This window comes from Synechococcus sp. MIT S1220 (assembly GCF_047303025.1).
In the GTDB taxonomy this organism is placed as follows: Bacteria; Cyanobacteriota; Cyanobacteriia; order PCC-6307; family Cyanobiaceae; genus Parasynechococcus.
In genome coordinates, this window is record NZ_CP138939.1 from 168,447 (window position 1) to 226,117 (window position 57,671).

The 57,671-nt window shown below is 55.5% G+C and carries 55 protein-coding genes (2 of these 55 cut by a window edge); 21 read left to right on the top strand and 34 right to left on the bottom strand.

Annotated elements, in window-relative coordinates:
• From lysS to SIB64_RS00930, 6 genes are all read right to left on the bottom strand, one after another.
• Window positions 1-855: the 5' portion of a lysine--tRNA ligase gene (lysS, locus tag SIB64_RS00905; protein ID WP_413441471.1), read on the bottom strand. It extends 654 nt beyond the left edge of the window; 855 of the gene's 1,509 nt are visible here — the first part of the coding sequence; its start codon is at window positions 853-855; the stop codon falls past the left edge of the window.
• 41 nt (window positions 856-896) lie between these two features.
• A complete protein-coding gene (rpaB, locus tag SIB64_RS00910) occupies window positions 897-1,655 on the bottom strand; it encodes a response regulator transcription factor RpaB (protein ID WP_413441472.1) in 759 nt (252 codons plus the stop codon).
• A 110-nt stretch (window positions 1,656-1,765) separates the two neighbouring features.
• Window positions 1,766-3,061 (bottom strand): ABC transporter substrate-binding protein, encoded by a 1,296-nt coding sequence (locus tag SIB64_RS00915; protein ID WP_413441473.1) that lies wholly within the window; start codon window positions 3,059-3,061, stop codon window positions 1,766-1,768.
• Window positions 3,058-3,567, bottom strand: a complete 510-nt coding sequence (locus SIB64_RS00920; RefSeq protein WP_413441474.1) for a rod shape-determining protein MreD — start codon at window positions 3,565-3,567, stop codon at window positions 3,058-3,060. The genes SIB64_RS00915 and SIB64_RS00920 overlap by 4 nt, the downstream gene beginning before the upstream one ends.
• A gap of 2 nt (window positions 3,568-3,569) precedes the next feature.
• Window positions 3,570-4,316 (bottom strand): rod shape-determining protein MreC, encoded by a 747-nt coding sequence (gene mreC, locus SIB64_RS00925; protein WP_413441475.1) that lies wholly within the window; start codon window positions 4,314-4,316, stop codon window positions 3,570-3,572.
• Window positions 4,317-4,318: 2 nt separating this feature from the next.
• Window positions 4,319-5,371: a rod shape-determining protein gene (locus SIB64_RS00930; protein ID WP_413442810.1), complete on the bottom strand. Its 1,053-nt coding sequence runs from the start codon at window positions 5,369-5,371 to the stop codon at window positions 4,319-4,321.
• A gap of 140 nt (window positions 5,372-5,511) precedes the next feature.
• Here SIB64_RS00930 and SIB64_RS00935 point away from each other — a divergent pair, with 140 nt between their 5' ends.
• A complete protein-coding gene (locus SIB64_RS00935; RefSeq protein WP_413442811.1) occupies window positions 5,512-5,892 on the top strand; it encodes a single-stranded DNA-binding protein in 381 nt (126 codons plus the stop codon).
• Window positions 5,893-5,925: 33 nt separating this feature from the next.
• On the opposite strand, the gene SIB64_RS00940 is transcribed toward SIB64_RS00935, so the two are convergent.
• Window positions 5,926-6,585 carry a DedA family protein gene (locus SIB64_RS00940; RefSeq protein ID WP_413442812.1) on the bottom strand — a complete coding sequence of 220 codons (660 nt, stop codon included), beginning with the start codon at window positions 6,583-6,585 and terminating at the stop codon, window positions 5,926-5,928.
• A gap of 64 nt (window positions 6,586-6,649) precedes the next feature.
• Window positions 6,650-8,080: an adenosylhomocysteinase gene (gene ahcY, locus SIB64_RS00945; RefSeq protein ID WP_413441476.1), complete on the bottom strand. Its 1,431-nt coding sequence runs from the start codon at window positions 8,078-8,080 to the stop codon at window positions 6,650-6,652.
• Window positions 8,081-8,103: 23 nt separating this feature from the next.
• On the opposite strand from ahcY, the gene tsaE reads away from it, so the two are divergent.
• Window positions 8,104-8,601: a tRNA (adenosine(37)-N6)-threonylcarbamoyltransferase complex ATPase subunit type 1 TsaE gene (gene tsaE, locus SIB64_RS00950; protein ID WP_413441477.1), complete on the top strand. Its 498-nt coding sequence runs from the start codon at window positions 8,104-8,106 to the stop codon at window positions 8,599-8,601.
• Here the strand turns inward: tsaE and SIB64_RS00955 are convergent.
• The 4 genes from SIB64_RS00955 to SIB64_RS00970 form a co-directional block, all read right to left on the bottom strand.
• Window positions 8,568-9,560, bottom strand: a complete 993-nt coding sequence (locus SIB64_RS00955; protein WP_413442813.1) for a carbohydrate kinase family protein — start codon at window positions 9,558-9,560, stop codon at window positions 8,568-8,570. The genes tsaE and SIB64_RS00955 overlap by 34 nt on opposite strands.
• Before the next feature lie 18 nt (window positions 9,561-9,578).
• The gene (gene mutT / locus SIB64_RS00960) at window positions 9,579-10,742 is read right to left on the bottom strand and encodes an 8-oxo-dGTP diphosphatase MutT (protein ID WP_413441478.1); all 1,164 of its coding nucleotides are present in this window, start codon (window positions 10,740-10,742) and stop codon (window positions 9,579-9,581) included.
• Window positions 10,742-11,488, bottom strand: coding sequence for a recombinase family protein (locus SIB64_RS00965; RefSeq protein WP_413441479.1), 747 nt, complete (start codon window positions 11,486-11,488; stop codon window positions 10,742-10,744). The genes mutT and SIB64_RS00965 overlap by 1 nt, the downstream gene beginning before the upstream one ends.
• A gap of 106 nt (window positions 11,489-11,594) precedes the next feature.
• On the bottom strand, window positions 11,595-11,756 hold the full coding sequence (locus tag SIB64_RS00970) for a hypothetical protein (protein WP_413441480.1): 162 nt from the start codon (window positions 11,754-11,756) through the stop codon (window positions 11,595-11,597).
• Between the two features lie 119 nt (window positions 11,757-11,875).
• Between SIB64_RS00970 and SIB64_RS00975 the strand changes: the two genes are divergently transcribed.
• The gene (locus SIB64_RS00975; RefSeq protein ID WP_413441481.1) at window positions 11,876-12,070 is read left to right on the top strand and encodes a hypothetical protein; all 195 of its coding nucleotides are present in this window, start codon (window positions 11,876-11,878) and stop codon (window positions 12,068-12,070) included.
• Window positions 12,071-12,355: 285 nt separating this feature from the next.
• Here SIB64_RS00975 and SIB64_RS00980 read toward each other — a convergent pair whose 3' ends face one another.
• The 3 genes from SIB64_RS00980 to SIB64_RS00990 form a co-directional block, all read right to left on the bottom strand.
• On the bottom strand, window positions 12,356-13,393 hold the full coding sequence (locus SIB64_RS00980; protein WP_413441482.1) for a carbamoyl-phosphate synthase: 1,038 nt from the start codon (window positions 13,391-13,393) through the stop codon (window positions 12,356-12,358).
• A gap of 221 nt (window positions 13,394-13,614) precedes the next feature.
• Window positions 13,615-14,100, bottom strand: a complete 486-nt coding sequence (locus tag SIB64_RS00985) for a hypothetical protein (RefSeq protein ID WP_413441483.1) — start codon at window positions 14,098-14,100, stop codon at window positions 13,615-13,617.
• Entirely contained in the window at window positions 14,097-14,315 is a 219-nt protein-coding gene (locus tag SIB64_RS00990) for a hypothetical protein (RefSeq protein WP_413441484.1), read from the bottom strand. Before SIB64_RS00990 ends, SIB64_RS00985 begins: the two co-directional genes overlap by 4 nt.
• 264 nt (window positions 14,316-14,579) lie before the next feature.
• On the opposite strand from SIB64_RS00990, the gene SIB64_RS00995 reads away from it, so the two are divergent.
• Window positions 14,580-16,964 (top strand): DUF3854 domain-containing protein, encoded by a 2,385-nt coding sequence (locus SIB64_RS00995; RefSeq protein WP_413441485.1) that lies wholly within the window; start codon window positions 14,580-14,582, stop codon window positions 16,962-16,964.
• A 40-nt stretch (window positions 16,965-17,004) separates the two neighbouring features.
• On the opposite strand, the gene SIB64_RS01000 is transcribed toward SIB64_RS00995, so the two are convergent.
• The 3 genes from SIB64_RS01000 to SIB64_RS01010 all read right to left on the bottom strand — a co-directional run bounded on the left by SIB64_RS01000 (window position 17,005) and on the right by SIB64_RS01010 (window position 20,868).
• Window positions 17,005-18,864 carry a recombinase family protein gene (locus SIB64_RS01000; protein ID WP_413441486.1) on the bottom strand — a complete coding sequence of 620 codons (1,860 nt, stop codon included), beginning with the start codon at window positions 18,862-18,864 and terminating at the stop codon, window positions 17,005-17,007.
• Window positions 18,865-18,898: 34 nt separating this feature from the next.
• On the bottom strand, window positions 18,899-19,114 hold the full coding sequence (locus tag SIB64_RS01005) for a hypothetical protein (protein ID WP_413441487.1): 216 nt from the start codon (window positions 19,112-19,114) through the stop codon (window positions 18,899-18,901).
• Window positions 19,115-19,935: 821 nt separating this feature from the next.
• The gene (locus tag SIB64_RS01010; protein WP_413441488.1) at window positions 19,936-20,868 is read right to left on the bottom strand and encodes a LysR family transcriptional regulator; all 933 of its coding nucleotides are present in this window, start codon (window positions 20,866-20,868) and stop codon (window positions 19,936-19,938) included.
• 83 nt (window positions 20,869-20,951) lie between these two features.
• Here SIB64_RS01010 and SIB64_RS01015 point away from each other — a divergent pair, with 83 nt between their 5' ends.
• The 7 genes from SIB64_RS01015 (at window position 20,952) to SIB64_RS01045 (ending at window position 28,502) form a co-directional block, all read left to right on the top strand.
• Complete coding sequence (locus tag SIB64_RS01015) at window positions 20,952-21,398, top strand: hypothetical protein (RefSeq protein ID WP_413441489.1); 447 nt, start codon at window positions 20,952-20,954, stop codon at window positions 21,396-21,398.
• Window positions 21,376-22,512, top strand: coding sequence for a fatty acid desaturase (locus tag SIB64_RS01020; protein WP_413441490.1), 1,137 nt, complete (start codon window positions 21,376-21,378; stop codon window positions 22,510-22,512). Before SIB64_RS01015 ends, SIB64_RS01020 begins: the two co-directional genes overlap by 23 nt.
• A 186-nt stretch (window positions 22,513-22,698) precedes the next feature.
• Window positions 22,699-24,579: a S8 family serine peptidase gene (locus tag SIB64_RS01025; RefSeq protein WP_413441491.1), complete on the top strand. Its 1,881-nt coding sequence runs from the start codon at window positions 22,699-22,701 to the stop codon at window positions 24,577-24,579.
• Between the two features lie 219 nt (window positions 24,580-24,798).
• Window positions 24,799-25,704: a DUF3598 family protein gene (locus SIB64_RS01030; protein ID WP_413441492.1), complete on the top strand. Its 906-nt coding sequence runs from the start codon at window positions 24,799-24,801 to the stop codon at window positions 25,702-25,704.
• A gap of 169 nt (window positions 25,705-25,873) precedes the next feature.
• Window positions 25,874-28,027: a glycosyltransferase gene (locus SIB64_RS01035; RefSeq protein WP_413441493.1), complete on the top strand. Its 2,154-nt coding sequence runs from the start codon at window positions 25,874-25,876 to the stop codon at window positions 28,025-28,027.
• Between the two features lie 24 nt (window positions 28,028-28,051).
• Window positions 28,052-28,300, top strand: a complete 249-nt coding sequence (locus tag SIB64_RS01040) for a DUF1651 domain-containing protein (RefSeq protein ID WP_413441494.1) — start codon at window positions 28,052-28,054, stop codon at window positions 28,298-28,300.
• 28 nt (window positions 28,301-28,328) lie between these two features.
• Complete coding sequence (locus SIB64_RS01045; protein ID WP_413441495.1) at window positions 28,329-28,502, top strand: hypothetical protein; 174 nt, start codon at window positions 28,329-28,331, stop codon at window positions 28,500-28,502.
• On the opposite strand, the gene SIB64_RS01050 is transcribed toward SIB64_RS01045, so the two are convergent.
• The 6 genes from SIB64_RS01050 to SIB64_RS01075 all read right to left on the bottom strand — a co-directional run bounded on the left by SIB64_RS01050 (window position 28,499) and on the right by SIB64_RS01075 (window position 35,329).
• Entirely contained in the window at window positions 28,499-28,747 is a 249-nt protein-coding gene (locus tag SIB64_RS01050) for a hypothetical protein (protein WP_413441496.1), read from the bottom strand. The two genes, SIB64_RS01045 and SIB64_RS01050, sit on opposite strands and share 4 nt — an antisense overlap.
• A gap of 830 nt (window positions 28,748-29,577) precedes the next feature.
• The gene (locus SIB64_RS01055; protein WP_413441497.1) at window positions 29,578-30,270 is read right to left on the bottom strand and encodes a glycosyltransferase family 25 protein; all 693 of its coding nucleotides are present in this window, start codon (window positions 30,268-30,270) and stop codon (window positions 29,578-29,580) included.
• A 214-nt stretch (window positions 30,271-30,484) separates the two neighbouring features.
• Window positions 30,485-31,798 carry a serine hydrolase domain-containing protein gene (locus SIB64_RS01060; RefSeq protein WP_413441498.1) on the bottom strand — a complete coding sequence of 438 codons (1,314 nt, stop codon included), beginning with the start codon at window positions 31,796-31,798 and terminating at the stop codon, window positions 30,485-30,487.
• Window positions 31,799-31,831: 33 nt separating this feature from the next.
• Entirely contained in the window at window positions 31,832-33,634 is a 1,803-nt protein-coding gene (locus SIB64_RS01065; RefSeq protein WP_413441499.1) for a transglutaminaseTgpA domain-containing protein, read from the bottom strand.
• The gene (locus SIB64_RS01070) at window positions 33,631-34,527 is read right to left on the bottom strand and encodes a DUF58 domain-containing protein (RefSeq protein WP_413441500.1); all 897 of its coding nucleotides are present in this window, start codon (window positions 34,525-34,527) and stop codon (window positions 33,631-33,633) included. Before SIB64_RS01070 ends, SIB64_RS01065 begins: the two co-directional genes overlap by 4 nt.
• A complete protein-coding gene (locus SIB64_RS01075) occupies window positions 34,514-35,329 on the bottom strand; it encodes an AAA family ATPase (RefSeq protein ID WP_413441501.1) in 816 nt (271 codons plus the stop codon). Before SIB64_RS01075 ends, SIB64_RS01070 begins: the two co-directional genes overlap by 14 nt.
• On the opposite strand from SIB64_RS01075, the gene SIB64_RS01080 reads away from it, so the two are divergent.
• The 3 genes from SIB64_RS01080 to SIB64_RS01090 are packed head-to-tail and all read left to right on the top strand — an operon-like array spanning window position 35,315 to window position 40,947.
• Complete coding sequence (locus SIB64_RS01080) at window positions 35,315-36,703, top strand: efflux RND transporter periplasmic adaptor subunit (RefSeq protein ID WP_413441502.1); 1,389 nt, start codon at window positions 35,315-35,317, stop codon at window positions 36,701-36,703. The two genes, SIB64_RS01075 and SIB64_RS01080, sit on opposite strands and share 15 nt — an antisense overlap.
• A gap of 9 nt (window positions 36,704-36,712) precedes the next feature.
• The gene (locus tag SIB64_RS01085) at window positions 36,713-39,991 is read left to right on the top strand and encodes an efflux RND transporter permease subunit (protein WP_413441503.1); all 3,279 of its coding nucleotides are present in this window, start codon (window positions 36,713-36,715) and stop codon (window positions 39,989-39,991) included.
• Entirely contained in the window at window positions 39,988-40,947 is a 960-nt protein-coding gene (locus SIB64_RS01090; RefSeq protein WP_413441504.1) for an alpha/beta fold hydrolase, read from the top strand. The genes SIB64_RS01085 and SIB64_RS01090 overlap by 4 nt, the downstream gene beginning before the upstream one ends.
• Here SIB64_RS01090 and SIB64_RS01095 read toward each other — a convergent pair.
• Both SIB64_RS01095 and mgtE read right to left on the bottom strand, forming a co-directional pair.
• On the bottom strand, window positions 40,932-41,933 hold the full coding sequence (locus SIB64_RS01095) for an RpoD/SigA family RNA polymerase sigma factor (protein WP_413441505.1): 1,002 nt from the start codon (window positions 41,931-41,933) through the stop codon (window positions 40,932-40,934). The two genes, SIB64_RS01090 and SIB64_RS01095, sit on opposite strands and share 16 nt — an antisense overlap.
• A gap of 52 nt (window positions 41,934-41,985) precedes the next feature.
• Window positions 41,986-43,446, bottom strand: coding sequence for a magnesium transporter (gene mgtE, locus SIB64_RS01100; protein WP_413442814.1), 1,461 nt, complete (start codon window positions 43,444-43,446; stop codon window positions 41,986-41,988).
• A gap of 72 nt (window positions 43,447-43,518) precedes the next feature.
• Between mgtE and SIB64_RS01105 the strand changes: the two genes are divergently transcribed.
• A complete protein-coding gene (locus SIB64_RS01105; protein ID WP_413441506.1) occupies window positions 43,519-43,998 on the top strand; it encodes a glutathione peroxidase in 480 nt (159 codons plus the stop codon).
• 198 nt (window positions 43,999-44,196) lie between these two features.
• Here SIB64_RS01105 and SIB64_RS01110 read toward each other — a convergent pair whose 3' ends face one another.
• From SIB64_RS01110 to gyrB, 5 genes are read right to left on the bottom strand one after another with little or no spacing between them, the layout of a single operon-like run.
• Window positions 44,197-44,940, bottom strand: coding sequence for a glycosyltransferase (locus SIB64_RS01110; protein WP_413441507.1), 744 nt, complete (start codon window positions 44,938-44,940; stop codon window positions 44,197-44,199).
• A 5-nt stretch (window positions 44,941-44,945) separates the two neighbouring features.
• Complete coding sequence (locus tag SIB64_RS01115) at window positions 44,946-45,338, bottom strand: fluoride efflux transporter FluC (protein WP_413441508.1); 393 nt, start codon at window positions 45,336-45,338, stop codon at window positions 44,946-44,948.
• Window positions 45,335-45,724, bottom strand: a complete 390-nt coding sequence (locus tag SIB64_RS01120; protein ID WP_413441509.1) for a FluC/FEX family fluoride channel — start codon at window positions 45,722-45,724, stop codon at window positions 45,335-45,337. The genes SIB64_RS01115 and SIB64_RS01120 overlap by 4 nt, the downstream gene beginning before the upstream one ends.
• A gap of 9 nt (window positions 45,725-45,733) precedes the next feature.
• Complete coding sequence (locus SIB64_RS01125; protein WP_413441510.1) at window positions 45,734-46,054, bottom strand: SH3 domain-containing protein; 321 nt, start codon at window positions 46,052-46,054, stop codon at window positions 45,734-45,736.
• Window positions 46,054-48,021: a DNA topoisomerase (ATP-hydrolyzing) subunit B gene (gene gyrB / locus SIB64_RS01130; protein WP_413441511.1), complete on the bottom strand. Its 1,968-nt coding sequence runs from the start codon at window positions 48,019-48,021 to the stop codon at window positions 46,054-46,056. The genes SIB64_RS01125 and gyrB overlap by 1 nt, the downstream gene beginning before the upstream one ends.
• 159 nt (window positions 48,022-48,180) lie before the next feature.
• Here gyrB and miaA point away from each other — a divergent pair, with 159 nt between their 5' ends.
• Together miaA and infC are read left to right on the top strand one after the other, a co-directional pair.
• Window positions 48,181-49,077: a tRNA (adenosine(37)-N6)-dimethylallyltransferase MiaA gene (gene miaA / locus SIB64_RS01135; protein WP_413441512.1), complete on the top strand. Its 897-nt coding sequence runs from the start codon at window positions 48,181-48,183 to the stop codon at window positions 49,075-49,077.
• A gap of 56 nt (window positions 49,078-49,133) precedes the next feature.
• The gene (gene infC / locus SIB64_RS01140; RefSeq protein ID WP_413441513.1) at window positions 49,134-49,784 is read left to right on the top strand and encodes a translation initiation factor IF-3; all 651 of its coding nucleotides are present in this window, start codon (window positions 49,134-49,136) and stop codon (window positions 49,782-49,784) included.
• An 11-nt stretch (window positions 49,785-49,795) separates the two neighbouring features.
• Here the strand turns inward: infC and SIB64_RS01145 are convergent, their stop codons facing one another.
• Window positions 49,796-50,569 carry a dienelactone hydrolase family protein gene (locus SIB64_RS01145; RefSeq protein ID WP_413441514.1) on the bottom strand — a complete coding sequence of 258 codons (774 nt, stop codon included), beginning with the start codon at window positions 50,567-50,569 and terminating at the stop codon, window positions 49,796-49,798.
• A gap of 79 nt (window positions 50,570-50,648) precedes the next feature.
• Here SIB64_RS01145 and SIB64_RS01150 point away from each other — a divergent pair, with 79 nt between their 5' ends.
• Genes SIB64_RS01150 through SIB64_RS01160 form a run of 3 tightly spaced genes read left to right on the top strand, consistent with a single transcriptional unit; the run spans window position 50,649 to window position 53,285 of the window.
• Window positions 50,649-51,650: a GntR family transcriptional regulator gene (locus tag SIB64_RS01150; RefSeq protein WP_413441515.1), complete on the top strand. Its 1,002-nt coding sequence runs from the start codon at window positions 50,649-50,651 to the stop codon at window positions 51,648-51,650.
• Window positions 51,651-51,654: 4 nt separating this feature from the next.
• On the top strand, window positions 51,655-52,398 hold the full coding sequence (gene cysE, locus SIB64_RS01155) for a serine O-acetyltransferase (protein WP_413441516.1): 744 nt from the start codon (window positions 51,655-51,657) through the stop codon (window positions 52,396-52,398).
• Complete coding sequence (locus tag SIB64_RS01160; protein ID WP_413441517.1) at window positions 52,395-53,285, top strand: hypothetical protein; 891 nt, start codon at window positions 52,395-52,397, stop codon at window positions 53,283-53,285. The genes cysE and SIB64_RS01160 overlap by 4 nt, the downstream gene beginning before the upstream one ends.
• Here the strand turns inward: SIB64_RS01160 and SIB64_RS01165 are convergent.
• Window positions 53,260-54,702: a hypothetical protein gene (locus SIB64_RS01165; protein ID WP_413441518.1), complete on the bottom strand. Its 1,443-nt coding sequence runs from the start codon at window positions 54,700-54,702 to the stop codon at window positions 53,260-53,262. The two genes, SIB64_RS01160 and SIB64_RS01165, sit on opposite strands and share 26 nt — an antisense overlap.
• A gap of 35 nt (window positions 54,703-54,737) precedes the next feature.
• Entirely contained in the window at window positions 54,738-57,557 is a 2,820-nt protein-coding gene (gene secA, locus SIB64_RS01170) for a preprotein translocase subunit SecA (protein WP_413441519.1), read from the bottom strand.
• Window positions 57,558-57,623: 66 nt separating this feature from the next.
• Here secA and SIB64_RS01175 point away from each other — a divergent pair, with 66 nt between their 5' ends.
• On the top strand, window positions 57,624-57,671 hold the 5' portion of the coding sequence (locus SIB64_RS01175; RefSeq protein ID WP_413441520.1) for a sulfotransferase family protein. The gene runs 687 nt beyond the window's last position; only the first 48 of its 735 coding nucleotides appear in the window; its start codon is at window positions 57,624-57,626; its stop codon lies beyond the right edge, outside the window.

A 57,671-nucleotide genomic window follows, 5' to 3' on the forward strand; every position in this document is an offset into this window, starting at 1 on the left:
CATCGTCTCCGTCAGATCCATCATGTCGATGTAGTCGGCGTAAGCCTGATACACCTCAACCGAGGTGAACTCAGGATTGTGACGGGTGCTGACGCCTTCGTTGCGAAAGATACGGCCGAGTTCGTAAACCCGCTCAAAGCCTCCCACCACGAGCCGCTTGAGGTGCAACTCGGTGGCAATCCGCAAATAGAGCGGTAAGTCCAGGGTGTTGTGGTGCGTGATGAACGGCCTGGCGTCTGCCCCACCGGCTTCCGCTTGCAGCACCGGGGTTTCAATCTCCAGGAACTGGCGCTCATCCAGCCAGCGTCGGATGCCACTCACCAACAGAGCGCGACGGCGAAAGGTTTCACGGGACTGCGGCGAGACGATCAGATCGAGGTAGCGCTGGCGATAACGCTTTTCCACATCCGCCAAGCCATGCCATTTGTCCGGCAGGGGCTGCAACGCCTTGCTGAGCATCGTCCAATCCAACACCTTCACCGACAGCTCACCCCGGTCAGTGCGACGCAAACCACCGGTCACACCGATCCAGTCACCTGCATCCACCAGTGACGTGATCTGTTTGAAGGCTCCCTCCTGCCGCGCTTCCAGACCTGCTTTTTCCAGAAACAGCTGAATCGTGCCGGTCTCATCCGACAGGGTGAAGAAAGCGAGTTTGCCCATCACCCGACGGGTCATTACCCGGCCAGCAACCGAGACGGCCACATCACGCTCTTCTCCCTTAGGCAGATCGGCGTGCTGGTGCTGCAACGCCGCCATCCGGTCACTTGGCTTGTAATGCAAGGCATATGGATGCTTGCCCAGCGCCTCCAAGGCAGCAGCTTTCTCGAGACGGGTGTCGCGCAGTTCAGACAAAAGAGAAAGGGCAGACGCGCGCCATCCTGCCCGCCCGCCGATCAGGCGGTTGCTGCCTCACCAAGTCGCTGAGAGGAATATCCGATACCTCGAACCGTGAGAATGAGTTCAGGGTTACGGGGATCTGGCTCCAATTTTCCGCGGAGTCTGGCCACATAAACATCGACAACCCGCAGATCAGCTGCCCGTCGTGGTGGGTAGCCCCAGAGCTGTTCGAGAATCTCGGCACGGGGGACAACGTGACCGGGGTCGCGGAACAACAGCTCAAGCAAACTGAATTCCGTGTAGGTGAGGTTGATGCGGTCACCACCACGACTCACCTGACGGCGATTGGTATCAACAACAAGATCTCCCAAGCAAAGAACACCTTGACCTGTCGGAACCTCCCGGTTCTCGACCACTGCGTTACCACGCCCGACACGCCTCAGGATGGTGGAAATTCGCGCTTCAAGTTCTTTGGGACTGAAGGGTTTGGGAAGGTAATCGTCCGCCCCGAGATCAAGACCGGCCACCCGCTCAGAGATGGCTTCAACCGCTGAAAGAAAAATAATCGGAATACAGGACTCAGCTCGAAGTCGCCGGCACACAGCGAAACCATCCAGCTTCGGAAGCATGACGTCGAGAACGATCAAATCTGGAGATTCGCGGTGGAAGAGCTCAAGAGCTTCCTCCCCATCCTCAGCACAAATCACCTTGTAGCCAGACAACTGCAACCGCATGACAAGCACCCGCCTGACGGCAGCTTCGTCATCGACCACGAGAATCGTGGCTTTCTGTTGTAGGGGCTCTTCGCCCGACATCAGCCACTTCTTATCAATGGCTCGTTACCCTACCGTTCGGGACGAACGATTTGCCGAGAAGCCCCTTCTGAGTAGCCCGTTTTTCGAATGTCTTAAGAATTGCCCCCCTGTTAAGGCCAGCGCGATCTGGAGTAACGATTCCAGTCTGTGGCCGCACTCTCAATGGCCTGATCACTGCTCACCTGTCCGAGCATCGCTCGTTGCAGCTGCGTGTAAATAATTTTCTGCAACCGTTTGATCCCTGGTGAAGCGGGCACCAAAACCTGACCACGCTCGAGCGTGGTTGCTGACAGCTGCCGCGCCCTTCGAATCTGCGCGTCAAAAGCTGTTATCGGCGGCTCCTGATCGAGGGCCTCGCGGACCCGTTGCAAGGCTTGCTTGGACGATGGCAGCACCCGTGCCTCGGTCGCGAATCGAGCCTGATTGCTGGCATCGGTAAGGAAAAGCGCCAAAGCCAGAGCTGCCTCCGCACGAGAGCTCTGGCGCGGAACTGCCAACGTCATCAACGCCACATTGGCAACTCCATCGGATCCGGTGATCGGTGGATGGGGTTCAGTCACAGCTGCAACACCTGGAGCATTGGTCTGAATGCTGCGTAGGAACTCCGCTCCTGTGGCCGCCAAGGCGAGCTCGCCACTCTGAAAGAGTTCGATCGCCCGCCGCTGGCCCTGACTCACCACCTCTCGGGGCAACCATCCACCCCGATAAAGGTCCGTCCAAAAGCGAAAGGCCCGCCGGCCGGCTGGACCATCAAAAGCTGCACGACGGCGTTGATCAAGGAGAGTCACCCCCATCTGCACCATGGTCTCGAGCATCTCAGCAGAATCGTCCGGGACCACAGTGGTGAAGAGGCCATAACGTCCTGTGCGCTCGCGTATCCGGCGGGCGAATTCAGGCACCTCATGCCAGAACCGTGGTGGAGCCTCGAGGCCGGCCTGATCAAGCAACTGCCGGTTGACCAGGCTGAGCCTCACTGTGAGATACCAGGGCAGGGCAATCTGTCCGGCCTCAGGATCCCTGCAGGCCTGCCAGACCGAAGGCAAGTAGAGCTCTTCCGCGCCGTCTGGCAAAAGCGGGTTGAGATCGGTCAGCCCCCCTTTGCTCGCCAGGTTGGCAGCGAACGGTGGATTCAGGTTCACCACATCCGGAGCAGTGCGGGCAAACACCGCCGCCAAGAGCTTGCGCTCCACCGAGCCCCAGGGCAGATCGGTCCAGCGCACCGGCTGATTTTTATGGCGGCGATCCCAGCGCGAAAACAGCTCTTCGAAATAAGGATTGAATTTGGGCGCGAGCTGCAAGGTCCAGAGATCCAGAGGCCGGTCAGCGCTGGCACGGGGAGCGCATGCCGCAAGGGCAAATGCTCCTGACGCGGTGAGCAACTGCCTGCGGGTCCATACGCTGCTCATCCCGGCGCCCTCCGCCGCCAAAACAGCAACTGAATCGAGACGAGCATCGGTGCAAGCAAGGCGGTGATCAATGCCTGACTCCAGAGGGTCTGCAAACCCCAGCCACGCATCCAGGGGTCCAGTGTCCCGCCACTCTGAATCCAGAGCTGCAGGATCAGACTGAGACCCAGACCGACACTGCCGATCCAGGAGAGAAGCCCAAGGTTGAGGCTCCGCTGAATCGGCGGAGCCCGCCGACCGAGGCGCCCCCACCACCAACCGAGAAGCAACAAAGCCGGCACCTGACTTGGCCCCCCCAACGTCAACCCATCGAGCAGGAGACCCAGGGCGACACCCGCAATCCCTCCAGACACTGGTCCATCCACCAAGGCCCAGGGCAGCAGCCACAGCACCGCCCAGGCCGGACCCACCCCCAAGACACCCAGCCAGGCAGGGTTGGACAAGGTGAGGATCGGAACCACCAAAGCCGAGGCAACACAGATCGGCTGGCGATGAAGACGAACCATGGTCAGCGCGTGCGCACCTGCACCCAGTCGATCGCTTCGGGCGCCGCAATCAGCTGGACCACTGCATGGGGTGCCGGTACAGCCCGCTCATTCACCGACTGGACCACACCCACGGGAACATTCGCTGGCAGCATCGTGCTAGCAGGTGAGGTGCTCACTATGTCCCCAGGACGGACCTGGGGATCCTTTTCTATAAAGCGAAGCTGAGGCCGACTGGTGCCAAGACCCACCAGCAGGCCATGGCTGCGAGTGCGCGGCAGCCAAACACCGATCTCATTTCCAGGCGCCGTCAACAACTTCACCCGGCTCGTCGCAGGGGTCACGCTCTGAATCCGGCCGACAAGACCGCCGGGGCCAAGCACCGCATCGCCAGCGGAGAGGCCCTGCAGAGCACCCTTGCCCAGTTCCATCTGCTGCCACCAACCCCGGGTTGTGCGGGAGATCACCGCCGCAGACACCTGCCCATCCCCCTCACCGTTGTTCTGCAGACCTACAAGGCCCCGTAGCCGGCGATTGTCATCCTCGAGCAGCTTCAACTTGGCCAGCTGCTCCAGATCTACCGCCGCATCAAGCCATTCCCGTTGGGCTGAACCTGGCCAGAACGGCCGGCTCAGAAGGGAATAAGCGTCTGCAAATCCGGCTCCCTTGCTGAGGCGCACCAGGAGGAGAATCGACATCAGCGCCAGCCATGGCCAAAGCCGGCCGAAACGGCGCCATCGGCTGTTGCCGGGCCATTGGGTCGGACCCACGCTCAGGCGCTGACGGCTGAGCGGACGAATTCAGGGGTATCCACAACCCGTTGCAGGCGCTTCCAGTCCTCCAGCACCTGACCGCAGCCGTTCACAACACAAAGGAGAGGATCCTCAGCCACATGCACGAAAATTCCTGTTTCATGGCTAATCAGGTCACTGATCCCGCGAACGAGGGCACCCCCACCCGCCAGCATGATGCCGCGGTCAACGATGTCGGCTGCTAGTTCGGGTGGCGTGCGCTCGAGGGTGCGTTTGACCGCTTCAACAATCACTTTGAGCGGTTCAGCGATCGCCTCTCGCAGATCCCCCGCCTTGAGGTTGATGGTGCGCGGCAGACCGGAGAGCAGATGCAGACCCCGCACGTCCATGGATTGCTGGTCGAACTCGTCATCAGGGAAGGCCGAGCCAATGCGGATCTTGATGTCTTCAGCTGTACGTTCACCAACCACCATGTTGTGGACTTTTTTCAGGTAAACACCAATCGCATCGCTGATCTCATCACCAGCGACCCGGACCGATTCACTCAGCACAGTGCCGCCCAGGCTGAGCACCGCCACCTCCGTGGTGCCACCACCGATATCGACAATCATCGTGCCCACAGGCTCGGTGACGGGCAGACCGGCACCGATTGCAGCGGCCACGGGCTCATCAATCAAATGCACCTCGCGAGCGCCAACCATTCCGGCCTCACGCACCGCCCGGCGTTCCACACCGGTCACACCACTTGGAATGCCGACAACCAGGCGAGGAGCCATGATCCCCCGGCCTTCATTGCCCTTGTTGATGAAGGTTTTCAGCATCTGCTCAGCCGCGTCGAAATCTGCGATCACCCCATCACGCAGAGGACGCACCGCCCGAATGTTGCCCGGGGTACGCCCCAGCATCAACTTCGCCTCATCGCCTACGGCCAGCGTCACACCGCGATCGAGATCGAGTGCCACAACCGAGGGCTCCTGCATCACGATTCCGCGTCCGGAGACGTAGATCAGAGTGTTGGCTGTGCCCAGATCGATGCCGATGTCTCGTGACAGCTGAAAGCGACGGAGGAACACAGACACCTGATCAGATCGACGAAGTTTAAAGGCGTTCTCTGAATCGTCCTGATACAACCGACCGGGATGGTGGAACTCCTTGAAAGCAGCCACATCAACCGTGGCGCATCATGACCCTCAAAACCAGGAGCCATTCATTCATGGGAGTGAATTCCGTCACCCTCGTCGGCCGTGCCGGCCGTGATCCTGAAGTTCGTTACTTCGAATCCGGCAGCGTGGTCGCCAACCTCACCATGGCCGTGAACCGTCGCAGCCGTGACGATGAACCCGATTGGTTCAATCTCGAGATCTGGGGGAAACAAGCCCAGGTCGCGGCGGACTACGTCAAGAAAGGATCCCTGCTGGGGATCATCGGAAGCTTCAAACTCGATCGCTGGACTGATCGCAACAGCGGCGAGGAGCGCAGCAAACCCGTGGTGCGTGTTGACCGCCTGGAGCTGTTGGGCTCCAAACGGGACAACGAAGCTGCAGCTGGCAACTTCGGCGGTGGGCAGGCCTCCGATGAGGAGATCCCCTTCTGATCAAGCGCTGATTGAAGCAGGTGGTGCCGGCGTTCAGTCCGATGACTGACGCCGGCGACAGATCCGCATGCCAAGCCAGATTCCGCCAGCCAAGACAACCACCACAAGCACGACCTTGATCACCTTGGAGACCGGGTCGATCCAAACCTCAACGTTGCTGTAGCCCTCGCCGAGCACCATCCCCGCCACCGTTAACAGCGCTGTCCAGATCAGGCTTCCCGCCGTTGTCCAGATCAGAAACGGCGCGAGGGGCATCATCTCGATCCCAGCCGGTACGGAGATCAAGGTGCGGATCCCGGGCACGAGCCGTCCCCAGAACACCAGGGCGGTGCCGTATCTATTGAACCAGCGACGGCTGCGGGCCAGCTCCTGGGCACTGATGCCGATCCAACGCCCGTGGCGTTCCAGCCAGTGCTCGATGCGCTCTTCATTGATTAACCGACCGATGCCGTACCAGGGAAAAGCACCGAGAACGGTACCGAGCAGACCAGCCATCACCACAGGAACTAGTTCGAGCTGCCCCTGGTGCACGTAAAAGCCACCCAGAGGCATAATCAGCTCTGAAGGGATGGGCGGGAACAGATTCTCCAGAAACATCGCCGCGAAGATGGCGATGTACCCAAGCCATTGGTTGGCCTCCACGGCCTGCCCGATTAGCTCTGGCAGCTGGGTGACAAGTTCAGAAAGCCCCATGGAGCCCAGCGAGAGACCGCGCAAGTCTTCCATGGGAACGCTGGGGCGACGGAGATCAGATCGATCAGTAGCGGTAGTGGTCGGGCTTGAACGGACCCTCGACAGGCACGTTGATGTAATCGGCTTGATCTTTGCTGAGCTCGGTAAGCTTGGCTCCGATTCGGCCGAGGTGGAGGCGGGCCACCATCTCATCGAGGTGCTTGGGAAGCACATACACCTCCTTGCCATACTCGCCGCCCTTCGTGAACAGCTCGATCTGTGCCAGCACCTGGTTGGTGAACGAGTTGCTCATCACGAAACTTGGGTGGCCTGTGGCGCAGCCCAGGTTCACCAGACGACCCTCAGCCAAAAGGATGATCCGATTGCCGCTGGGCAGGGTGATGTGGTCGACCTGGGGCTTGATGTTCTCCCACTCATAGTTCTTGAGGGAGGCGACATCGATTTCGTTGTCGAAGTGGCCGATGTTGCAGACGATCGCCTCATCCTTCATCTTCACCAGGTGCTCGTTGCGAATCACCTGGTAATTGCCAGTGGCGGTCACAAAGATATCCATCTCCTCAACCACATCCTCCAGACGGACGACGCGATATCCCTCCATCGCAGCCTGAAGGGCACAGATCGGATCAACCTCAGCGATGCAGACGGTGGCACCAAGACCGCGCAGGGACTGGGCTGAACCCTTGCCCACATCCCCATAACCGATCACGAGAGCCTGCTTGCCGGCCACCATCACGTCGGTGGCACGCTTGATGCTGTCCACCAGGGACTCTCGGCAGCCGTAGAGGTTGTCGAACTTGCTCTTGGTGACGGAATCGTTGACGTTAATGGCGGGGAAAGGAAGCTCACCGCTCTTCTGCATCTTGTAGAGGCGGGCCACTCCGGTGGTGGTCTCCTCTGTTACACCCTGAATCTGCGCCTTGATGCGTGAATAAAAGGACGAATCTCGGGCCAGCTTCTTCTTGATCGAAGCAAACAGGAAGGTCTCCTCCTCGTTGCCAGGGTTGTCCAGCACGGAAATGTCCTGTTCCGCCTTGCTGCCCAGCATCACCAGACCGGTGGCATCACCACCGTCGTCGAGGATCATGTTTGGTGAACCACCATCGCTCCATTCGAGGATGCGGTGGGTGTAGTCCCAGTACTCCTCAAGGGTTTCTCCCTTTACGGCAAACACAGGGATGCCTCGGGCTGCGATCGCTGCCGCAGCGTGGTCTTGCGTTGAAAAGATGTTGCAAGACGCCCAACGCACCTCAGCGCCAAGCTCCACCAGGGTCTCGATCAGAACAGCGGTCTGGATCGTCATGTGCAGCGAGCCTGCGATGCGGGCCCCCTTCAGAGGCTTGTCGCTGCCGAACTTCTCCCGTAGTGCCATCAAACCGGGCATTTCGGTTTCTGCGATATCGAGCTCCTTGCGGCCGAAGTCGGCCTGTTGGATGTCGGCGACGACACAGTCTGTGCCGAGCTTCAGCTCAGCGACACTGGTAGGTGCTGCCACCATGACGTAATGCTCCCTTGTGATGCGTGGAGGTGAATCTCTGGCGAGACGCCGAGGCTTCGGGCTTGCCTGAACCGGACTTTACAGGGTGTAACTGGAACCTTGAGACCCTTGAGAAGACTCATGCCCTCGGTCACCAGCTGTTGTGCCTTATTCCCAACGACTCCATCCTCCTGCTGAGCGGCCCCCTGGGAGCCGGCAAGACCTCACTGGTGCAAGGCCTCGCAGAAGGCCTGGGAATCAGCGAGCCGATTACCAGTCCCACCTTTGCGCTGGCCCAGCACTACCCCCAGGGAACACCCCGGTTGGTGCATCTGGATCTCTACAGGCTTGAGATGGCTGCCGCAGCCGATGAGCTGTTTCTCCAAGAAGAGGAAGAGGCCAGAGCGACTGGGGCCCTGCTCGCCGTGGAATGGCCGGAACGCCTCAGCCTGGTGCTGCCGGAGGCATGGCAACTCAACTTGAATCACGAAGGTGATGGACGCAAGGCTCAGCTGATCCCGCCCAAAAATGTCTCGACTTGAATCTCGTTCGGCTGCGGATCAATCGCCCCAGCACCGCCACAAACCAACGCACCACAGGCCGCTGCAAAGCGCAATCGCTCGGTCACTGGCCGGTTCCAACGATGCAACAGACCAGCGGTGAAGGCATCACCAGCCCCGGTGGTGTCCACCACCTCGGGAGGAGCAAGGACCGGCAGCGTGAACACGCCACCTTCAACGCAGCAACGCACGGGCTCTGCCCCATCGGTGACCACAACATCGGGACGCTGCGGAAGGGCCTGGGACACCGAAGCCGGATCGTCGGTTTGAAAGAACCAAAGCGCCTCTTCCCGAGCAAGCTTGATCAGGGACGCCCTCTCCAACAGCTCACGAATGGCCTTCAACGCGGAAGCCGTGGGCCCGCTGGCTGGATCTGCAGTGGCATCCCAGAAGGTGGGGCGCCAGTTCACATCCAAAGCAACAGGGATCCCCTGATCAGCCGCCCATTCCAAAAGAGTGTGCAGCGCTGCAGCTGAGGCAGGGGAGGCTTGGGGGATGGTGCCGATCAACAGCCAACGGGCCGCAGAGGTCAGGCTCGGAAGCAAATCACGCCAAGGGCGGCTCTCAACCGCCTGGTCCGCAAAGCCAACACCCTGATCACCTGCGAACCCCTGGAACACCCGTTCCCCTGCCGCCGTGCGCCGCACCAACACAGTGCGCGTGGAATGCGTTGGGTCCAGCTGAACCCCACGCTGATCGACGCCACGGTCAGTGAACAGGCGTTGAAACGCAGCGCCGCTGCTGTCGTCACCAAGACGCCCAAGAAAAGCAACCGGCGTTCCCAGATGCGCCAGGGCGCACGCCACATTCGCTGGCGCACCGCCGAGCCGGTCATCCACAGGTCGATCAACGGCTGGATCACCCCCGGGCGGACCGAGTCGGTCGATCAACGCCTCTCCGAAGCAGAGCACCTGTGGGGCGTCCAAGCTGTGCTCCGCCATACGGCGATCTCCCAACTTCTACCCATCAGGGTGGGCAGAGCCCCTCAACTTGCCAAGCAAGGCCTCGATGATGCGGGCGTTGGCTGCTGGAAAGGCATAGTCCGACAACTGCGCTGGTGGCACCCAACGCGCCTGCTGACTGGCGAGGGGCTGCGGCTCACCTGAAACCCAGTCGCAGAGATGCACCACGAACCGCAGCTTCTTGTGGCTGTAGGCGTGATCAACGGTGATCAATTCCTCTCCCACCGTCACCGCAATGGCAAGTTCCTCCTTCAGCTCCCGGGCGATACAGTCTTCAATCGCCTCACCCGGCTCCTGCTTGCCACCCGGAAACTCCCACATCCCCCCCAACAACCCTTCCTCCACCCGCTGGTCAATCAACACCTCCCCTGCGGCATTAAGCACCACACCGACGCCGATCACCTGGAAGGGCAGGGGTTTGGAGGCGTCGGTCACGGGCCAGCGACAAGGTTCGCCGGAAGCGTAGGCAGCACATGCACTGGGCCAAGGGCACTGATCGCACGCAGGGTTTCGAGGTGTGCACACCGTCGCCCCGAGATCCATCAGCGCCTGGTTGAAATCCCGCGGCCTGGACGCATCGAGCAGGGCTGTGCTCCAGCCCCAGAACAGCACCTCATCGCGTGCCGGCGGGCGCGGATGGGCCGCCAATCGCGCCAAAACGCGTTTGACGTTGCCATCCAGGATCGGTAGCGGTGCATTAAAGGCACTGGAGAGGATGCTTCCGGCGGTGGTGCGGCCGATGCCGGGAAGATCCGTCCAACCGTCCAACGTTCGTGGCCAGCCCTGCGTCACCAACTGCTGTGCTGCTTCATGCAGCCGGCGGGCCCTGGAGTAATAGCCGAGGCCCTGCCACTGCAAGCGCACCTGCTCCAGGGACGCTGCCGCCAGTGCATCCACCGTGGGGAATATGGCCATCCAGCGCATCCAGTACGGCAGAACAACCAGCAACTGGGTTTGCTGCAGCATCACCTCGGCAATCCAGCACTCCAGGACATTCAGATGTTCATGAGGTTCGGGCCACCTGCCGTCCTTGGTGAACATCCACGGCTTCAGGGCAGGGTCCTTCCGACCATGAACTTCCCACCAGGCCAACAGGGATTGACTGAGCTCGGCCGCCAGAGGACTGAAGTCGCGATGCTCGGCGCTGCTTCGTTGACCCATCAGGCAGCGACCCCGGCCTGGTCACTGCCCAGCAGCTTTCCCGACAAATCCAAGCGCTGGAGGATCCGACCGATCTGGGCCGGTGCGAGAGGACGCCCTGACCTACTGAGCTTGCCAACACCTGCAAGCGCATCAGCCATGGCCCTGTAACTCAAGCCTGCACGAACCATTGGCTCGAGAACTCCACGCAGACCCTCCGCCTCAGCAATGGCCTTTTGCTTGCGCTCTGAAGCCCGCTCAGCCGCACCTTGCCGGTATCCCCCCAGGCGAACACCTCTGGCCTTGGCCGCGGCCAACGCTTCCTTAGTGCGCTCGCTGATCCGACGTGCTTCGAACTCAGCCACGCTGGCCATCATCGTGAGCACCATCCGACCAGCACTGGTGGTGGCATCAATGTCTGGCAGGTCGCAGAAGACAAAGCCACCCATCCCGTTCTTCTCGGCCTCGTTGGCGAGCTTCAAGACGAAGCCAGCGTCACGAGCCAGCCGGTCGATCTTGGCAACAGCAATCACGGCCTTCTCGGCACGGGCCTGGGAGAGGGCCGCAGCCAACTGAGGGCGGTCGCTCTTACGGCCGCTCTCAACTTCCACGAACTCTGCAGCGATGACCGCCCCCCGCTCAGCCGCCATGGCCGACACCTTCGAGCGCTGAGCCTCGAGGCCAAGGCCGGACTGACCCTGTCGATCGGTACTGACCCGGTAGTAAGCGAGCCAACGGGCCGGAGACGCATCAGAAGTGGACGCCATAAACAAGACCGGCTTGTTCCACAAATCTACGGGGGATGAACCTGTAACAGCTGCTGCGTGTGCATGAACTTTGCTGGCTGAATTGCGACCACCTCGCAAAGTCGAGTCAGTTGCTGATCAGCTGAGTGAACTGTCTCTTGTCGACAGCGACGCATCCGAGTGACGCTTCAAGCGATTGCCTGTCAGGGAACAACGGACTCCCCGGCGCCCACAGCTCGCAGTTGTCGCTGTTGTCCTCGTAGTACGAGGCCTTCCAGGTCACGCGCATTTTTTTTGTCAAGCCCAGGTAGCGCACCACCGCCCCAATCGTTCTGGCTGGCTGTGCGGTGATGGCAGTACTACCGGCGCAAAGTCAAAGGCGGCTCTAGGTGCCATTGGGGCTCAAGGATGCTGAAACGACTGGTTGCAAAAGGTAGAAGCAGTCAAAGCAGGAAGAACCGGGTCTCACCAGGTCAGCAGAAATTACCTTTTGCTTTTGACATTCGCCTTCATCAAATTCCAGAAGACTGGCATCAAACTGCGGTGATATTTAGAAGAGCAAATGGAATCCGTGATGGTGATTCACGTCAATTGCTGTGGTGATTTAAAGAAAATATGAACGTATCCTTAGAGGCAGCAAATAAAGACAGTGAACTTGTATAGACTGATTTTTTTATATGTAAATTGAATACTGAACTCACTATGTAAGCTCCTTTAGAACTCTGATCGTGCCAGGTATTGAAGGGAGTTATGGGCTGTTATAAGAGCGAATAAAGAAATAAAAAGCCCCTGCAATTGCAAGAGCGTCGTGAAGGTTAGAGTCCACTATCTCATCTGGTTTCTTGTCTGTCGAAGCGCACAGCCCTTTCGCACAGCCCTTTTACTAATCTATCTACATCGTTTATCCTTCGCCCCATACTTATCTTGACATTTTTTCACATCGTCTCTGCATTTCCAGATGTTAAAGATGCACACGAAGATGTTAAGGTCATGTACACGCACATCCCGGTTGCTTGGTGTTGATGTTAAGGCATTAATTACAGGTAGTTGTTGAACCTTCTTTCGCATTGCTGTTGTTCTAGCCCCACCAAAGCGTACTTTTAGGTCAGCAGAAACTCTTGTTTCAAAGTGATCTGACTCTTGAAAATCGTGCGAGACATTTAAGCCAGCTGTTAAGCCATCGCTGATCTCATAGGCCAAACGTCCACGTACTGCAGAACCATCAATATGTTCCTCCTCTCGATGTTGGTAGTAATAACCAGCGGATGCATGGAGTGCTGGGGTTATGAAATAGCCAACATCTAATCCATAGGTGTTCATTGCACCGCCTTGATAAAAGCTGTTGAGCTTCTGTTCAACATCACCAACAGGCAGCAGTCCATAGGCGTTGAATGTCCAACTATTTGAGACCGCTTCTGCATTCAGTGCGATCTGCTGAAAGAAGGCTGTGCGCTTGTCGGTGACGCTGATACCTGTGTCAGTTCCACCTGATTTGACTGGGCGGCTGTCATAACCGCCATTCAGCCCGAACATCCAACTGCGATCACCATTCAGCCAGCGGTAACCAATACGGGTTGAGGTGGAGACGGTTCCACCCGCAACGTCGGTGTTGATGATGCTGCTGTAGCCCTCGCGATCAGCGAAGTTGGCGTTGACCAGGGCATCAAGGAACCAAACGCTGTTCTCTCCAACAGACAGTGGAAGGAAACCACCAATTCCTGCTTGGTTTGGTGTTCCTGCACCTTGGAGTGCACCTTGAAAACCAATGGTGGGTTTGACCACATCAGCCAGGCTGATGCTCATCACACCACCCAGATCCTCGGCGGTGTCAGCCTCTTGAGCAGCAGCAGGCAAGAGAGGAGTGTTGGCGATTGCCAGTGCAGCGGCACCACCGAGGGAGAGCGACAAGCGGATGAAGCGCAGCATCGACCAACCTTGACTCTTCGGATGATGTCTTAGATGTTGTTGGTCGTCACACAGGTTTGTTACACAGTCTCAAGCGCCTAGCCCACTTGCTTCTGCCTGTGGTTGCAGCCCACCACCGTGGAAGATGCGTGCGTGTGTCGCGGGTTATGGGTCATGGGTCATGCGTGACTGCCTGAGTGTTCCCCTTTCTGCATCAGTTGGGGCATGACGCAATTTCTGCATCAAATCGAGAGATCTTCCAGCAGAGTTGCCACTCCAAGAGCGGTCGCCTCGATGTTCATAGCCCCTTCGAGGGCCTTGCAGGCCGCGGCCATTACTGAAGGGAGCTCACGACCTTGAAGAACGGTGCCGGCTTCCAGGTGATGCCTCACACTGCGCTCAACCATCGCCAGTAGCTCTTCGGCTCGATCTCCAACAGTGCGAGCTCGTGTTAGCTGCTCTTGTCGGAACGTCTCCAGCTGGTGTCTGTAGCGCTCGAGATCCTCCTTCGTTCGTGACTCTGATGCTTCCTGGAGTATCCCCGAGTCGTATTCAGCCAGGCGCTCGACCCAGTTCCACTGTTCTGCCCGCCGGCGCAGGGTTGATTCAGAGCAACCCACAAAATCCGCGGTTTGACTGAACTGGCGACTGGGGCCGAAGTCTCGGTGCAGCAGAAGCTGCTCGAAGGCATCTGCGGGCTCACCGGCGAGCTGGGGGAAAGATTTCATCGACTCGGACGCTTTCCAACAGGCTTCCAACGGGCTTCAACAAGCACCAACACATTGCAGAGCTTCTGAAGGTCTGCTCGAACCAGCCTTCGTGATGGCCGGTAACTTGAAGAGTCGCCCCAGCATGCGTGAAGTACAACCTCACCGATGCGCTGCCACTTCAAACGGTTGGGGAACTCCTGACGAACCACGGGATTGATCCAACCCTTTTTCACGCAAGCGCACTCGAGCTAGGGCCTTCAGACGCCTACACAACTGGGCTCGATCGCTGGCTGGAGGAGAAGAACGCGGAGACAACGCATGGACAGTGCCAAACGCGCTCAAAGAACTGCACATCAGTCAGGAGAAGGACTCACCAAGCAGAAGGCGGCTGGTCACTGTTTTCTGTGGGAGTAAATCGCCAAGGCTGGCCTTCGCACAAGCAAGCCTTTGTTGGCCACCGAATTCATCCATCACGGCGCACGCCGGGACTGGGTGGCTTGAAGCTTGATGCCACCGGATGGGATGAAATCAACCGAGGGCTCATGCTCCCGCCGTTGAGCTTTGACGGCGCACTTGATCTCCTTGGGGAGCATGGATTCTCCTCAACACCGGAGACCTACACACCCGAACAAGCCTGGCTGTTTGTCTTCAAGAGACCAGAAGTACCCGTCTGGATTGAGGAATCAGCACTGAAGGCGATGGCGGCCTGCTCCATCGGCCAGATCGCAGTGGGAGTGAATGGGATCAATGGCTGGCATCAGAAAGGTCGCAGCGACCGGCTCATGCCTGCTCTGAAGCTTCTTGCCAAGAAGGGCCGCAAGATCGTTGTTCGCTTCGACTGCCCTGGCTCCAGCAAGAGCCAATCCAAACACCAAGCCAGGAAGCTGGCACGGCGCCTGGAGCGTGCGGGAGCCCGCAACGGCGGATGGTGGTGCTGGCTCCCAGGCAAACCTGGCAAGACCGATGACTTCGTCGCCGCACTGATCAAGGCGGACGCTGAAACGAAGTGCGAACTACGGGGTTGGCTGGATGCCTACGTCACCACATCCGACACCAACAGCAACTACCGGCGCATCAAGAGCACTTGGAGCACCCATCAGACCAAGGATGAGTTCAACGCTGATGTCCTGTTGAAGCTTGCCGAGACGCATCGCGTGATCGTCTTGAAAGGTGCGACCGGCACAGGAAAGTCCAAGGCCATGTTGGGGGCCCTTGAATCCTTGGAAGCCAAGACCAGGGCCAAGTTCACCGTCCTTGGTGCCTACCACCGTTCTTCATTGGTGCATAAAGGAGCCCATGAGTTCGGGGTCAAGAACCTCAGCGCGCCCTACGAATCAGCAGAAAGGGCCGGCCTGCATGAAGGGCGAACCATGCGGGATGGCTTGTTCTGCTGCGGTGAAAGCGCCTTCAAGGAATCGAGCGAACAAACTCTGTGGACATGGCTCTGGGAACTGCGTGATAACCCACGACCGACGCTGCTGGTGCTCGATGAAATCAGCCAAGTCCTCGCGAACTGGACCATGGGAGGCACCCCCGCACTTCGCAGCATCCGCTCAAAGGCTCTGGATGCCTTGGAGGGTTTACTCGCTCTGGACTGCGTTCATGTCTGGGCGGCCGATGCACTGGTTGGCGACATTGAACTGAATTGGCTGAAAGGCATCACAGGCTGTGATCCGCTACTGATCCACAGCACATTCACCCGTGAACGCGATCTGTTCATGGGGCTTCCGAACTCCGCCAACGAACGGACCCTGAACTTGCGCTTGAACGATGTGGTTCATGCCCAACAACGGTTCTGGCTAGGGCATGGAACAGTAAATGGCTTGTACCGATGCCTTGATGCGCTTCCAGAGGCACATCCATCAGAGGAGCTGAGGATCACAGGAGAAGACGACAGTCGCGGTGACCCCCGGGTGTCCCGTCTGATGGCCGATGCAGAGATGGAGGGCCCGCAATACCAACGCATTGGCTTCAGCCCCGCCGTGTCATGCGGCATCTCCATGGCAGCAACCCCAGTAGCGCTGACAGCAATCGTTCAGGCGTATTGCTGGAAGGCAGAGGATGTGATCCAGGCGCTGAACCGAGCACGAAACAGCAGCCAACGCATCCTGCTTGCACCGAAGGTCGTGCCAGAAGCCGCCGGAATCACCAAGGAAACCACTGCGAAAGAGGCCGCTAAGGCCCTGGAAGAGCGAATGAAGGCAGGGTCTCTTGATAACTACGCAGCGTTGTTAGCGGATCGGCATCCAGCAACGCGCAAAGCCGTTGCCGAACTCGAAGCCCGCAACAACTTCGAGTGCTTCAACAACAGTTGGTGCCTTCATGGCCTGCTCCAGGAAGAGGGCTATCTCATTCGTGGCCTCGAGGCGCTTGAAAGTCAGCAAGGGGAAGTGAATGAATCACCCCAGACAAAACAAAGTGACCGAAGAGAACGATCGCTGGAAGCAGCAGATGCTTTTCGCATGGAAGCTCTGCAGCGGCTCGCACTAGGAACCTCGGACCTTGCCAGCGAGCAACGTGAGGCCAGACGATTGATTGCGGGAGGGTCGTTTCTTGATCTAGCGGAAGTCGATGTGAGCGAGACCTGGGCAGTCACCCAGGAGTTAAAGCTCGACGAACTCATCAAGTCGAAAACCGTCTCGCGGAATAGTTCAGAGATCAGCGCGGTCTGGAACCAACTTCAAACGTTGAATCGCTCAGAAGTAAAGCGAGTTGGACGAGCAATGGCCTGCAGAGCCGACCGACTTCCAGGCCCGATGGACAGCATCGACGTACGCAGGATCTGGCCCTTGATAAGAAGACTGGGGTTTAGAGAGCGCAGAACAGGCCAAACAAGACGCGACGGCAACATCTGGACGATTGAACCAATCGACCTCAGCTAGCGGTCACCGTCATCGATCTGGCATGGCGTTCTATACCCCGTCATGTCAGATCGTTGATCATCTGGATTTCTCGATCAGGGTTCAGTCCCAGCTCAGATGACCGGAAGCGAGCAATCTCTTGGAGACCAGCAGCGACCTCTGGGGGGAAGACAGGCCGCGGAAACTTGCCAGGTTCTTTGATCACTCCTCCTTGTCCTGTCATCAGTTGATTGAACCAATTCTTGCCAGCAAACAAGAAGGCAAAGCCGCGCTCGCAACCCATCGCTCGCAGAGCATGTAGCTCTCCACCAGCAGTCCCCCAAGAATCCTTCGGAAACCCATTGGGTCCAAGCCGGTTGTAGTGGAGCACAATCGCGTCACCACTCATGACCCAAGAGATACCGAGCTGCTGAAGCCAAGAGTTGAACTGCATCCGTTTAGGAATCTCTTGAAGCCCATGCTGAAGAAACTGGGACACGATCTCGACTGTGTCCTGCGCCTTCAGCACAGGGTCCTGAGGGCGTAACTCGCTGAGCCTGTAGTTCAACTCAGAAATCTCGCGCTCGAGCTCTGGAACTTGCTCACGAGCCTGAGAGATGGCATCGGTCAGAACAGCGACCTGAATCTCGTTGGGCTGCTCCTTCGTCAGCTCTTCAGCAAGACGATTTTCACCGCGCTGAATTCTTCCACTGAGCTCCTGAAGCTGATCGTTTGCAGTACGGATCTGCCTGCTCAAATCCTCCACTTCCGGCCCCGTCTGGATGGGGAAAAGGTTCTGCCAGTCAGCCAACGACAAGGTCGCCATCAGCATCGCCTCGGCCTCATCCAAAGGAAGATTGATGGTCGGCGTCTTCCGCCAAGCACCAAGCTGCTCACGACATCGCGTCGCACCCTGCTTTGCGACCGCACCAGCACTGTCCGAACAGGTGACATAACCGGGATGCCCGGGTCTGGCGTATCGACCGGCCGCCCTGTAAGTCAACAGAGACCCACAACCCGCACAACGGACCAAACCACTGAACAAGAAATGAACTTTCCGCGCCTTGGTGGTTGAACGCTTCCGATCACGCGTTGCCTTCGCCCTTTGCGCTCTTGTGAAGGTCTCCCGGTCAACAACAGAGGGGTAATAACCCGGAATGTCATGACTGTTTCTTCGCTGTAACAAGCCGGTGACAGCGGGGTCCCTTAACCGTTGACTGACCTGACCACGGTTCCAACGACCGTCCTTAGAGGCTGGAGGAGCTGCAAAACCCTCCGCATTCAGCTCGTCGGCAATCTGCGTCTGGCCCATCCCTGCCAGGCACATCTTGAACATGGCCTCGATGGACTTGGCATGGCCGTTCAAGCGAAATGGGCTCTCAGGCAACGACTCATCCCGGTCAATCCAGTAAGGATTGCGATGCCGCGGCCTCTCACCACGGTCCTGAGCTTCGTAGATCTTGCGCCACCCACCACGAGACCATTTCGACTTCTCGTCGCTCTCGGCATGAGCCTGGGCGAACAGAAAAGACAACATGGCCAGGTCTTGAGCCCCAGTCGTCTCTCTGAACAAAGGAGAGCCAGCCTGATAGCTGCAGACCGCAAACCCAAGCCCCTGCCCCCAGACATCACGGATCAGAGACTCCAGTGCATCCAGAGGCTCTTGCCTGGAGAAGCGCCTGTGATCCTCGACGACCAGCACGGAGCCCTTCGGGATAGAACCAGAGCGAGCTGCCGCTAGAAAACGCCCCAGCGCCCCTTGGGTGCGGTTCCGGCCGGTGTAAGCGCTGACGCCTGGATCGAGAAGTTCCTCAGCAAGACGAAAATCGGGATGCCTGCGCATCCAATCCTTCAGAACCTGCTCCTGGCGCTGCAGACCTGACTTTTCGCCTTGTGCCTGGCCACCACTGGAAACGCGGCGATAGGAATAAGCCAGCGCCATGGAGAGGCTCGCTCGTCATAGCCAAGCTAGACAACTATGCCGCAGAGCACCGCATCACCTCAGCAATCCAGATGCCGTAGGGATCGAGCTCATCCTGGGGGTAGGGCCAATCTCCATCTGAGCTGAACATCCAGGGCTTATGGACCACATCCCTCCGGCCATGCGCCTCCCACCAGGCCAACAGAAAGAAGGCCAGTTCAGGCGCCAAGTCACCTCGATCTCCATTTTCAGTACGTCCGCGCGCGTCCATCAGGCATGTTTCCAGGCCTGCTCAGAGCTCGGCCAAGTTGATACCAAAACCAAGCACTGGATGATCTGCCCAAAGGGCACAGCAACCAACGCCAACCGCGCGTCACTGGACTGACCAACGCATCCAGAAGCATCAGCCATCATCTGACGGCGCAACCGAACACAGACCATCTGCGCAAATACTCCAGGCAAGAGAAGTGACTCTGGGTCGTCTCCAGCAACTGATACACATTGATTGCTCTGGACAAATGAAGGTGCCAAACTCAAAACAAAACAATTCCTCAACCAGCAACTCACGAAACAACAACTTGAATCATCAAAAAACATCCGCCGAACTCTATTTTAGACGCGATGCTGCAATAGGACCAGATCAATGGGTTTCAATATAAGTTGTTAGCACCCATACCAAACATCTCCAAGCAAGTATGCCCCAACCAATCCATTCAAAAAGCAAAGTCTCCATTTTGATTTTTCAACCCGCATTCTTCTTACTTCAATTCCTGGCCATTACTGGTTTTTCAAACAGACAACATCCGTTCAACATTTGGCTGGCTGATCCCTGCTTTTTGTGATATCATGAACCATATCCTAACTCAACAGTTGCCAATAAAACTGAAAATATGCCCGTGGTTGAGCAACACTATTAAGGCATAGCCTTCGAGCAATAGTACAATAACTCATAAAAAAATTTAGTCGCCAGATCAATAACCCAATTCGAATGCAGCGCACTCAACTTCAGGCATTCGCCCAACGAGAAGAAAAAAACATTATACCAGATTTAATGGCATCATACTATGGAGATTTGGAGACTAAATCAAATCATTAATGACATTCTAAATCTTCAAAACAAGGTTCCTGGTGCCGCGCCAGTGACATGAAACCGGAGATGTAGTCGATCGACATATCGGCTTCACGGATACCGAGATGAATCTGTTTAGCCAGCCCCCTCTCACCAAGTTTGACCAAGGAAAGATTCATTCGGCCCAAATAACGTTCGGATAGCCATCGGGGCAAGGCTGCCACACCCCGGCCACAAGACACCATTTGCAAAATCATATCGGTGGTTTCGATCCGCTGATGCCGCGCCGGCAATTGGCCGGCAGGAGTGAGGAAGGATTGATAGATATCCAACCGCTCCAACGTGACGGGATACGAAATCAGCACCTCACCCTGCAAATCATGAGGAGCCACCCAATCTTGAGCTGCCAAAGGATGCTGATTGGAGACCACTAACACCTGTTCATAATCAAACACCGGCTCAAAGTGGAGACCAGGCTTGAACACAGGGTCAGGAGTGACGAGCATGTCAATCTCATGATTCAGCAATGCCCCCAAACCACCAAACTGGAATTTTTGAATCACATCAATGTCCACATCTGCGTAAGCCTGCAGAAAGGGATCCGTCACCGTGAGCAACCACTGATAACAAGGATGGCATTCCATCCCAAACCGAAGTGTCCCGCGGAGACCTTCTGCAATTTGATGCACATGGGATTCAGCGAGAGCCAATTGAGGCAAAAGCCTTTCACCCAAAGCCAAGAGATAACGGCCCGCCTGCGTAAGAACAAGCGATCGACCATCACGCATCCAAATAGAAGTACCAAGTTGCTTTTCAAGCTTTTTGATCGAATGGCTTAATGCTGACTGTGTCAACGCCAATGCATCTGCTGCAGCGGTTAAGGAACCCTGGCGCTCAACTTCAACAATGATCTGCAGATGCAGCCTTTGCAAGGCATGCTCATGAGCTGCGTTCATGGATCAATGAAGAATCAACATTTTACTTTTACAGAATCGAACCTCACAATTTCTACGCCACGATCAAGTCCAAGTCTGGCGTCATGTCGTTCAACAGAACCACAATCCCATGTTTTTCTAACCACCCTGCCCCGATCCGCAACCGACAACAACGCTGGTTCACCGATCACCTTCTCCTGCTCGGTGCCTGGGCCTGGCAGGGATTTCTGCATCAGGGGCGCGGCCTTGTCCTGATCCGGGCGACCACGCAGAACGCAGGTCCATGGTCATGGAGCGATGAGCCGAGCGAGCACGAGCCCCTGTATCTGGAAGCGTCGGCGGCCACGACAGCCATTAACCAGCTACCCGACAACACAAGCAGACATCAGATCCAGACAGCGATGCGGACCTACGACCCCACCTCTGATGCGATTGCCTACGTGCTCTTTGCCGAGCAGCCCTTGGTTGTGCATTTGATGCACATGCAAATTCCTCCTGCACAGGCCTATCGCCTGATGGAACGCCGATGTGACGAATTCGATCTTTCTTGAATGCCCCGTGATTCAGCACCGCACCTATCAGGACTTCAACCTGAAGCCCTTCGCCCAACGCAGCAACAACCGGGCCCTGGTTCAAATTGCGAACACCTTGATTCCCTACGGACTGGTTTGGTACCTGGTGCTTCAAATCGCAAACATTTCTCTGTGGTTGACGCCGCCCTGTCTGGTCCTGCTCAGCTTATTTTCACTGCGCAGTTTTGCGCTAATGCACGATTGCGGCCATGGTTCATTGTTCACAACCGCGAGGCTGAATCGGATTTTCGGCTTCCTTCTGGGTGCGATCAATGGCGTTCCACAACTCTGCTGGTCCCGCGACCATGCTTATCACCACAAAACCAATGGCGACTGGCAACGCTATCGCGGTGTAGCAGACTTCCTAAGCCTTGAAGAATTCCAGAGCCTTAGCAGCAGACAACAGACGATCTACAGATGGATCCACCATCCACTTATGGCAATTCCAGGTGGTTTTTATTATCTAGCGATCAAACCAAAACTGGATCTGTGCATTGGTCTTTTCGAGCCAAGGCATCGCGTATGGAGCTCAACCGAAGAGCTCGTCGATCTCTGGCTAAGCAATGTATTCAACATTGTTGCCCTTGCTTGCCTTGGGTGGTGGACAGGCTTCGGACTGTTCATCAGCCTGTACTGCATCGTGCTTTGCCTGACAGCATCAGCCTTAATTTATGTGTTTTACGTACAACACATCTTTGAACACAGTTATGCCCATTCGAGTGAAGGATGGAACCCCCTGCGAGGAGCCTTGGAAGGCACAAGCCTGTTGAAACTGCCACCTCTCCTGCAATGGTTTACGGCCAATATCGGCTATCACAACATTCATCACCTCTGCGAACGCATCCCCAACTACAACCTGCAGGCCTGCCATCAAAGCAATCAATACCTCCTCAAAGACGTCCCAGAGATCACGCTCAGAACCATGCTGAAGTGCTCAAAATTTCTGCTGTGGGACCCTGCCAACGCAACCCTGACTGAGATTCCCATACGAAGCCAAAAAGCAGCACTTCAAACAATGGTTGATAACAAGAACATTTCATCCCTATGGCATGACAGCCACAAAATCAAAAGCATCAAGAGGCATTCTGCTTAGCCAAATCAGGTCTTCAACAACGGTTCCAAGATGGCTCTCAATCACAACGCTACAACATCAATATAAACATCAATTATCAGATCAATGATTGCGTGGATCGAATCGCCTCGCGACACATGCATCGCTCCCGGGCGATCCTTGCCATAAAAAAGCTTTTCGCATAAACTAAAAAAAAGCTAGTCAACCATGGCTAAATCCTATTTCGATTGGGGGTCATTCTCAAGAGGAGACGATTACTATCACGAAGCGAAAGTCAGAGAAGGTGATACGTACGACATAAATTTCTCTATTCGAGGCAAAGACACTGTCTACGCTTACTTCGACCTCTATGATTTCTCAGACGACCTCGATCTCTTTCTTTACAAGGACGACGGCAGCAAAAGCAGAAAACCCTACTACGAAATTTCGTCATCTGAAAGCGAGGGCGACGAGGAAGAAAGTATTTTCAAGGGACTCACTGCTGGGAACTACATCCTTGAAGTCGAACACTTTGAAGATCTTGATGGACGATCAAAAGAGGCGACATTTACCATTGACTTCGATGCCGTTTCTTTCGAAGAAGAGTCTGAGCTGCCGAACGACCCATTGTTTTCTGAACAATGGTATTTGCTGAATTCCGGGCAATATGGCGGCCTCGACAACGAAGACATCGTGGCACCGGAGGCCTGGGGGCAGAGAAGTGCCAGCCCCAATGTTGTTGTCGCAGTGATCGATGGCGGCATTCAACTGAGCCACCCCGATTTAACGAGCAATATCTGGATCAACAAGGATGAAATCTTTAACAATGGCGATGATGACGACAACAATGGATTCAAGGATGACTATTACGGCTGGAATTTTGCCGATAATGTACCAAACCCGGTACCGGATTCCCATGGCACCCATGTGGCCGGAATTATTGGCGCTGAAGGAAACAACGGGATCGGCATCACTGGTGTGACGTGGGACGTTCAGCTCATGCCCATCGATGTTTTTGGGAAGGCAGGAGATGGAGGTGCCGGCATGTTCGAATTCTGGTATTCAGTGCTCGACGGCATCGATTATGCGGTTGACAATGGCGCTGACATTATCAACATGTCGCTTGGGGAAAATTTTAAACTGAACGCCAGACAGTTTTTTGAGAAATTTCCACAATGGCATGAAGATACAAAAAATACGTTGGAAAGGGCTGTCAATAACGGTACATCAATCGTGATTGCAGCTGGGAATGAAGAGATCAATTTTGATAATGAAAGGTGGATTAGTTATCCAGCTGTCTACAGCGAATTCATCCCTGGCGTGATCTCGGTTGCGTCCATCACCAACACTGGCGATGTTGCCTCGTACTCCAATGTGGGCAGCAAAGTGACGATTGCAGCCCCCGGTGGTGACACGTTTAAAAAAACCGGGGCTGGAATTTTGAGCACGGTCACAAGATCGCGCTACAAAGCATTTGATGGCACCAGCATGGCCAGTCCTGTTGTCGCAGGTGCGGCCGCTCTGGTGAAAGCCGAAAATCCGTCACTCAGCCCACAAGAGATTGAAGATGTCTTAACAAGCAGTGCAGATCAATACAAAGAATTTAATCACCTGGTTAAAGATGGAAATTATCTCAATCTCAACGACGCAATCTCCCTGGCCTCAAAATACAAAACCCGTTCAATCTCCAAACCGATTGAAAAGACAGGCAGTACGTCGACGGATAACATTATCGGCGGCAGCGGCGAGGACTACCTCGACGGCAACAAAGGAGACGACTCCATCAATGGCAAGGGAGGAGACGACATCATCATCGGCAGCCAGGGACACGATTCACTCTTTGGAGGCGACGGCAATGACATGTTTGTGATCGACACAAAGCTCAGCAAAGGGAAGAATAATGTAGACAACATAATGGACTTTGAAAAAAATGCCGACTTCATCTACCTCGAAGGAAAAGCCAAGCGCATTAACATCCGTACAGATAGGGCAGGCGACACGCTGATCACAAACGGAAAAGACCTGATCGCCATACTCTGGGACGTCGAGGCCAATGACCATGAGCTCACAAAAATCACCAACAATGAATGGTATATCGATATCTACTAAAGGCTTCAACATAATTCAAAATTACGGCCAAATACATATCTTCGCTCCAAGTCAGCATTGATGGTCTGATTTTGATTCTTGATCAAGGTTCCTTTTACAGACATGCACTTTTGCCACTGTCATGAAGCATAACAAGCACCATACTCCAGCAGGTTTAGCACGATGAATTTACTGTGGTTGTTGAGTAGAAGCAAAAGCTCACGATCGAGGAAAGATGGGATGTCAATGATGCGCTGGCTTGCTCTTTTCGCACCCGTTGCGCTTTGGCTTGGCTTGGCTTTGGACAGACCAATCCGAAGCCAAACACAAGGAGAACCACTGGATCAGGTCGCAACATCACCCAGACATTCCGACCGCAACTGGCATGCTTTTTGGCAGCATCATCTCGGTGAATGGAAAGGACGTTGGACCCGCTACGCGCCCGCCGGTGAGATCGAAGACACCTTCTTGAGTTCGCGATCGTTCATAACCAATCCATCCAGAACTGAGGTGGTTCAAGTGAACCGCTACAGCTACGCCAGCGGAGGTTCGCTCAAAAAAGAATGGCGATACATCCTCAAAGATCACAGCAGAGCAGATGGCTTGACGCATCCGGCCTATGCCGCCATGCGTGGTCTGGCTTTCAACAATGGCGCAGCAGCGTTGTTCATCCCAACACTACAAACCAACCAGTTCGCACCGTTTGAGTTCTTTCTGAAGCACGGCGATTTCCGCCACAGCGTTGCACTGCTCTACGGACAAGATGGGCAACTCATACGAACATCAAGCATCCGCGAGGAACGGGGTCAGCCGTCAGAGGCTTTCTGGACAGACAACGTTGTGCAGATGAAACCCTGGCATCCAAAGGGTTTCTGGAAGGGAAACACACAACAGATCAACCCTGATCTGACCCAAGATCCTGTCGGACAATTCAATTGGCAATGGAAATCGACAGAGCAAACCACGCATTACTTCCCGGATCGCATCATCCTGCGTTGTCCGCAGCGCTTGGTTGAAGGTCAATCCTTCTCCATCAACGTGCTCTGGCAGGTGAGCACAAAAGAGCTTCAGACGATTTCAGCGTCATACAACAACCAAAGGCAATTGATCTCGGTGATGCATCAATCGCTTTCAGCTGACTCTTGATGATTTGTTGAATCAGAGTTCCCCAAGAAATCACTCCACAACAAACAATTGATTATTGCGCCTTTCCTACGCCTGATGTCCTGCTTGTTGCATCCCAAATGCGATCGCTGCTTTTTCTCTGATCTATTGATTTACTAATCGTCGTTCTGCGGGCGCAGTACCGCCGGCGTTGTCCTTAGCGTCTAACGCCAATCAGGCCGGACGCAACGTGAGCCTGCTGTTCTTGGTCCTGCCGTTCTGGTTGACCCGTCGGCCTGAAGCCGAGTCACCCATCTGGGCACGACGCAGCCTGATCTTCTTCATCACAGGACTGACGGTCCGCTACCTGCTTTGGCGTTTCTCCTATGGCCTCAACGCTGAATCCCGTTTGGCTCTGGGTCTCAGCCTGTTGCTGGTTGTCGCGGAAGCCTGGCTCTTACTGACAGCCCTGCTGCCGCTCTGGCTCTCCTGGAGGCGCTACCCGGATCGACGCAATCAGGCCTTGCAACTGCAACAGGCCTGGCAACGCACGGCCTGGCGTCCATCAGTGGACATCTTCGTTCCCACTTACGGCGAGCCCCCTCAGGTGCTGGAACGCACCCTGCGTGGCTGCTTGGGGCAGACCTATGTGCACACCACCGTCTGGGTTTTGGATGACAGCGGTCGTGAAGAGATCGAAGCCCTGGCGTTGCGCCTGGGTTGCCGCTATCGCCACCGTCCGCGGCGTGCCCATGCCAAAGCGGGCAATCTCAACGACGGGCTGCGGCACAGCCAGGCCGAACTCGTGGCCGTGTTCGATGCCGATTTCATTCCTCAAGAGCACTTTCTCGAACGCTGCATCGGTTTTCTTCAAGCACCGGATGTGGCTCTGGTGCAGACACCGCAAAGCTTCATCAATGCGGACCCCGTGATGCGGAACCTCGCCCTCGAACCGTGGATCCTGCCGGATGAGGAAAGTTTCTACCGCTGGATCGAGCCGGTTCGCGATGGATGGGGGGCCGTTGTTTGCGCCGGAACATCCTTCCTCGCCCGCCGGGAAGCCCTGATCCAGGTGGGCGGATTCAATGAACAGGCACTCTCAGAAGACTTCGTCACCGGCATCGCGCTGCGGGAGCACGGCTGGAAATTGGTGTACCTGCAGGAGAAACTCAGCGCAGGAATGGCGGCGGAATCCATGGATGATTTCGTACGACAGCGGCAACGCTGGGCCTCGGGCACGCTGCAAAGCCTCTGGCTTGCATCCGGACCCCTGCGAGCCCGGAACCTCAGCCTGGGCCAGCGGCTGTCCTACCTGGAGGGTGTCCTCCACTGGCTCAACACACTTCCCCGGCTGATCCTGATGCTGATGCCTCTCAGTGTTGGCCTGCTGGGGATCGTCCCTCTTCAATTCAACAGTGAGGCACTGATCCAGCACTTGCTGCCGCTTTGGGGAACCGTCCTGCTCAGCATCGGCTGGCTGAACCGCGGCAGCCGAGCAGCACTGCTTAGTGAACTCACCAGCTGGGTCCTCACCATTCCTCTCACCCTCACGGTAATCAGTGGTGTTCTGGGAAAGACGCTCGGATTTCATGTCACCCCCAAAGATCGTCGCCGGGACCGCGCTGGCTGGAGCTGGCGGCTCACCCTGCCGCTGCTGGTGCTTTCAGCGCTGAACAGCGTCAATCTGATTCGGGTGATGCAGACCCTCCTGATCGGGGCCAATCCCGCTGGATCGATCACGCTGATCTGGGCAAGTTTGAATCTGCTCGGCACGTTGATTGCCCTACGGGCCTGCTGGGATCCGGCCGTTCAAGACCCCTCGCCCTGGTTCGAAGTCAACAAGCGAGCCACCACTGAAACCAGTAGGGGAGATCAGGGCGAATGCGTCGTCACTGCGATCAGCGAAAGCGGCGCTGAACTCTGGTTCGAAGCGCCCCTATCTTCGCCAGCCAACAACGCCAGGTTGCAATGGACGCGGGAGATGCCATCGCTGCCATTGACCGTGATCGCGACAGCGGGATCGCGTCAGCTGGTGCACTGGGCAGCGCTGAATGAAAAGCAGACCTGTGCATTGCTGCACTGGCTTTATCAACGCCCGGGTTGCTGGCCGCAGCGCACGCCGCCCAAGGAGTGGATGGCACTGCTGATGGTTCTGAAACGGCTGCTGGCGGGCTCGCCCCCACCCAGGCCGTTCCAACGAAGTTTGGTGCCCCTCTCGGCCACCAACGATTACCCGCATCGCCATGAGAGATCCATGAACCTCACGCCACCAGCACCGCTGCGCACTCTTTTTCGCCGAAAGAACCGATCCAGACGCCCGAGGAAGATCACACCAACCTTGCCAGCACAACACACCCAGGGCTAGTACGTTTGTATTTACCAATGACCATTGAGTGACAACTGGTTGATCGATTCAGAAGCGCAATGGGTGTGGCACTTCCACCACGACACCAAGACCAGTCAGCGGGAACCGAGGGTCTTCATCGATCGTGGACGCCCCATGCCCGATGGGCCACCACTCCTGAAGGAACGCCGTTATCTCCACAAGGAGGCCGCCGAGCAACTTTGGCGCTCCCTCAAGAGCCAGGGCTGGACACCTCTCAGCAAACCAGCCTGGAGCGCATCCGCCGAACTCTGATCATCGTTGGGCAACCAGGACTGATGCCATGCAGGAATGGACCGATGAGTTCATCACCAACGCCCAGCAGGAGCTGGTTGGGATGGTGGACGATTGGCAATACGACTACGGCGCCGACAACAAAGCCTGCACAGCCATGCTGCTCTGGATGGTTTTAAAGCTGAATCCAACGGCCAACATTCCGAAAGGCCTGATCGATTAATGCTCCTGAGGCAAATCCAGTTGAAGCGGATGCGCCACCTCCGGCAACGCCTCAACTCGTTCGCTGAGGACGAGCTCAACAACCGCATGCAGATAGGCGACCCGTCGCAGGCGAATCAATGCGTCCGCATCGGGTGCCTCCTTCAGCACACCCAAAACGGTTTTTAGAGCTTGGCGATTGGTTTGACGGTCCATGGTGAATCCTGTTGATGCCATCAGCATCGGTGTGATCACTAGTCCGCTCAAGGATGCAGGTCATCGCAGGCCGTGATACGCATCACACACAGCTCTGGAGACTTCAAAAATTGACAAGGAGCAAAACACAAATCACGAATCAGGTAAAAATGCCACCACCATTTAGCTTATTCATCATTTATGACATTTACCGATACTGATTCACTACGTGCAGATTGCACTTTTCCATTCACTTAAATCCCTAAGCCTATGAAAAAAGAAATAAGTCACGTATTACAATCAACAATCAAGCAAAACTTAAGGCATTGCTTTCAGTCATTACCATTAATTAAATAAGAAAACATTATCTATAGCGCAGTACAGGCCTTAGGCAAAAATCACACCACGCCTGCAAACATTATCGAAACCATTCAGAGCATGTAGGCGAAAAATGAAACTCGGAAATACCAATTTAACTCTGAAGACTTGAAGGACATTAGAGCACAAAAAAACACAATTAACTTAAGAGACTGACTTTTTAAGTCTTGCAAACGTAGCTACCTAAACATGCTAGAAATGAATTACCAGACAAAACCTATTCTTCTGGGCGAACGCATTCGAAATACTCAGGAGCACTGGATCAATATATTCTCAGCTAGAGAACTTCATCACAAAAAAATTCAATGCAAAATAAAATTTGCTCTTTAATTTGCAAACAATTGGACACACAAGAAAAACCCACGTAAAAGGACAATCATCTAAAAGGCGGCAGTAAACCTAGGGCTTAAAACCACCGTTCATGGATCCTCAGACCATGAATATAAACATTCAAAAACTAAGAAATTCCAGCATTGGAGAAGACCTCTCCAGCCCTAAAAAATCCAAACATACCTCAGAGCAGATCAGGGCAAGGTAGGATATTTTGTAGCTTTATCTAAAATAGAGACATGAAAGTTTCGAGCTCCAATTTCCGACTGAAAAACAGAATCTTGAACAACAACTTCTGGCAAGAGCCCTAAAACCTTTACGCCTATATTTTCGGAAAAAGCAATCAGATCATCTGAAGCATAGCGAACAGGATATCCAAATCCAAGCATTTTCTCAGCCGCTGAAAGCTTCAAACAATAAGCGCCAGCACTTCCTGGAGGCTCAACAAATTTTGACAGTCGATATATATCAAATAATGCCTCCCCATAAGGAATTGATGGGGTAATAGAAACCAAATTAATCAGATCCCAATCATGGCGTGAAAAAGTATTGAGTTTCCGCAAAAACAACTTAAAAGCCATACCAATGCGAATGTCGTCTTCAAGAATAACGGCGACAGATAAATCTCTTTCAACCATCCTTTGATAAACCAATAAATGAGACAATGCGCATCCAAACTCGGAATCTGTCAAGGGCCTGCCTCCGCAAACTTGAGAAAATTTTTGCGAACACAATCGGGAAAATTGATTTGCATTTTCATTTAATTTTGAGCCATCTATTGCATCAATCATTTCACATGCAATATTTAAGTTTAAAAACTGTTCCTCCATAAACTCCCGCCTACGCGTTGAACGCTTTAGATTTATACAGAAAACTTTTGGAAACAATTTTTGATCTTATATTCGAAACTATATTAGCACCTAAAGCATCTTTCGACGCTGACAAACACAAGCCCCCTCGAAGATATTTAAGGAATTAATGAATAAGCAGCACCAATTCCAGGAGACAGTTGCCTTCTTCAAGCAATATCGCAATCAAACACCTTCCAGACCTGGCTGTCACAGATCCACTTTTAAAGCCAAAAATATTCAAATCAGCAAATCAAGATCCAAAATCCGGTAAACAACCAACGCCCCTCGGCACCGCGAATCGAAATTCACCATTGATCTGTGCCACATCCCACCCATACACCTCCTGGACGCGGCGACAGATCGCTTCGATCAACGCATCACCGCCATCCCCGTTGGTCATCACCACCAATCCATATCCCTGGGTCTGGTGGGCCATCAAAAAACTGCGGTAGCCGGCATTGGCTCCTTGATGCGCGAAATACCACCCCTCTCCCTGCCTGAACACATTGAAGCCCGTGCCGAAGCTGCCCAAACCAACGGGGCGGAACAGGTCGCGAACCACAGCCTGAGACAACGGCCCACCCCGGCGCCCCCGGTTCGCGTTCTGCAGGGCAACGACCATCGTCGCTAAATCATGGCTGGTGGTCCACAGACCAGCCGCGGCCAGTTCGGGGTAAATCCGCCAAAAACCGGGAAGGCGTTGGCCTCTGGCGTCATGCCCCGACGCGGCGATTGACCACAGGCGTTGCGGCAAAGGCTGCTGATACAGGCTCTGCTGCATCTGCAACGGACCTAACACCTCCCTCTGCATCAGTTCCCCAAAGGGCTCTCCACTTCGATCCTCCAGCAAAACCTGCATGATCAAGCTGCCGCCACCGGAATATTGCGCACGCGTCATCGGCGGGTTCTCGAACGCGACCGCTGCGGTTTTGGACGGTGGCACTCCCTGGAGGATCTGCACCGCACTGGGCAACGGTTCCGTTGGCGCATAACCCGGGAACCCAAAGCCATCGGTCAAACCAGAGGTGTGGCTCAACAACATCCGGGGCGTAACAGATGCCTGGGAACCCAGATCGCTTGAGGGCACCAGCCACGACCGCAACGGCCAGCGGATCGCACCATCCAGATCCATCTGCCCCTGCTCAGCCAGCCGACCCACCGCGATGGCCATCACTGGTTTGCTGATCGACGCTGCCTGAAAAAGCGTTCGAGGGGTCACCGCTGTCTGGTTCACCACATCGGCCACCCCATAAGCACGGGTCCAGCGGATCTGAAACCCATGAATGACACTGATGCTCAGCCCTGGCACCCTGGCGTGCTGCATCAAGCCCGCCAGATCCCAGCCAGCCGGTTGCCCCCGCTCCTGGGAGGCATGCCCTCCAGGTGGAGGCAAACCGGCTGAAGGCAAACCGCTCAGAACGGCCTCAATCTCTTGTTCAACCCTGCTCGGCGCCGGTTGGGGATCAGCCCGGGTTGGCCAGGCCACCACAGCGACCCCGATCAACGCCGAACACAGCCAAAGCAGACGTTTCAACCGCACCTCCCCAGGGAAACCAAACTGCACTGCGCCCCTGCTGTAGCGCAGGATTCAAGGCATTCAGGCCTTCCGTGCCAGCTGACGCCGCAATCGCCTCCAGCTCAAACGCCTGGAGCGACGTTCCTGCCTCGACAGCGGCGCATGGGCGAGACGTTGTTGCTGTCGGGCCATCTGCAGCAGCAGATCAGCCGATGCTGGGTGCATCCGAGCGGCGCGCTGACACAACCGAGGAAAGGATTCCCCAGGCTCTGGATCGATGCCGAGGCGATGCAGCAACCGCAGACTCAGCTGCAGCGGATCCGAACTCCTTCCCCGTTGCAGCCAACGGAACACAACAACCCCAAGCGCCACTGATAGCCCGGAAGCGAATACAACCATCAGGCCGATCCAACGCTGCTGAGGCCCGAAAAGACGCTCCAGCAACGACCGTTGACTGGAATCATCAAATCCCAGCCAGAACTGGGTCCAGGCGAAATCCAGGCCCCACCACTGGCGCTGCAACCATCGCCAGCTGTTCAGTCCTGCCCCCCGTTCTGCTTCCACCAGCGTTCCCGCGGCGGTGGCATCGATCGTGCTGGCCCAGCTGGTGGGATCCACCTGCTGCCAGCCCCGTCCCTGCAGCCACACCTCCGTCCAGGCATGGGCATCGCTCTGCCGGATATCGAGGTAGGCCGGACCGCTGAGTGGTTGGACCCACTGACCACCCTGATAGCCGCTCACCACCCGGGCCGGGACACCTGCTGAACGCATCAAGGCAGCGAATGCACTGGCGTAATGCCCGCAAAACCCCACCTGCCGATCGAATAGAAAACCGTCCAGCCCAGCGGCGGGCAAAGCACCGGGTTGGAGGCTGTAACGGAAGGGTTGGCCGCGGAACCACGCTTCCGCCGCCGCCAATCGCTCACGGTCGGTCGGCAAGGCTCGCCAACGCTCCGCCAAGGCCTGGAGGCGTGGATCACGGCTCGGCGGCAACGCGAGATTTTCCCTGCCGGGAGCACGCTGCTGCCAGAGTTGGGCGCTCTGTCCTGCCCGGAGTCGATAGGAGCGCGGCTGCACCGGCGGCTGAAGCAGCAGCAGTTCTCCGAGGGGCAGGCTCTTCAGTTCAGCGCTGGCCGGCCGGGACTGACCATCCCAGGGCACGGCCTGGGTCCGTGACGGCTCAATCGTCCACCACTGAAGATTTGCGTCGGCCGACGCGGTCGGGACGTCGCGGTTCGATGGCTGCTGACGCTGGGGCGGAATCCGACGCCAGCGGCGTCCATCGAATTGTTCATGGACAAGCACCCTCCAATAGGGATTCAAGGGCGGTGCCTGGCCGGCTGCAAAGGACACCCGAGCAGCTGGCGCATCGCTGCGCACCAGCTCGGAGATGCCGAGCGGATCCAGATCCGGGGATAGCCCCGTACTGGCGCGTCCCCCTGCCCCCTGATCGATCAGCCACAACGGTCCAAGCCGCGGCAGGAACACAAACAGCACCAAGGCAAGCGGAAGCGCCGCCGCCGTGAGCTGCAAGCTGCGAAGCAAAACCTGTCGCAGTGAACCGGCAGCCGACCACTCCAAGGCAAGCAAGCCGGCCAGGGCCACCAGGGTGCTGATCAACTGGAGAAGGCTGGCCAGCAACCCCGGCATCTGGGCGGCCAATAAACCGACGCTCAGGAGCTCCAGTAACGCCACCAGGCGACGGTCGGCCGCTTTCCTGTCTTCGAACCACAGTTTGAGAGCGGCGAGCAACACCAGAGCAACGGTCGGCCAACTCAGCAACAGGGAACGATCAAGGCCGCTGCACTGGATCAGAAGCAGTGGAATCGCTGCCCAGAGCCAGGCCCGCGACGCGTCGATTCCTGCCCGATCTGATGTGCTCATCGCTTGGCAGTGGCCAGCAATTCAAGGCAGGCATCGCGATGCGACGCCCCATCGAGAGGATGAAGGGTCTGCCCCGCCAACCGCAGGCCATAGATCGCACCCCGTTGGTGCATTTGCCAGATGCAGTGGGCGAGATGCTCCAAGGCGTGTTCGCGGTTCAGGCCAGGTGCGGGCGCCAGCATCAGGGATTGTTCGCTGGGATCGACGAATTGCTTGGACTGCAGACGCCGGCCCTTCGCCAGGCTGGTCCAATCCACCAGTGCCAGGCGTTCACCAGGGCGATGGGGTTTGACGTCCTGCCATTCCTCCAGGCCATCGGATTGCAGATTTTGGTGCTCGATGGCCACAGGCCCGGCCCGACGGGCGGGGTAGATCAACTGCTGCCGGCTGGGTTCCCACGCACTCCAGCAGACGAACAAACCCAAAGGCGCGGTCGTTTCGATGTGGAGTCGACCGGGGGTCTGCCAGCCCCGCTCCATCGCCTGCCACGGCAGATCCACAGCCGTCTCTCCAGCGGACACGCGAAGCAACACGAGGGGGTCGGCCCCCCGAAATTGAAGTTCCAACCGTTGTTTGGGATCGCGGCTCTGAATCAGCAAGGGGTACGGCACCGTCTGACCGGCGAATGACGGCTCTGGATCGCCACACTTGATGCTCAGCCCCTGGAGGTTGTCGTGGGTCAGATGCATCGACAGCAGCATCAGACCCAACAGCAGAAAGCTGAGCAACAAACTGCCGTTGCTGCGCATCTGAAGACCCACCAGATACAGCAGGCCCGCTGTCGCCAGCCAAAGCAACCCAAAACGGGTTGGAAGGATATAAAGCGTGCGCAGGCCGAGGCGAAGTTCGCTGCCTTCGCGGCGGCGGATCAGCGGAGGCTTAACGAAGCGCATTGACCTGCTGCAGCAAAGCCATGCTCAACGGAGTCGCCCCGTCTGATCCCGACGGGGACCCTCCGTCCAGACGATGTTCCACCACCGCCGGCAACACGGCCTGGACGTCATCAACCGTGACGTGGGGTCGCTGCTCGAACAACGACCAGGCCTTGGCTGCCAACAGCAGCCCCTGACTGGCCCGAGGGGACAACCCAACGCCGCCTCGCCGCGTGGTCTGCACCAAATCCAACAGGTACTCGATCAGGGTGTCTGCGCAGTGCTGCAGTTCACAGCGTTGCTGAAGCTCCTGCAGATCGGCCGACTGAATCGCTGGTTCGAGCCCATCAAGCCCCTGAGCTCTCCCCAGCAGCAGATCCCGTTCTGCAGATCGGCTGGGGTATCCCAGGCTGAGGCGCATCAGAAAGCGATCCAGCTGCGCCTCCGGCAAGGGGCTGGTGCCCACCTGATCCAGACTGTTCTGAGTGGCAATCACAAAAAAGGGCTGAGGCAGGGGATGACTCGACCCATCAACGCTCACCCGTCCCGCTGCCATTGCCTCGAGCAGAGCGCTCTGGGTGCGGGGGCTGGCCCGGTTGATCTCATCGGCCAGCAGCACCTGGGTGAAGATCGGTCCTGGCTGGAAACGGAATGACCCACTGCTCTGCTCAAACACATTCACGCCGGTGAGATCAGCGGGCAGTAAATCGCTAGTGAAACTGACGCGCTTGAACGCCAGACAGCTGGAACGGGCCAACGCCTCAGCCAGGGTGGATTTTCCTGTGCCGGGCCGGTCTTCCAGCAACAGATGTCCGCCCGCCACCAGGCAGCTGAACGCCAGTTTCAGCTGGTGGCTCTTCCCCAGGAGAACCCCGCTGAGGGTCTGGTGGAGTTCAGACAACATCGCCTTCACGTCGCAGACAATCCGTCTGTTTTTCCCTATGTTCGCCAGAAAATTGCCTGCTCAACTCCTTTGGCCAGGTTTTCCCGACGCCTCGCGTTCCTGACCACTGCTGCGGCCTGGTTGATCCTGAGCAGCTGCGGCAGCTCAGACAGGAAAAAGCAGACCCCACTGACGATTCAGACCACAACCGTTGCGAACGCGAACTTCGCTCCTGTGCTGGAAACGATCAGTGAACTGGAGTCGGTAGCGAATGTGGACCTCAAGCCGTCCATTGATGGTCGGGTGATGAAAATTCTCGTCAGAGATGGAGAATCGGTGAAAGCGGGCCAGGTGATTCTGGTGCTGGACAACATCCAGGAACGGGCGACCCTGCAAGCGGCACAGTCCGAGGCGCTCAAAGACAAGGTCAACGCTGATCGCTATTCCTTCCTGTATTCCCAGGGCGCTGTATCCGCCAAGGAACGGGATCGCTACATCACAGAAGCGATCCAATCGCGGGATGAAGCGCAGGCTGATGCTGCAACCCTGAACTACAAAGTGGTGCGCTCGCCGATCAACGGTGTGATCGGCAACCTCGACAGCGTCAAGGTTGGCGACTATCTCAAAACCGGCGAAACGATCACGGGGATCGTCGACAACTCGACGCTGTGGACCCTGATGCAGATCCCCGGATCCCAGATCTCGAAGGTGAAAAAGGGCCAACCGGTGCGGATCACGGCACCGGGCAACCCGCCCATCACCGCCCAGGGCTCGGTGGTGTTCATTTCGCCCTATTTCGACACCAACAACAATCCGAGCAGTCCGAACACCGTGACGGTGAAGGCGGCCTTCCCCAATCCCAACGGACAACTCCGTAGTGGACAGGTGGTGGAAACAGAGATCATCACCAGCATGAAACAGAACCTGGCGGTACCGGTTCAGGCCGTGATGATGCAGGCCGAACAACCTTTCGTGTACCGGGTGGTTCCGCTGCGCCGTGCGCTGCCCAAGATCAAAGCCTCGGCCAGTACCCCGGAAAGCACCAAGAAAGCGCTCGAAAAACTTCCGAGCAACACTCCAATTGTGGTGGAAACAAAAGTTGAATTAGGCAAATTAGAGCGCAATCTCTATCCCGTGATCTCTGGACTGAAAGCCGGTGATGTGGTGGCGGTCAGCAACACAGTGATGCTGCGCAGCGGCATGCCCGTAAAAGTTTCAAACACCAAGACCGCAGCGATCACAACACCCAACACTGCATCACCGACTACCTCAAAGCCCAACAACGCAACGCCTGGCGCGGCGACAACGAACTGATCGCGAGCGATGTCTTTTTCCGACAACTTCATCAAGCGCCCGGTGCTGACCACGGTCTGCAGCATCCTGATCGTGCTGATCGGGCTGATTGCGATTCCAAGCCTGCCGATTGCCAGCCTGCCGAACATCGCTGATCCGCTGATTCAGGTCACCGCCGTCTACGGCGGTGCCAATGCCGAGGTGACGGAACAAGCGGTGACCAATCCTTTGGAACAGCAGATCAATGGTGTTCCAGGGATCAGTTACATCACCTCCAACAGCGATATGGAGGGGAACAGCACAATCAATGTCTATTTCGACCAAACCACCGACATCGATATCGACCAGGTCAATGTGCAGAACCGGGTGTCTCTGGCGATGCCCCAGCTACCGGAACAGGTGGCAGCCACTGGAGTCTCCGTCAAGCAAAGCACCCCCTCAATTCTGCTGGCCTACGACATCGGTTCCACAGACGGCCAGTTCGATGCGGGCTACCTCAATGGTCTGATCTACGACCAGCTTTATTACCCGCTCTCCCGTATCGACGGTGTCGCGAATGTGAGTGTGTATGGCGGCGCCAATCCTGCTTACTGGTTGTTCGTCGATCCCGACAAATTGGCAGCCAATGGTCTTACCTCAGAGGACGTGATCAATGCTGTGCAATCGCAGAACAGTGTTGCGGTCGGCGGCTTGGTTGGTGGTCCGCCAGCCGCAAGTGATCAGGCCTACACCTATCCGATTCTGGTTGAGAACAACGGCAACCTGATTTCAATCGACGATTTCAATAACGTCATCCTCAATCGATCAGCCACCGGCAACCTGCTGAAACTCGAAGACGTCGGGGAAGTTCGCTATGGGACCAATACATATTTCATGCAAGCGATCGACAAACAGAGCCGTCCATCTCTCACGATCGGTGTGTACCAGACGCCAACAAGTAATGCTTTAAATGTGTCGGAGGCCGTGGCGAAGCAGATGAATGCCTTCGCAGAAACTGTTCCACCTGGGGTGACTGTGAATCAGATCTACGACATCGGCGAGTTCATCGAAGCCTCTGTGGATGGTGTGATCGATGCCCTCGGGTTAGCAATTGTTCTGGTGCTGGTCATTCTGTTTCTCTTCCTCCAGAACTGGCGGGCCACGGTGGTACCCAGCCTGGCGATCCCGATCTCTCTGGTGGGCACCTTTGCCTTTTTAAAGGTCTTCGGCTTTTCGATCAATCAACTCACCCTGCTGGGCCTGGTGCTGGCCACAGGGCTGGTGGTGGACGACGCGATTGTTGTGATCGAGGCCGTCTCCAGCAACATCGACAAGGGGATGAAGCCCCGCGAAGCAGCGCTCGAGTGCATGGGCGAGCTGTTTGGTGCCTTGATCGCCACCGCCCTTGTGCTGATGGCGGTGTTCGTCCCCGTGGCCTTCTACCCCGGAGGCATTGGAATCATCTACCAGCAGTTCGCGTTGACGATCGCCTTCTCCATTGCGATCTCCGCTTTCAACGCACTGACCTTTTCCCCGATGCTCTCGGGGCTGATTCTTCCGAAACAGAAACCCAAAGATCCGCGCGGCTTCTCATGGATCGTGATCGGCGTCATCGTCGGCCTGGCGTTCGGTCGCTTCAGCGCCACGTCGTTTGGCAGCTGGACTTACATCGCCGGAGCCTTGGTGGGCGGCCTGGCAGGGGGCAACCTGCCCAGGATTTTCAAGGCCTTTAATGCCGGATTTGAACGGCTGCAGAAGCTCTACGCCAGTGTGCTCAGCACCCTGATCCGGATTCGCCTGATCGTGCTGGCCGCTCTGGCTGCAGGCATCGCGCTGACGGTGTTTGCCTTCAGCGCCATTCCCACGGCCTTCATTCCTGATGAAGACCAGGGCTATGGACTTGGCATTTACCAACTCCAAAACGGCGCCTCCTTGAACGCAACCAAGACCTTCGCGAGTGCTATCGGTAAAGCCCTCAGTGAAGAAGAGGACGTTGAAAATGCCTCGATCATCAGCGGGTCCGGCTTCAACGGCTCCAGTCCCGACCAGGGCATCTTTTTCTTCGGCCTCAAACCCCTCTCTGAACGCCGCGGGGCTGATCAAAGCGCTGATGCCATCATCAAACGCCTCAACGCAAGGCTGATTCAACTCAGCGATGGGACGGCGGTCGCGATTGGCCCACCCGCCGTTCCGGGCTTTTCACCGCAAGGTGGCTTCTACTTCCAGTTCAACGACGAAAGCAACGGCGCATACAGCTTCAACCAGCTGGCTGACATGGCCAAGGCACTGATCAACGAGGCCAACGCCAGCGGCGAATTCAGCAACGTTTACACCCAGTTCAACCCCAGTTCTCCCGCCATGGGGCTGTCGGTGAACCGCGATGTGATGGGAGCGCTCAACATCGATTACCAGGAGGCCATGGATTCGATCGCCATACTCGCCGGCAGCAACTACTCAGGCATCACCTACCAAAGCGGAGAAGTGCGCAATATCTACGTGCAAGGCACAGCGGAGCAACGCCAGAACATCGATGAAATCCTGGCTTATTACGTGCGCTCCCGCGACGGTGAGCTGGTGCAGGTGTCGCAATTTGCGAGTGCCGAGCTCAGCAGTGCACCTCCAACAATCAACCACTACAACCTCTCCCGAACAGTGCTGCTGCAGGGGGGACCCGCACCAGGACGCAGCAGTGGTCAAGCCCTGGCAACAATCCAGGAGCTGTTCAAGGCACAGAATCTGAACAACATCGATTACGCCTTCACCGGCCTGGCAGCCCTGCAGCTCTCCGCTGGCAACGCCAGCATTCTGGTTTTCGGGCTGGGAATTGTGATCGTGTATCTCGTGCTTTCAGCCCAATACGAGAGTTACATCACGCCCGTGATCATCCTGGCCACAGTTCCTTTGGCCATGCTTGGCGCCTTGGCGTTCCTGGCGATCCGCTCGATCGATCTGAACATCTACGCCCAGGTGGGATTGGTGACGCTGATCGGACTAGCAGCCAAAAACGGCATCTTGATCGTGGAGGTGGCCGAGCAGAAACTGACGCAGGGGCTGAAGTTCAGTGAGGCGGTTGTGCAATCCGCCGAATCCCGGCTGCGGCCAATTCTGATGACGGCCATTGCCGCACTGGCAGGCTTCCTACCCCTGGTGGTGGCCAATGGAGCAGGCGCGCACAGCCAGCAATCCCTGGGCACCGTGATCTTCGGGGGGCTAGTCGTTGCCACCGTTCTATCTCTTGGCGTGGTGCCGCCGATTTACGTGGTTGTGAAAGATCTGGAAACGAAGTTGTTTGGTTCAACCAAACCAGATAACAGCACTGCTCAGGCATGACATCACAACAATCCGAGTGGATCTGGCAAGGGAGATCAATCGGCTGGTCGTTGGCTGACGCAACCTCTCATTCAACCAACGCCAACATTGCCGTTGTCTTGATCCACGGCTTCGGGGCCAACACCAATCATTGGCGCTTCAACCAACCCGTCTTGGCTCGACATGCTCCGACCTATGCGATTGACCTCCTCGGTTTTGGTCGCTCAGAGCAACCCAAAGCAAGACTGAAGGATGAGCCGGATCTATCAGACTCTGTTATCTATGGCTTTGATCTCTGGGGTCAGCAAGTCGCTGAGTTCTGCCGTGATGTCATCAAACGTCCGGTCCTTTTGGTGGGGAATTCGATCGGTGGCGTCGTCGCTCTAAAAGCTTCTGATGCACTGAACCGAACAAAATCCACAGGGGCACATCCTCCATGCAGCGGCGTCGTCCTGATCGATTGCGCTCAGCGGCTGATGGATGACAAACAACTGGCAACGCAACCGATCTGGATGCGCTGGGTTCGACCACTCTTAAAAGGATTGGTTCGTCAACGCTGGTTAAGCACTGGTCTGTTCCGAAACGCTGCTCGCCCAGGGGTCATTCGCAGTGTTCTGCAACAGGCCTATCCAAGCGGAAACAACGTTGACAATCAGTTGGTGGAATTCCTTCACGAACCCACTCAAAGACCTGGAGCTGCAGAAGCATTCCGAGGCTTCATCAACCTGTTCGACGATGTGCTTGCCCCCGAGCTCATGTCCACCATGTCAACTCCCGTTGACATGATCTGGGGTGAACAAGATCCCTGGGAGCCGATCAAAGAAGCCAAAAGATGGAAAACAAACATACGCTGCATTCGCAGCCTAAACATCATTAAAAATGCTGGTCATTGCCCTCATGACGAACGACCAGCAGAAGTGAATAAAATTCTTAGTGATGTAACAACTTTATTGATAAGGGATCAGCAGGCTACGTAAGCTTCAACCTGATCACTCACCCGACGCAACCCCGCCAGACCATCTCGTTCAAGGTTTCGAACACGATCTCGACTCATACCAAGAATCCGGCCGATCCCAGTGAGGCTCATAGGATCTTCGCCATCCATTCCATAGCGCATTCGTAGAACTTGCTCCTGAAGATGGGGCAGTTGACCGAGGAGACTGCGAAGATCGCCTTTCAAGCAATCTTCTTCAACTTGCTCACTTGGCAATTCACAATCACCAGACAACAACTCGAGCAACTCTGTGTCATCACCGTCACCAACCTTCATTTCGAGACTGACCGGTTGACGGGCACGACACATTAAATCTTTGACATCATCCTCTGGCAATTCAACAAATTCAGCAAGCTCACCAACAGTTGGAGTGCGGCCAAGTTCCTGGCTTAACTCACGCTGGCCTTTTTTAAGCTTGTTCAACATTTCAGTGATGTGAATTGGCAAGCGGATCGTGCGGCTTTTCTCTGCGATTGCTCGGGTGATGCCCTGACGAATCCACCAGTATGCGTACGTACTGAACTTATAACCTCGGGTTGGATCAAACTTTTCAACACCACGAACCAAACCGATCGTTCCCTCCTGGATGAGATCGAGTAATTCCATATTCCGCTTGGTGTACTTCTTGGCGACACTCACAACCAGACGAAGATTGGCTGCCACCATGCGCTCCTTGGCGCGACGACCGTTCTGGAATTTGCGCTTGAGCTGGAGCACATTCAATCCGGAAGCCTTCGCCAACTGCTCTCGGGTTGGCTTGCCTCCATCACGAGACTCCAGCTCAGCCTCAGTGGCTTCAAGATCCATCAACTCCTGGACTTGACGGCCGAGAGTGATCTCTTGTTCGTGAGTCAGAAGAGGAACGCGACCGATGTCCCGCAGATAGGAACGTACAAGATCAACATCAACGCTGACCGTGCGTGTGGGGGTGGCTGCAGGCTTGGAAGCAACAGCGGCTACAGGTGCCATGACGCTTCATTGAGTTATGTAAACAATACTCCTAAGAAACGTAAACAAGCTCTCAGGAAACCAAGGAAGGCAGGAAATGGGTAGAAATACTCCCTGCTTGCAGCAGCTGTGGAAGGTTTTTCAGCAGCCATCCAGCTGTCTTGAGATAGATGAGTGTGCCAGCTACGTCTGTACAGGTGGTGATGAATGGCGTGGACATCAGTGCCGGATCCAACCCCATGCGGTCAAACACCAAGGGGAAGGCGGCTCCAGCAGTGGCGGCAAGGGTCGTAATGGCCAGAAGACTGATTCCTACCGAAATCCCCACCAGAGCACTCTCACCCCGCAACCAGGCGAAAGGGACGACAAGAACCATCATCAACAACCCAAGTAGCGCTCCAGCCATCGCCTCCCGGGCAACCACCCGCAAACGGCCAAGCGCCGAAATGCTCTGCGTGCTCAGACCACGGATCACAACCGTGGAACTCTGGGCACCCACATTCCCTCCGGTTCCACCCAATAAAGGGATGAAGGCCGCCAACAACACCACCCGCTGCAAAACAGCCTCATTGGCAGCGATCACTTCCGAGGTGAAGAAACTTGCGACCACAAGCACGGCAAGCCACACCACCCGCCGGCGAGCAACGGTAAACAGATCACTGGTGAAGTAATCGTCATCATCGCCAGCCTGCACAGCACCTGCGGCGTAGAGATCACGGGTGGCTTCCTGCTCAATGACATCAATCACGTCATCAACGGTGACGATCCCCACAAGACGCTGCTCGAGATCCACCACCGGCACAGCCAGGAAGTCGTAACGCTGGATTGTTCGGGCAACCTTCTCTTGATCCGTGTTGGTGCGCACGCTGAGCACATCCGATGTCATCACATCACCAATGCGGGCCTGGGGATCGGCTGTGACCAGATCGCGTAAGGACAAGATCCCCGTGAGATGCCTCTCTGCGTCGGTGACATAGAGGCTGTAAACCGTTTCTGTTTCTCTAGCCCGTCGCCTCACAACGGCAAGAGCCTGCTGTGCGGTGTGACCTTCCTTGAGATCAATGAATTCAGTCGTCATCAGACGACCGGCGGTTTCAGCTCGATACCCAAGCAGCTCGGATGTGACTTTGCGTTCATCCGGACTGAGCTCCGTGAGCAGCTGTCGGACAACCTTCGCGGGCAGCTCATCGAAGAGACGCACCCGATCATCGGGTGACATCTCTTCCACAACCTCGAGCACTTCACTGGAACGCAACTTGCTCAGCAGGCGTTGCTGCGTGGGAGTACTCAGGTACTCATAGACACTGATCGCTTCATTCTTGCTAAGCAGGCGAAACGCAATCGCTTGCAGCGTTGTTGGCAAATTGCTGATCGCCTCAGCGATGTCCACCGGTTGAACCGGTTGAAGCAACAGCTTGACCGCGTCGTAGTTACCAACAGCGAGCATTGCCTCGAGCTGTCTGGACACCACATCGGCCAGAAGCTCGTGCTCGACGGTGATTCCGCTGGTGGAGACGCCCGTTGCCTCACCCATGAGCCCTCGGCCGACGACCAAGTGTATGGGGAGATCTGAGCGTTATGGTCTCGGTAACGCCGAAAGATGTCCATGACGATCAACGTGAGCGACGTGCAGGTGCGGACTCCCGACGGCAGCCAGAAATGCCTAGGGGATTACGCGGGGAACGTCGTCTTGATCGTGAACGTGGCCAGTCGCTGCGGCTTCACCAAGCAATATGCAGGTCTTCAGGCTTTGCAGGACAGCTACGGCAGCAAAGGGCTCAGCGTCCTTGGCTTTCCCTGCAATGACTTCGGCGGACAGGAGCCTGGAACGCTGGATGAAATCAAGAGCTTTTGCTCCACCACCTACGGCGCCAGCTTCGAACTGTTTGACAAGGTTCACGCCATGGGAAGCACGACAGAGCCTTACACCACCTTGAATCAGATGGAACCGGCAGGAGATGTGGCCTGGAATTTCGAAAAATTCCTTGTCGGGAAAAATGGCGACGTCATTGGACGCTTCAAGAGTGGCGTTGACCCTGACGATGCAGATTTGAAAGAAGCGATCGAAGGCGCATTGGCAGGGTGAGCACACTTTTTGTTTCATAAGAAGCCCTATCCCCCAATCCAAACCAAAGAAAACTTTCAACTATCAAATTAGCAAAGAGGCCATCAATCTATAATACTGTTATTTAGAGCGTATAAATGAGTAATAACAAATTAAATATTTCAAGTTAAGCTAATCGAAATCAATCTCTTGAAGAGATTTTCAATGCAATCTCATTTTTTAAAGGTACACTTCCTTATCGAACCACATTTTCGCGTAATCATTAACTCCCTTAGCCCCCATCTCCTCAAGCGTCAAATAAGCCGAGGCTTGATGCATCCAAGCAGTTTTATGAAATGCGAAAACATCTCCTTCAGGCCCTACATAAGCCAGATTTTTTTTAGGATGAGAAGGAGTTAATTGCATAAAATGCCCATAATGACAATATGGATCAGGCACATATTTTGCCATTATCTCGCCAAACAACGTTGGGCCAGTCGGCGATAGTGGATTTACCCCATAATATTTCTTCCTACAGTTATCAATAATTCTTTCGATTAAATCTTTCATTAACACATGGCCCTTCTTGGCATAGATAAAGCCATTTTGACAGGCATGTAGTGCCATAAAGGGACCCTGACCATGATCGTAAAAATAAACCAACTGGGTTTTAGTTGTCACCTTACACCCCATTGCAGGCTTCAAGGTGATATCAGCATACCAACCGCCAAACTTATAAAGTAAGCAATAACGAGCCAAATCAGCTTTATAAGCGTAAGGCCGCAATTGATCATAGGCCCACACCACATCCTCAGAAAAATTCCGAATCAAGCATGACCTCAAACTATCGCGATGAAAATACTGATACCTATAATCGGGAAACAAAGCTTGAAATCCTTTTGCCAAAGGCTCGAGCAAAGATGGTGGATTCAAATCATCATCAGACAGATAAATCTGAAAAAAGTTCAAGTTATCAACAGTCACACCTCTCAAATCCTCCTGTTGGAGACACTTTGTCCAAAACAAAAACCCAATGCCGCAGCACCCAAACCGATGCCTAATGTCAGTCCTAATAAACCAACAGCAGAGCCCCATTCCCCGCTGGAAATCATATTCAACGTTGACAACATCCAGCTACTGAAAGTGGTGACAGAACCACAAAAACCCACCCCTAGCAACAATTGACGTTTTGGAGCCTTTGGGGACCCTGCCAAAAATCCCAACAAGAGCGCTCCCCCCACATTCACCAACAGATTTTGATCGGCAAGGTACGCGCTCGCCAACCAACGCAACAGGGCGCCCGGTACTGCACCCAAACCAACCAGCAGCATCTCCTCGAGCTGCAGCTTCAGAGTCAGGTTCGTCGAAGGTTGTGTGATCATGCCAACTGCCCCAACCAAGAACCGAAAGCCACCGCCAGTAGACCGACAACGACAGACACAACCGACAAAAGGCAAGCGTTCAGAGGCCGGCCGGCACGAAGCTCTTGCAACACTTCAACGATGAACGTTGAGAAAGTACTGAGACTTCCAAAAAAGCCAGTCCCGAAAAGCAGGATCAATCCCGTTGTTGCGGAGTTAGGGGTACATGCTTGATGCAAGCTATGAACCAACCCAAGTGCAAAACAGGCATTGATGTTGACAGCGAATGTGCCCCAATGCTTTTTAGGTACAGCTGGTTCCCAACGGTTGACGAGCTGCAAACGAAGCCAAGCCCCAGGTATCGCACCTAGACCAACCAACAATGCATGAGATATGGAGACCGCCATGAATCAATGCTAAGCCCGCATCCAGCCACGACAGTTCTCACCAGTCAACTCTTGAACATGGAACCAATGCTGCCCATCGTCGCCTCTCCAGCGTCGAAGAACACGCAACTGTGTCCCCTCTGCCAAATTGCGCAGTACCGGAGCCATGGTGACTGGGCTTAAACGTAAATCTGTACTTGAGACAGTGAAAAGGCGCTGATCACGATCAGATCGTCTCCTCAACTGAGGCTGATGGCGCTCAGCTCCGCCAGCAGGCAATGCTGCTGGGGCTAGCAATGCAACGGATAGGAGCCAGCTCCATCGGATCAGGAACGTCGACGACAACTTCATCAGATATCAAGGGCTGCCATATCCAACTCAGCACTATGAGTTTCAATGAATTCACGCCGAGGGGCAACCTTGTCACCCATGAGAATGGTGAAAATTCGATCAGCCTCCAGCGCATCTTCAATCTCTACGCGTTTCATCATCCGAGTTGTGGGGTCCATTGTTGTTTCCCACAACTGTTTTGGCATCATTTCACCCAAACCCTTGAAGCGCTGGATCGTGTAATTCGCCTTCTCACCAAATCCCTCCAGAGTTTTCTGCAAGTCAGATTCGTTGTAACAATAAGTGTGGTTTTTACCGCGCTCAACTTTGTAAAGAGGAGGACATGCAATGTAAATATACCCGCCATCAACGAGCTCTTTCTGATAACGATAAAAGAACGTAAGGAGCAGGGTACGAATATGGGCGCCGTCAACATCCGCATCGGTCATGATCACAACACGATGATAACGAAGATTTTTTTCATCAAATTCTTCACCCTTAATACCTAGTCCAAGCGCTGTAATTAATGCTTGTATTTCAGTATTTTTGTAGATTTTTGCGTCATCAGTCTTTTCAATATTCAGGATTTTTCCCCGCAAGGGGAGAATTGCCTGGAAGCGTCGGTCGCGGCCTTGCTTGGCTGAACCGCCTGCGGAATCACCCTCAACGATGTAGATCTCCGATTCCGACGGATCTCTTGTACTGCAATCTGCCAATTTACCGGGGAGTGTCGAACTCTCCAGCACACTTTTACGGCGGACCAGTTCACGCGCTCGGCGCGCAGCCTCTGCAGCATTGAAGGCCTGAATAGCCTTCTCCAGGATCAGACCAATAACAGAAGGATTAAACTCTAAGAATTGGCTTAAAGATTCACCAACCAAATTATCGACAATTCCCCGAACTTCCGTATTACCTAGTTTGGTTTTTGTCTGGCCCTCAAACTCTGGCTCCGGGACTTTCACAGACAGAACTGCGGTAAGGCCCTCGCGAATATTTTCACCAGCAAGATTGGAGTCTGATTCTTTTCTTTTACCGAGTTTCTTGGCAAACGCATTGAGCGTCCGGGTCAGAACGGTCTTCAGACCTTCAATATGAGTACCACCATCAACTGTACGAATATTGTTAGCAAAGCCCAAAATACTGTCGGAATAGGCATCAGAGCACCATTGCAAAGCGGCCTCAACCTGCACTCCATCTTTCTCTGAATTCACATAGATAATGTCAGGATGGATTGGATCTTTTTCCTTATTCATATAAGCGACATATTCCTTGATGCCACCTTCGTAGAAATACGTCTCTTCATGCGGATCACCATTCTCTGAACGAGCCGCTTCGCGCTCATCCAGGAAAACAATGCGGACCCCCCCGTTCAGATAAGCCAGTTCGCGCAAACGTGCAGAAAGCGTTGCGTAATCAAAAACAATCCCATTTGTGAAGATCTCAAGATCGGGTCTGAATGACACACGCGTGCCGGTCCGGTCCTCTTGACCGGGGGGTAGCGGCTCGGACTCAAGACTGCCGATTGCTGCACCCCGCTCAAACCTCTGCCGATGTTCCTTGCCCTGACGGCAAACAGTGACCTGAACCCACTCACTGAGAGCGTTAACGACGGACACCCCCACGCCGTGGAGCCCACCAGACACCTTGTAACCGCCAGCACCGAACTTACCGCCGGCATGAAGCACGGTCAGAACTGTTTCAAGGGCGCTTTTTCCCGTCCGGGGATGGACGTCCGTGGGGATTCCACGTCCGTTATCACTAACGCTGGCTGATCCGTCTTCTCCCAGGACCACCTGAATCTCGTCACAGTGACCCGCAAGGGCTTCGTCGACAGCATTGTCAACCACCTCGTAAACGAGGTGGTGCAAACCTCGGGGCCCTGTCGAGCCGATGTACATGCCAGGACGCTTTCGAACAGGCTCAAGTCCTTCCAGGACTTGAATCTGCTCAGCGCCATAGGCGTTCTGGACCTTGGAAGCGTCGCTCATGCAGAAGCTCTAGACCCAGGAAACAAGGTTGAGACAAGCTTTAAAAGCCACTGACCTCGACCTGGCAGGTTCAGGCTAACACCGGCCACCCAAAACGTCTCCCAGGGGCCACTCAGACAGTATTCACACAAGGGGTGCACCCCCAAGAGGTTGCTTTTGATGCCTTCCCAACCCCTTGTCATCGTCTTGCTGGGAGCGACCGCCAGCGGCAAAACCGCTCTCTCACTGGAGATTGCTGAACGACTCGCCGTGCCGGTGATCAACGTTGATTCCCGACAGCTGTATCGCGGAATGAACATCGGTACCGCTAAGCCGACGCCATCTCAACAAGCGCGGGTGCCCCACCACCTCTTGGACCTGCGCAATCCGGACCAACCGATCACCCTTCAGGAATTTCAAAACGAAGCCGAGCCGCTGATCGAGCAGGAGCTGGAACACAAAGGCATGGCCTTGCTGGTGGGCGGCAGCGGGCTCTATCTCAAAGCGCTCATCAGTGGCCTTCGCCCGCCGGCCGTGCCCCCTCAGCCGGCACTCCGCGAACAACTCAGCCAACTGGGGCAGAGCACGTGCCACCCGTTGTTACGTGCCGCAGATCCGGAGGCAGCAGCACGCATTGCTCCAGCGGATTCAGTTCGCACCCAGCGGGCGCTTGAGGTGCTTTATGCAACCGGAGAACCGATCACTGCTAAGGCAAAGAAGATCCCACCGCCATGGCGTGTGCTGGAGCTGGGGCTTGATCCCCCTGATCTTCGCCAGCGGATTGGTCGACGCACTGAACAGTTGTATACCGACGGCTTGGTGGACGAAAGCCAACGGCTGGCCGAGAGCTATGGGGCCGAACTGCCGCTGCTGCAGACCATTGGTTACGGAGAAGCACTGCAATTTCTCCAGGGACGAATCTCGCTTCCGATGGCCATCCACACCAGCACGCAACGCACGCGCCAGTTCGCCAAACGCCAGCGCACCTGGTTCCGCCGCCAACACAACCCCCACTGGCTTCAAAACCAGGATCCGCTCGCCGAAGCGATGACGCTGATCGAAGGCCAACTAAGCTGAAGCTTGCGGACATTTTTATCAAATCAAGTTCCGCGTCTGTTCCTTTCTCCGTCTGAATGCCACCACGTCCTCGGTTTGATCGTCGTGCCCCTGTCAGGGAGCTACCCAACATCAACGACCGGATCAATTACCCCCAACTAAGGGTGGTTGATTCAGACGGAGCTCAACTTGGGGTGATCAGTCGAGAAGAGGCATTGAGTGTTGCCAAAGATCGGGAACTCGATCTGGTTCTTGTGAGTGAAAAAGCAGATCCGCCTGTATGCCGGATCATGGACTATGGCAAATACAAATTTGAACAGGAAAAGAAAGCCAAAGAAGCGAAGAAAAAGTCTCATCAGACTGAAGTCAAAGAAGTCAAGATGCGTTACAAAATTGACCTGCACGATTACGACGTCCGAATTGGGCAAGCGCAACGCTTCCTGAAAGCTGGTGACAAGGTGAAGTGCACGGTGATCTTCCGAGGCCGTGAAATCCAGCACACAGCTTTGGCAGAGACACTCTTGCGGCGGATGGCCAAGGACCTGGAAGAGAAGGCCGAGATTCAACAGGCACCGAAGCGAGAAGGCCGAAACATGATCATGTTCCTTACGCCTCGCAAAACTCCTCTCGTCAAGAAGGACGACAAGAAGGATGCTGTGGTGACCAAGGCGGTTCGCACCATTCCAGCCCCGCCCCGTCCAACCGCTGCAAAGGTTGCTGGCAAATAATCAGGGAGCTTTCAACAAGCCGGCGCCTTGAGATTGTCCATCAACAGCTGCCAACCCCGAGCCGCCGCATCGGGGTGAAAGTTGTTGCGTTCTTTGCACATAAAGCCATGCTCAGCGCCTTTCATCTCCACATAGCGAAGACGCTCCCCTGAAGGATTCTCCAAACGCAACGCAGTTTGAATGGCTGAACGATCCGAGGCAGGGATCAAAGAATCGTTGGTGCCGCAAACACAGGTCAAACGTCCTTTGACAGCTGGCAGAAGCTCCAGAGAGGGAGGGCCCCCACCAGGACGGGTACGGCTAACTCCAGCACCATAAAAGTCGAAACTGGAACTCACCGAAGCCAACGTCGCCGCCAGCAGAGCGGCATGCCCCCCGAAGCAGAAGCCAACCACAGCAATCTCAGCAGCGGGATAGCGGGCCTGCATCCAGCCAATTGATGCTGAGAGATCGATGAGAATTTGATCCGTCGTGGTGAGATCTTTGTGCCGCCGTCCCTTCAAAAGATCGTCATCGCTGTAACCAAGTGCCATCTCAGGAGCTGTACGAGCAAAGAGAGGCATCGCCAAAGACGGAAGCCCTTGTGACGAGATGCGCTCCGTCACACCGCGCACCCAGGCATTGATGCCGAACACTTCGGGAAGCACGATGACGACACGATTAATACACGCTCCAGAGTCTTTATCGCGCTTTTTCAAGTCTGGAGCGGCATGCCAACAACGCAGTGGCACAGGCCCCTGGTCAACAACAACCCAGGTACCACGATCGGAGTTGGAGATTGTCACAGGTTCACAGGACACCGAACCAATTGTCACCAAGCCTTTCGCTCCTTAGGGTGGCCGCATTCCAACCCGGCCCACCGGCGTGCGATTCCACATCCAGCAGGAAAGCGACATTCCGGCGTCAACCCAGCTGTACAACCAAATCTGCTTCGCGATTGCCGCACGGCACTATCCGCCCGGGCACCGATTGCCAAGCACCCGTCAGCTGGCGATGCAGACCGGACTGCACCGCAACACGATCAGCAAGGTCTACCGCCAGCTCGAGACTGACGGTGTCGTTGAAGCGATGGCTGGTTCCGGCATCTACGTGCGTGATCAGCAGAAACCAAGGGAAATAAAAACCCCACCTCACATCCGCAATCGCGGTGTCACAGATCTTGATCGGGAAGTGCGCAAGTGTGTCGACGGCCTGCTGAATGCCGGCTGCACTCTTCAACAGACTCGGGAAATGCTGACCCGGGAAATCGACTGGCGACTGCGATGCGGCGCCCGTGTGCTCGTCAGCACCCCAAGGGAAGACATCGGAGCCTCGATGTTGATCGCCGAAGAGCTCGAGCCTTGCCTGGACGTGCCGGTGGAGGTGGTCCCGATGGAAGAGCTGGAGAGTGTGCTTCAAAGCTCCAGCAACGGGACGGTGGTGACGAGCCGATACTTCCTCCAACCGATCGAAGAGCTGGCCAAGGCCCATGGAGTCCGGGCCGTGGCGGTTGACCTGAACGATTTCCGCCAGGAGCTGGCGATGCTCAAGGAACTGCGACCGGGCAGCTGTGTGGGCCTCGTGAGCATCAGCCCGGGCATCCTCCGCGCCGCAGAGGTGATCCTGCACTCCATGCGGGGCAATGAGCTGCTGCTGATGACGGCGACACCAGATGTGGGCAGCCGCTTGCTGGCCTTGCTGCGGGCCTCCAGCCATGTGCTGTGCGACCGACCCAGCCTGCCGTTGGTGGAGCAGAGCCTGCGCCAGAACCGCTCCCAGCTGATGCGGATGCCCCAGGTGCACTGCGCTGAGAGCTACCTCAGCGCCGACACGATCGAGCAGCTGCGTAAGGAGATCGGGCTGCAGACCCCTGCAGCGGCAAGCTGAGGGAATGTTTGACCACATCCGCGCTGATCTCGCGATCATCCGCGAGCGTGATCCGGCTGCCCGGGGCTGGCTGGAAATCTTGTTCTGCTACCCGGGTTTTCATGCGATCAGCCTGCACCGCCTCAGCCACCGCCTCTGGACCTGCAGCCTCCCACTGAAACTCCTGGCCCGATGCCTTAGCCAACTCGGCAGAGGGCTGACGGGCATTGAAATCCATCCCGGTGCACGCATTGGCAGCAGCGTGTTCATCGATCACGGCATGGGAGTGGTGATTGGCGAGACCGCCGAAGTTGGTCACCGTTGTTTGCTTTACCAAGGCGTCACCTTGGGAGGAACAGGCAAGGACCACGGCAAACGGCACCCCACCCTCGCTGAAAACGTGGTGGTGGGAGCTGGAGCCAAAGTGCTAGGCGCTATCACGATCGGCGCCAACACGCGCATCGGCGCGGGCTCGGTGGTCGTGCGGGATGTGGAGGCCGACTGCACGGTGGTGGGCATTCCTGGCCGCGTGATCCACCAGAGCGGCGTGCGCATCAATCCGCTGGCCCACTCGGCACTTCCAGATGCGGAAGCGAACGTCATCCGCAACCTGATGGAACGGATTGATGAACTGGAAAGCACCGTGAGCAATCTGCAGCGCTGCCTTCAAGAAGTGGCCGCCGGACGACAGCTCCAAGACGTTTGCCGCGGTGAATCGCAGAGCCTTAAAGACAGGGAAATACTTGAATTCCTTGGAGAAACTGAATGACAGCAGGGCCCACCAAGAACTCACGCGCTGTTGTCACTTGCACGATTGGAGATGATTATTACAACCAATGGGACAACTTCTTCAGCAAAAGCTGGAGGCAATGGTGCGAACAGAACAATTACGACCTAATCATTTTCAAAGATTTCATCGAACCAACGGAACATTTTCACACCAAGCGCTCTCCTGCATGGCAAAAACTTTTGGCCATGGCTCACCCCGATCTCTTAGCTTATGAGCAAGCCCTCTGGCTAGACTCAGACATCTTCATTCGTCCCCACAGCCCTGATCCTTTGAAAAAGAGAGATCAGTCAAAGGTGAGTATGGTCATCGACCAAGGGTCCCCACTCTCACGAGAACCGAATTGGTTCAGAAATGAATGGAATACTGTTCTGAATAGAGCACCAGATATTCTTGAAGAATTTAGCCATCTTCAGAAAAAATTTGATGGATACTACGACCTTTGGGGATTTAACAGCCTCACACGAAGATTATTTAATACTGGCGTCATAGCCTTTACACCGGAGTCTCACCAAAACCACTTTCGAACGATCTACAAAACTTGGACTGATGGCGGCAAGGGAGCTCTTCATGAGATGGTCCCTCTCAATCTCCACCTCGCCCAACACAATCTCATCGATGTGCTTGACTACAAATTCAATGTCTTATTTGGAGTCCATTATGCAGTGTATCTTCAGATCAAACAACAGATTGACAACTTCACAACATTTACCAGTCAGGAACGCAAAAACCCAGAAGTATTTCTAGAGCATATTTTAGAAGAAAGTCATTTCCTTCATTTTGCAGGCTGCCATGACTTAATGGATATGCTTTTTACGACTGAGCACTTCAAGAACAAATTCTTCAAAGATCTAACACCGGAGGAGTAAATTTTGTCTGCACTGATGCAAGCAAATGCTCACGCAACGCAGCATCTAGATTCTCCATAGCGCCGCCCCATTCAAAAGGCTTTTTTTGCCGAAAACACCGCACAGATGGGTACCAGGAATTGAATTCCGAGGTGTCCCCCCACTGCCAGTAGGGATGACATTTCAAAACAACCCACGTCGGCACGCCAAGAACTCCACCCAAATGGGCAACAGATGTATCATTTGTAATCAACAAATCAACCTGTTTCAACACGGAAGCTGTCAAAAGAAAATCGGCAGGCTCTTGATCGAAATAATATTGTTGAGGCAGAAAATGTTTTGATAGGTGAGAGTCTATGGCCTGCCTAGCTGTATGGCCAACTTGCACTGAAAGCAGAGAACAATCACTCAACGCACTTACAGCTTCATACTCCCCAAACGGAAAGGATCGTTCACGAATTCCTGCAGAAAAAAGGCTCTCCTTATCAGAACCGCCATGCCAATTCAATGCGACAAGCGGCCTACTTAGAGAGGATACTTTCAAAGATTGACACCATTCAGGGATGGAGTCATTTGAAATTTGGATCTGCTGCAGTGGGACCTCCGAAATTGACGACACATCAAGAAGACAGGGGAGGCTGTTGATTGGAGACCAAACATCGAACAACTCTTCGTCGAGCTGGTCGACCACAAACACATCATCAAATAATCCACATACCTTTGAAAATGCTACAAGTGAAGGTGGGCAAATCAATGATATTGACCGAAACAAATCTCGAACAAGCGGCACAAACCGAAACGAGAACAAAATATCACCCAGCCCCTGATCTCCATACAGAAGCAAGCGCCCTCCAGTATCGTGAACCATCAAAGACCTCAATCTGGGCAAGGCCAAGGAGGGTTCAACAGCACATCCTGCTTGAAACCGATATTCAAGATCGGACCATGCTTTTTCGAATTGACCTGTCATCAAATAGGCCAATCCGCGTTGATATCGAAACTGGGCTGCCTGCTGATCTAAAGGCCGATCATGAAATAAATCTCCTGCCTTTCGACAGCAAGCCAACCAATGATGGGCTAAACCCATTTCAAAGCATAAATTCCCATAATTTTGATATGCCAACCTTGTTCCACCATTGGAGTGATATCCTTTTAAAAGTGGAACAAGCGCAAGCAATGCTTGCACCAGGCGATTCTGGCCATGGAACGAAATAGCTAAGCGCAACCGAACCAATTTTTGAAGCTCAAGATCATCGACCAAACCCAACAACGAGCTGAATCCACTCTCTGCCAAAACATAATCAGGACAAGGTTTACTTAGATGACATGTGGCTCGGTAAAAAGTACGCGAAGTGCTATTCGGCCATGTCTCTAGTAAATCCAGTGCAGCATCGTATTCACCTTGTTCGATGAGATGTAAAACACTGCATTCACTCATGCGAGTCAATTAAGCCTTGAATCTGAACAATTAAATTAGGATGCTCCCGTCGAGCCAGACCCCGCTGGCTGAAACATAAACATCGAGTAAATCACATTGCGGCGCATATTGGTCATCATCTCCAAAAACATGTCATAGCCCTCATTTTTGTATTCAATCAAAGGATCTTTCTGGCCGTAGCCCCGCAGGCCAACGGATTCCCGCAAGGCATCCATGGCCTGGAGATGTTCCCGCCAGAGAGTATCGATCTGCTGGAGGATGAAGAAACGTTCCGCCTCCCGCATCAGCCCGGGACGTTGCTGCTCAATCTGGCCTTCTTTGATGTCATAGGCATTGCGCAGCTGCTCCTGCAGAAACGCCTTCAGTTCCTCCATGCCCAGGCCCTGGATCTGATCCGAGGTGAGATCGTCGAGCAGATGCACGAATTCCTTCACCTTGCCCACCAGTTGCGCTAAGTCCCATTCCTCTGGTGGTAGATCCGGATTGACGTAGGCCTCGACAATTTCGTTCATGGTGCGTTCGCCGTAGCCGATCACCTGCTTCTTCAAAGCACGGCCATCGAGAACGCGCCGTCGCTCGGAATAGACCGCCCGGCGCTGGTTGTTCATCACCTCGTCGTACTCGAACACCTGCTTGCGGATGTCGTAGTAATAGGTCTCCACCTTTTTCTGCGCCCCCTCCAGCGAGCGCGTCAGCATGCCGGACTCAATCGGCATATCCTCCTCCACCCGAAACGCATTCATCAATCCGGCAACCCGATCACCGCCGAAAATGCGAAGCAGGTTGTCGCCGAGGGACAGGAAGAAGCGGGTGGAGCCAGGGTCGCCCTGACGGCCAGCCCGCCCCCGCAGCTGGTTGTCGACACGACGGGATTCGTGGCGCTCGGTGCCGATCACATGCAAACCACCCGCCTGGCGAACCTGCTCTTCCTCCTGGTCCACCACCGCGTCGTACTCGCCTTTCACACGGGCGATCGCGTCTCGCAACGCCTGAATCTGGAGGTCGTCTGTGGGGGCCTTTTCCGCCGCGGTAGCGATGTTCTCCTCCAGTTCAATCACGCTCAAGGCCCGATCGCCCCAGGCCTTGACTAGGTCGCGGGCCAGGCCCGCCAATGACTGGTCAGTTTCATCGGTGAGGGTGCAGGGATAGAGGCTCTCGCTAACGCGAGCAGAGGCCAGCGCCGTTGCCCCCTCTGCAAAGCCTGCTGCTGTGCTGCGCTGCAAAGGAACTGGAGGTTTGTGGCCCTCCTCCGGCTTCACCAAACGGGGAAGGAGAACCTCCCGCAATTTGAGGCGGGCCATGTAATCGCTGTTGCCACCGAGAATGATGTCGGTGCCGCGCCCGGCCATGTTCGTGGCAATCGTCACTGCACCGGCACGGCCGGCCTGGGCGACGATTTCCGACTCCCGCTCAACGTTTTCCGGTTTGGCATTGAGCAGATTGTGGGGGATGTCCTGCTCCGCCAGCAGTGAACTGAGCAGCTCGCTCTTCTCAACGGATGTAGTTCCCACTAGCACGGGCCGTCCCTTGCGGTGAATGTCAGCGGTTTCATTGGCCACTGCGCGCCACTTGGCCGTCTCTGTTTTGTAGACCTGGTCGGCCCAATCCTGGCGGGCACGGGGCCGGTTTGTGTCAACGACCGTGGTTTCGAGTTTGTAAGTCTTCTCGAATTCCACTTCTTCAGTTTTGGCGGTTCCGGTCATGCCCGCCAAGCGCGGATACAACAGAAAGAAATTCTGGTAAGTGATCGACGCAAGCGTCTGGGTTTCCGGCTGAATCGGCAGTGCTTCCTTCGCCTCAATCGCCTGATGCTGACCATCGCTCCAGCGGCGGCCAGGCATCACCCGACCGGTGAATTCATCAACAATCACCGCCTCCTGATCGCGAACGATGTAGTTCACATCGCGGACGAACAACTCCTTCGCCTTGAGGGCGTTGGTGATGTAGTGAGCCCAGGGGTCCTGTGGGTCGTAAAGGTCCTGAACCCCGAGCATCTGCTCGGCTTTGGCGAAGCCCTCATCGGTGAGCGTGCAGCTGCGCTGCTTTTCATCCACCTCGTAATCCCCCTCGGGGTCGATACCGTCCTTGCCCATCTCAGCAGCCCGCTCCAGGGATGCAGCCAGCTGGGACGCCTGCTGGTATTTCTCCTGGGGCCGTTCCACCTGTCCGGAGATGATCAGGGGCGTACGGGCTTCATCGATCAGGATCGAATCCACCTCATCGATGACGCAGTACTGAAATTCCCGCTGCACCACCTCCGAGATGTCGGCAGCCATGTTGTCTCTGAGGTAGTCAAAGCCAAGCTCAGAATTGGTGGCGTAAGTGATATCACAGGCGTAGTTACGTCGGCGCTCCTCAGGCCGCATGTCCTGCTGAATCAATCCAACAGATAACCCCAGGAATCGGTGCACTTGGCCCATCCACTCCGCATCGCGGCGGGCCAGGTAGTCGTTCACCGTCACCACGTGAACGCCCCGTCCGGTGAGGGCGTTGAGGTAACTCGGCAGGGTGGCCACCAGGGTTTTGCCTTCGCCGGTCTTCATTTCAGCGATCTGACCCTCATGCAGCACCATGCCGCCGATCAGCTGCACATCGAAGTGGCGCATTCCCAAGACCCGTTTGCCGGCCTCCCGCACCACCGCAAAGGCTTCCGGCAGCAGCTCCTGCATCAATGTCCGTTGATTGGTGAGGCTGCCGGCATTGGCCAGCTGCTCTCGGAATTCAGCGGTCTTGCGACGCAGGTCGTCATCGCTCAGAGGAGCAATGTCCTCCTCCAGCAGGTTGATCTCCGTGACATCTGGCTGGTAGCGCTTCAGCTTGCGGGCATTGGGATCACCCAGCAGGAGCTTGAGCATGGTGACGGCGGCTACCGGAATCGTGGGAGCAGCCTACCGAGCACTACTGGTCTCTAGGGTTGGAGCATGACGCAGCGCTTGCCTGACTTTCTTGGTCTGGGAACCCAGAAAGGA

Coding starts and splice junctions, on each gene's coding strand:
- SIB64_RS01120 (WP_413441509.1), bottom strand. CDS start 45,724: ATGGCGGTCTCCATATCTCATGCATTGTTGGTTGGTCTAGGTGCGATA.
- SIB64_RS00940 (WP_413442812.1), bottom strand. CDS start 6,585: ATGGGGCTTTCTGAACTTGTCACCCAGCTGCCAGAGCTAATCGGGCAG.
- SIB64_RS00985 (WP_413441483.1), bottom strand. CDS start 14,100: ATGAAATCTTTCCCCCAGCTCGCCGGTGAGCCCGCAGATGCCTTCGAG.
- rpaB (WP_413441472.1), bottom strand. CDS start 1,655: ATGTCGGGCGAAGAGCCCCTACAACAGAAAGCCACGATTCTCGTGGTC.
- miaA (WP_413441512.1), top strand. CDS start 48,181: ATGCCTTCCCAACCCCTTGTCATCGTCTTGCTGGGAGCGACCGCCAGC.
- SIB64_RS00965 (WP_413441479.1), bottom strand. CDS start 11,488: ATGGCGTCCACTTCTGATGCGTCTCCGGCCCGTTGGCTCGCTTACTAC.
- SIB64_RS01065 (WP_413441499.1), bottom strand. CDS start 33,634: ATGAGCACATCAGATCGGGCAGGAATCGACGCGTCGCGGGCCTGGCTC.
- SIB64_RS01015 (WP_413441489.1), top strand. CDS start 20,952: ATGTCGTTCAACAGAACCACAATCCCATGTTTTTCTAACCACCCTGCC.
- SIB64_RS01115 (WP_413441508.1), bottom strand. CDS start 45,338: ATGATCACACAACCTTCGACGAACCTGACTCTGAAGCTGCAGCTCGAG.
- SIB64_RS01010 (WP_413441488.1), bottom strand. CDS start 20,868: ATGAACGCAGCTCATGAGCATGCCTTGCAAAGGCTGCATCTGCAGATC.
- SIB64_RS01105 (WP_413441506.1), top strand. CDS start 43,519: ATGACGATCAACGTGAGCGACGTGCAGGTGCGGACTCCCGACGGCAGC.
- SIB64_RS01005 (WP_413441487.1), bottom strand. CDS start 19,114: ATGGACGCGCGCGGACGTACTGAAAATGGAGATCGAGGTGACTTGGCG.
- SIB64_RS01090 (WP_413441504.1), top strand. CDS start 39,988: ATGACATCACAACAATCCGAGTGGATCTGGCAAGGGAGATCAATCGGC.
- SIB64_RS01030 (WP_413441492.1), top strand. CDS start 24,799: ATGTCAATGATGCGCTGGCTTGCTCTTTTCGCACCCGTTGCGCTTTGG.
- SIB64_RS00920 (WP_413441474.1), bottom strand. CDS start 3,567: ATGGTTCGTCTTCATCGCCAGCCGATCTGTGTTGCCTCGGCTTTGGTG.
- SIB64_RS01085 (WP_413441503.1), top strand. CDS start 36,713: ATGTCTTTTTCCGACAACTTCATCAAGCGCCCGGTGCTGACCACGGTC.
- infC (WP_413441513.1), top strand. CDS start 49,134: ATGCCACCACGTCCTCGGTTTGATCGTCGTGCCCCTGTCAGGGAGCTA.
- SIB64_RS01025 (WP_413441491.1), top strand. CDS start 22,699: ATGGCTAAATCCTATTTCGATTGGGGGTCATTCTCAAGAGGAGACGAT.
- SIB64_RS01000 (WP_413441486.1), bottom strand. CDS start 18,864: ATGGCGCTGGCTTATTCCTATCGCCGCGTTTCCAGTGGTGGCCAGGCA.
- SIB64_RS00915 (WP_413441473.1), bottom strand. CDS start 3,061: ATGAGCAGCGTATGGACCCGCAGGCAGTTGCTCACCGCGTCAGGAGCA.
- secA (WP_413441519.1), bottom strand. CDS start 57,557: ATGCTCAAGCTCCTGCTGGGTGATCCCAATGCCCGCAAGCTGAAGCGC.
- SIB64_RS01095 (WP_413441505.1), bottom strand. CDS start 41,933: ATGGCACCTGTAGCCGCTGTTGCTTCCAAGCCTGCAGCCACCCCCACA.
- SIB64_RS00975 (WP_413441481.1), top strand. CDS start 11,876: ATGCTGAAACGACTGGTTGCAAAAGGTAGAAGCAGTCAAAGCAGGAAG.
- ahcY (WP_413441476.1), bottom strand. CDS start 8,080: ATGGTGGCAGCACCTACCAGTGTCGCTGAGCTGAAGCTCGGCACAGAC.
- SIB64_RS01080 (WP_413441502.1), top strand. CDS start 35,315: ATGTCCGCCCGCCACCAGGCAGCTGAACGCCAGTTTCAGCTGGTGGCT.
- mgtE (WP_413442814.1), bottom strand. CDS start 43,446: ATGGGTGAGGCAACGGGCGTCTCCACCAGCGGAATCACCGTCGAGCAC.
- SIB64_RS00970 (WP_413441480.1), bottom strand. CDS start 11,756: ATGCGCGTGACCTGGAAGGCCTCGTACTACGAGGACAACAGCGACAAC.
- cysE (WP_413441516.1), top strand. CDS start 51,655: ATGTTTGACCACATCCGCGCTGATCTCGCGATCATCCGCGAGCGTGAT.
- SIB64_RS00955 (WP_413442813.1), bottom strand. CDS start 9,560: ATGGCGGAGCACAGCTTGGACGCCCCACAGGTGCTCTGCTTCGGAGAG.
- SIB64_RS01125 (WP_413441510.1), bottom strand. CDS start 46,054: ATGAAGTTGTCGTCGACGTTCCTGATCCGATGGAGCTGGCTCCTATCC.
- SIB64_RS01160 (WP_413441517.1), top strand. CDS start 52,395: ATGACAGCAGGGCCCACCAAGAACTCACGCGCTGTTGTCACTTGCACG.
- gyrB (WP_413441511.1), bottom strand. CDS start 48,021: ATGAGCGACGCTTCCAAGGTCCAGAACGCCTATGGCGCTGAGCAGATT.
- SIB64_RS00935 (WP_413442811.1), top strand. CDS start 5,512: ATGGGAGTGAATTCCGTCACCCTCGTCGGCCGTGCCGGCCGTGATCCT.
- SIB64_RS00980 (WP_413441482.1), bottom strand. CDS start 13,393: ATGCTGCGCTTCATCCGCTTGTCGCTCTCCCTCGGTGGTGCCGCTGCA.
- mutT (WP_413441478.1), bottom strand. CDS start 10,742: ATGGGTCAACGAAGCAGCGCCGAGCATCGCGACTTCAGTCCTCTGGCG.
- SIB64_RS01165 (WP_413441518.1), bottom strand. CDS start 54,702: ATGAGTGAATGCAGTGTTTTACATCTCATCGAACAAGGTGAATACGAT.
- SIB64_RS01070 (WP_413441500.1), bottom strand. CDS start 34,527: ATGCGCTTCGTTAAGCCTCCGCTGATCCGCCGCCGCGAAGGCAGCGAA.
- SIB64_RS01045 (WP_413441495.1), top strand. CDS start 28,329: ATGCAGGAATGGACCGATGAGTTCATCACCAACGCCCAGCAGGAGCTG.